Source organism: Xenococcus sp. PCC 7305 (assembly GCF_000332055.1).
Lineage (GTDB): Bacteria > Cyanobacteriota > Cyanobacteriia > Cyanobacteriales > Xenococcaceae > Xenococcus.
This window is the reverse complement of sequence record NZ_ALVZ01000184.1, coordinates 1-43918: the sequence shown is the minus strand read 5'-3', so window position 1 is coordinate 43918 and position 43918 is coordinate 1. Positions and strand designations below refer to the sequence as shown.

At 40.5% G+C, this 43918-nt stretch carries 47 protein-coding genes; 19 read left to right on the top strand and 28 right to left on the bottom strand.

The window, feature by feature from the left end; translation table 11 throughout:
* Positions 1-396 precede the first annotated feature (396 nt).
* Complete coding sequence (locus XEN7305_RS14100) at positions 397-1554, top strand: mechanosensitive ion channel family protein (RefSeq protein WP_202951284.1); 1158 nt, start codon at positions 397-399, stop codon at positions 1552-1554.
* Between the two features lie 128 nt (positions 1555-1682).
* On the opposite strand, the gene XEN7305_RS14095 is transcribed toward XEN7305_RS14100, so the two are convergent.
* Positions 1683-3008 carry a serine protease gene (locus XEN7305_RS14095; RefSeq protein ID WP_006510125.1) on the bottom strand — a complete coding sequence of 442 codons (1326 nt, stop codon included), beginning with the start codon at positions 3006-3008 and terminating at the stop codon, positions 1683-1685.
* Between the two features lie 156 nt (positions 3009-3164).
* On the opposite strand from XEN7305_RS14095, the gene minC reads away from it, so the two are divergent.
* The 5 genes from minC to XEN7305_RS14070 all read left to right on the top strand — a co-directional run bounded on the left by minC (position 3165) and on the right by XEN7305_RS14070 (position 6415).
* A complete protein-coding gene (gene minC / locus XEN7305_RS14090; protein ID WP_006510124.1) occupies positions 3165-4010 on the top strand; it encodes a septum site-determining protein MinC in 846 nt (281 codons plus the stop codon).
* A 110-nt stretch (positions 4011-4120) separates the two neighbouring features.
* Positions 4121-4918, top strand: a complete 798-nt coding sequence (gene minD, locus XEN7305_RS14085; RefSeq protein WP_006510123.1) for a septum site-determining protein MinD — start codon at positions 4121-4123, stop codon at positions 4916-4918.
* A gap of 69 nt (positions 4919-4987) precedes the next feature.
* The gene (gene minE / locus XEN7305_RS14080; protein ID WP_006510122.1) at positions 4988-5302 is read left to right on the top strand and encodes a cell division topological specificity factor MinE; all 315 of its coding nucleotides are present in this window, start codon (positions 4988-4990) and stop codon (positions 5300-5302) included.
* A gap of 150 nt (positions 5303-5452) precedes the next feature.
* Positions 5453-5812, top strand: a complete 360-nt coding sequence (locus XEN7305_RS14075; protein ID WP_006510121.1) for an iron-sulfur cluster assembly accessory protein — start codon at positions 5453-5455, stop codon at positions 5810-5812.
* A 183-nt stretch (positions 5813-5995) separates the two neighbouring features.
* Positions 5996-6415, top strand: coding sequence for a M48 family metallopeptidase (locus XEN7305_RS14070; protein ID WP_006510120.1), 420 nt, complete (start codon positions 5996-5998; stop codon positions 6413-6415).
* Between the two features lie 40 nt (positions 6416-6455).
* On the opposite strand, the gene XEN7305_RS14065 is transcribed toward XEN7305_RS14070, so the two are convergent.
* Both XEN7305_RS14065 and XEN7305_RS14060 read right to left on the bottom strand, forming a co-directional pair.
* Positions 6456-7058, bottom strand: a complete 603-nt coding sequence (locus XEN7305_RS14065) for a hypothetical protein (RefSeq protein WP_006510119.1) — start codon at positions 7056-7058, stop codon at positions 6456-6458.
* Positions 7059-7206: 148 nt separating this feature from the next.
* Positions 7207-7899 carry a response regulator transcription factor gene (locus XEN7305_RS14060; protein WP_006510118.1) on the bottom strand — a complete coding sequence of 231 codons (693 nt, stop codon included), beginning with the start codon at positions 7897-7899 and terminating at the stop codon, positions 7207-7209.
* A 326-nt stretch (positions 7900-8225) separates the two neighbouring features.
* Between XEN7305_RS14060 and XEN7305_RS14055 the strand changes: the two genes are divergently transcribed.
* The 5 genes from XEN7305_RS14055 (at position 8226) to XEN7305_RS14035 (ending at position 11755) form a co-directional block, all read left to right on the top strand.
* A complete protein-coding gene (locus tag XEN7305_RS14055; protein ID WP_040897864.1) occupies positions 8226-8477 on the top strand; it encodes a DUF6761 family protein in 252 nt (83 codons plus the stop codon).
* Positions 8478-8614: 137 nt separating this feature from the next.
* Positions 8615-8977: a photosynthetic/respiratory NAD(P)H-quinone oxidoreductase subunit C gene (gene ndhC, locus XEN7305_RS14050; protein ID WP_006510116.1), complete on the top strand. Its 363-nt coding sequence runs from the start codon at positions 8615-8617 to the stop codon at positions 8975-8977.
* A complete protein-coding gene (gene ndhK / locus XEN7305_RS14045) occupies positions 8974-9705 on the top strand; it encodes a photosynthetic/respiratory NAD(P)H-quinone oxidoreductase subunit K (RefSeq protein ID WP_006510115.1) in 732 nt (243 codons plus the stop codon). Before ndhC ends, ndhK begins: the two co-directional genes overlap by 4 nt.
* Complete coding sequence (locus XEN7305_RS14040) at positions 9698-10240, top strand: NAD(P)H-quinone oxidoreductase subunit J (RefSeq protein ID WP_006510114.1); 543 nt, start codon at positions 9698-9700, stop codon at positions 10238-10240. Before ndhK ends, XEN7305_RS14040 begins: the two co-directional genes overlap by 8 nt.
* A gap of 168 nt (positions 10241-10408) precedes the next feature.
* Positions 10409-11755 carry a TldD/PmbA family protein gene (locus tag XEN7305_RS14035; protein WP_040897874.1) on the top strand — a complete coding sequence of 449 codons (1347 nt, stop codon included), beginning with the start codon at positions 10409-10411 and terminating at the stop codon, positions 11753-11755.
* Between the two features lie 62 nt (positions 11756-11817).
* Here XEN7305_RS14035 and XEN7305_RS14030 read toward each other — a convergent pair whose 3' ends face one another.
* The 5 genes from XEN7305_RS14030 to larC all read right to left on the bottom strand — a co-directional run bounded on the left by XEN7305_RS14030 (position 11818) and on the right by larC (position 18368).
* Entirely contained in the window at positions 11818-13185 is a 1368-nt protein-coding gene (locus XEN7305_RS14030; RefSeq protein WP_006510112.1) for an NAD-dependent succinate-semialdehyde dehydrogenase, read from the bottom strand.
* 118 nt (positions 13186-13303) lie between these two features.
* Positions 13304-13636: a hypothetical protein gene (locus XEN7305_RS14025; RefSeq protein WP_006510111.1), complete on the bottom strand. Its 333-nt coding sequence runs from the start codon at positions 13634-13636 to the stop codon at positions 13304-13306.
* Positions 13637-13746: 110 nt separating this feature from the next.
* Positions 13747-14124, bottom strand: a complete 378-nt coding sequence (locus tag XEN7305_RS14020; protein ID WP_006510110.1) for a four helix bundle protein — start codon at positions 14122-14124, stop codon at positions 13747-13749.
* Positions 14125-14236: 112 nt separating this feature from the next.
* On the bottom strand, positions 14237-16834 hold the full coding sequence (gene acnB, locus XEN7305_RS14015) for a bifunctional aconitate hydratase 2/2-methylisocitrate dehydratase (protein WP_006510109.1): 2598 nt from the start codon (positions 16832-16834) through the stop codon (positions 14237-14239).
* A gap of 277 nt (positions 16835-17111) precedes the next feature.
* The gene (gene larC, locus XEN7305_RS14010) at positions 17112-18368 is read right to left on the bottom strand and encodes a nickel pincer cofactor biosynthesis protein LarC (protein ID WP_006510108.1); all 1257 of its coding nucleotides are present in this window, start codon (positions 18366-18368) and stop codon (positions 17112-17114) included.
* Between the two features lie 42 nt (positions 18369-18410).
* On the opposite strand from larC, the gene XEN7305_RS14005 reads away from it, so the two are divergent.
* Positions 18411-19064, top strand: coding sequence for an L-threonylcarbamoyladenylate synthase (locus tag XEN7305_RS14005; RefSeq protein WP_006510107.1), 654 nt, complete (start codon positions 18411-18413; stop codon positions 19062-19064).
* A gap of 57 nt (positions 19065-19121) precedes the next feature.
* Here XEN7305_RS14005 and psb35 read toward each other — a convergent pair whose 3' ends face one another.
* Both psb35 and XEN7305_RS13995 read right to left on the bottom strand, forming a co-directional pair.
* Complete coding sequence (gene psb35 / locus XEN7305_RS14000) at positions 19122-19322, bottom strand: photosystem II assembly protein Psb35 (protein WP_006510106.1); 201 nt, start codon at positions 19320-19322, stop codon at positions 19122-19124.
* Between the two features lie 266 nt (positions 19323-19588).
* Positions 19589-19813, bottom strand: a complete 225-nt coding sequence (locus XEN7305_RS13995) for a hypothetical protein (RefSeq protein WP_006510105.1) — start codon at positions 19811-19813, stop codon at positions 19589-19591.
* A 335-nt stretch (positions 19814-20148) separates the two neighbouring features.
* On the opposite strand from XEN7305_RS13995, the gene XEN7305_RS13990 reads away from it, so the two are divergent.
* A complete protein-coding gene (locus tag XEN7305_RS13990) occupies positions 20149-22563 on the top strand; it encodes an endonuclease MutS2 (RefSeq protein WP_006510104.1) in 2415 nt (804 codons plus the stop codon).
* Positions 22564-22612: 49 nt separating this feature from the next.
* Here XEN7305_RS13990 and XEN7305_RS13985 read toward each other — a convergent pair whose 3' ends face one another.
* The 7 genes from XEN7305_RS13985 to XEN7305_RS13955 form a co-directional block, all read right to left on the bottom strand.
* Positions 22613-23647, bottom strand: a complete 1035-nt coding sequence (locus tag XEN7305_RS13985; protein WP_006510103.1) for a phycobilisome rod-core linker polypeptide — start codon at positions 23645-23647, stop codon at positions 22613-22615.
* Positions 23648-23662: 15 nt separating this feature from the next.
* A complete protein-coding gene (locus XEN7305_RS13980; RefSeq protein ID WP_006510102.1) occupies positions 23663-24358 on the bottom strand; it encodes a phycobilisome rod-core linker polypeptide in 696 nt (231 codons plus the stop codon).
* A gap of 136 nt (positions 24359-24494) precedes the next feature.
* Entirely contained in the window at positions 24495-24980 is a 486-nt protein-coding gene (gene apcB / locus XEN7305_RS13975) for an allophycocyanin subunit beta (RefSeq protein WP_006510101.1), read from the bottom strand.
* Positions 24981-25074: 94 nt separating this feature from the next.
* On the bottom strand, positions 25075-25560 hold the full coding sequence (locus XEN7305_RS13970; RefSeq protein ID WP_006510100.1) for an allophycocyanin subunit alpha apoprotein: 486 nt from the start codon (positions 25558-25560) through the stop codon (positions 25075-25077).
* A 71-nt stretch (positions 25561-25631) separates the two neighbouring features.
* Positions 25632-26498: a phycobilisome linker polypeptide gene (locus XEN7305_RS13965; protein ID WP_006510099.1), complete on the bottom strand. Its 867-nt coding sequence runs from the start codon at positions 26496-26498 to the stop codon at positions 25632-25634.
* A 12-nt stretch (positions 26499-26510) separates the two neighbouring features.
* Complete coding sequence (locus tag XEN7305_RS13960; RefSeq protein WP_006510098.1) at positions 26511-26996, bottom strand: phycobilisome protein; 486 nt, start codon at positions 26994-26996, stop codon at positions 26511-26513.
* A gap of 75 nt (positions 26997-27071) precedes the next feature.
* A complete protein-coding gene (locus XEN7305_RS13955; RefSeq protein ID WP_006510097.1) occupies positions 27072-27590 on the bottom strand; it encodes a phycocyanin subunit beta in 519 nt (172 codons plus the stop codon).
* Between the two features lie 572 nt (positions 27591-28162).
* On the opposite strand from XEN7305_RS13955, the gene XEN7305_RS13950 reads away from it, so the two are divergent.
* Positions 28163-28612, top strand: a complete 450-nt coding sequence (locus XEN7305_RS13950; RefSeq protein WP_006510096.1) for a hypothetical protein — start codon at positions 28163-28165, stop codon at positions 28610-28612.
* A 40-nt stretch (positions 28613-28652) separates the two neighbouring features.
* Here the strand turns inward: XEN7305_RS13950 and XEN7305_RS13945 are convergent, their stop codons facing one another.
* The 5 genes from XEN7305_RS13945 to XEN7305_RS13925 form a co-directional block, all read right to left on the bottom strand.
* Positions 28653-29048 carry a RidA family protein gene (locus XEN7305_RS13945; RefSeq protein WP_006510095.1) on the bottom strand — a complete coding sequence of 132 codons (396 nt, stop codon included), beginning with the start codon at positions 29046-29048 and terminating at the stop codon, positions 28653-28655.
* A gap of 17 nt (positions 29049-29065) precedes the next feature.
* Positions 29066-29689, bottom strand: a complete 624-nt coding sequence (locus XEN7305_RS13940; protein ID WP_006510094.1) for a hypothetical protein — start codon at positions 29687-29689, stop codon at positions 29066-29068.
* Positions 29690-30031: 342 nt separating this feature from the next.
* Complete coding sequence (gene bchB / locus XEN7305_RS13935; RefSeq protein WP_006510093.1) at positions 30032-31558, bottom strand: ferredoxin:protochlorophyllide reductase (ATP-dependent) subunit B; 1527 nt, start codon at positions 31556-31558, stop codon at positions 30032-30034.
* A gap of 413 nt (positions 31559-31971) precedes the next feature.
* Complete coding sequence (locus XEN7305_RS13930; protein WP_006510092.1) at positions 31972-32418, bottom strand: hypothetical protein; 447 nt, start codon at positions 32416-32418, stop codon at positions 31972-31974.
* Positions 32419-32507: 89 nt separating this feature from the next.
* A complete protein-coding gene (locus XEN7305_RS13925) occupies positions 32508-35252 on the bottom strand; it encodes a valine--tRNA ligase (protein ID WP_006510091.1) in 2745 nt (914 codons plus the stop codon).
* Positions 35253-35449: 197 nt separating this feature from the next.
* On the opposite strand from XEN7305_RS13925, the gene XEN7305_RS13920 reads away from it, so the two are divergent.
* Positions 35450-35644: a hypothetical protein gene (locus tag XEN7305_RS13920; protein ID WP_040897870.1), complete on the top strand. Its 195-nt coding sequence runs from the start codon at positions 35450-35452 to the stop codon at positions 35642-35644.
* A gap of 56 nt (positions 35645-35700) precedes the next feature.
* On the opposite strand, the gene XEN7305_RS30135 is transcribed toward XEN7305_RS13920, so the two are convergent.
* The 6 genes from XEN7305_RS30135 to XEN7305_RS26695 form a co-directional block, all read right to left on the bottom strand.
* Positions 35701-36015 (bottom strand): HigA family addiction module antitoxin, encoded by a 315-nt coding sequence (locus XEN7305_RS30135; protein WP_040897868.1) that lies wholly within the window; start codon positions 36013-36015, stop codon positions 35701-35703.
* A 179-nt stretch (positions 36016-36194) separates the two neighbouring features.
* Entirely contained in the window at positions 36195-36470 is a 276-nt protein-coding gene (locus XEN7305_RS13910) for a BrnA antitoxin family protein (protein WP_006510088.1), read from the bottom strand.
* The gene (locus XEN7305_RS13905; protein ID WP_006510087.1) at positions 36424-36711 is read right to left on the bottom strand and encodes a BrnT family toxin; all 288 of its coding nucleotides are present in this window, start codon (positions 36709-36711) and stop codon (positions 36424-36426) included. The genes XEN7305_RS13910 and XEN7305_RS13905 overlap by 47 nt, the downstream gene beginning before the upstream one ends.
* An 82-nt stretch (positions 36712-36793) precedes the next feature.
* A complete protein-coding gene (locus tag XEN7305_RS13900; RefSeq protein ID WP_006510086.1) occupies positions 36794-37837 on the bottom strand; it encodes a DUF4917 family protein in 1044 nt (347 codons plus the stop codon).
* On the bottom strand, positions 37828-38064 hold the full coding sequence (locus tag XEN7305_RS13895) for a DUF167 domain-containing protein (protein ID WP_006510085.1): 237 nt from the start codon (positions 38062-38064) through the stop codon (positions 37828-37830). Before XEN7305_RS13895 ends, XEN7305_RS13900 begins: the two co-directional genes overlap by 10 nt.
* Before the next feature lie 3 nt (positions 38065-38067).
* Positions 38068-38403: a hypothetical protein gene (locus tag XEN7305_RS26695; protein WP_006510084.1), complete on the bottom strand. Its 336-nt coding sequence runs from the start codon at positions 38401-38403 to the stop codon at positions 38068-38070.
* Between the two features lie 74 nt (positions 38404-38477).
* On the opposite strand from XEN7305_RS26695, the gene argS reads away from it, so the two are divergent.
* The 4 genes from argS to XEN7305_RS26690 form a co-directional block, all read left to right on the top strand.
* On the top strand, positions 38478-40232 hold the full coding sequence (argS, locus tag XEN7305_RS13885) for an arginine--tRNA ligase (RefSeq protein ID WP_006510083.1): 1755 nt from the start codon (positions 38478-38480) through the stop codon (positions 40230-40232).
* Positions 40233-40482: 250 nt separating this feature from the next.
* Positions 40483-41271 carry a DUF3153 domain-containing protein gene (locus XEN7305_RS13880; protein WP_006510082.1) on the top strand — a complete coding sequence of 263 codons (789 nt, stop codon included), beginning with the start codon at positions 40483-40485 and terminating at the stop codon, positions 41269-41271.
* A 47-nt stretch (positions 41272-41318) separates the two neighbouring features.
* Positions 41319-41753, top strand: a complete 435-nt coding sequence (locus tag XEN7305_RS13875; RefSeq protein ID WP_040897859.1) for a DUF29 domain-containing protein — start codon at positions 41319-41321, stop codon at positions 41751-41753.
* A gap of 217 nt (positions 41754-41970) precedes the next feature.
* Positions 41971-43918, top strand: a 1948-nt coding sequence (locus tag XEN7305_RS26690; RefSeq protein ID WP_144053275.1) for a hypothetical protein, incomplete at its 3' end; no start/stop codon positions are given.

Below are 43918 nucleotides of genomic sequence, written 5' to 3'. Positions count from 1 at the left end.
GGGTAGGGCTGTTTCATTCTCAAAAAAGATAGATGGGGAGATGGGGATATCGGGATTTAGGGAAAAATTCCGACAAATAGTCGGTAGTTTAACGAAATTTGTTGAACAAGATTTTTTCCAATCAACGAGTTATTCCTCATTTAAGTTGGTAAACCCGAATAAAAACCCGCGAAAGGCAAGACTAAATTGTGGCAAAAATAAGCTAATTCATCTCTATTTTTCTATTTCCCCAATTCCCTATTTCCCTAAGTCCCTATTACTCATGTTTTATCTATATTGAAACAGCCCTACCCGGAACGAGGGGGATTCTTGTGTCACAGACCAGTTAATAGATAGATCAAATAACTTTAATTGCAAGACCCCCGCACTCATCAAAATACAGATATAGAGCAGAATGTGAGTGATACTGAGGATAGCTCTGAGTCAAGAGAAGATAATAGAGCAGAGCCAGAGGACACCGAGGGAGAAAAAGTCGAAACAAAGTTATTGCCCTCTTTAATGCTCACCAAGCTCTTGAAGTTGTTTCAGAAAAAGCCTCAAGAACAAGATTGGCTAGCTGCTAATTTCAACATTACGGCGACCAAGAAGTTGTTAGAACATCAAACTCTGATTAAACAAAAAAGAAATATCTGCCAACTATTTCTCAGGTTGATGTTGATTTTAGAACTGTTGCTATTAGCTGTTGGTCTAACCATAATTCTTTGTATATTTCCTCAAATACGCTTTTTTTCAATCTATCTTATAGAAAAAACTTTAACGATAATCCTGCTCTGGACGGGGTTAACCTTAATAGATAAGCTAGGATCTTTCGCTATCGATTCCGTTCTCAACCGTTGGGCAACCGAAGCTCAATTAGCCAATACAGATTCCAATCGTTACACACTCAGAGCTAATACTTATTCTACGGTTCTCAAGCGAAACAAAACTTTTTTCACCACCATTTTGGGACTGTACTTAAGTATCTGGCTACTGGGGTTTAATCCTTCTGTCCTAGCTAGTGCTGGGTTTGCTGCTGTTGCTGTAGCTTTTCTGTCCCGCAGTTTACTAGAAGATGCTCTTCGTGGGATCGTAATTTTATCCACAGATCGCTATGCACTGGGAGATGTGGTTAACTTTGGCGGAGGAATGGAGGGAGCGGTAGAAGAGATTAATCTGTTTATTACTTCGTTGCGAAATCTCGATGGGCAATTAATCTCTATCCCTAATCGGAAGATTGAATCTGTCATTAACAACACCAAAAATTGGTCGAGGGTTAACTTTACCATTAGAATTGCTTGGAATGAAGATATCAACCAAGCGATAGAAATTATGACTCAAGTGGCAGCCAAAATGCAAGGTGATCCTTTATGGGAAGATAAGTTTCTTGAACCAGCAGAAATCTTAGGAGTTGAGGAGATATCCAATGAGGGTATTCTCATTCGTCTGTTAATCAAAACCCAACCTAGTCAACAATGGAGTGTGGGTCGGGAATTTCGTTTGCGAGTTAAACAAACTTTAGACGAAGTGGGCATTGCTGTGGCTCTTCCTCATCATAAGATTTCAGTTGTTTCTTAAAAATTATTGTAAAATTCGATTTGAAACATATTCTTGAATTGATTATTAACAATCCCGATAGGATTAAAACCCAAGACCTCAGCTCTACAAAACGATCGACCTTGACTCTAATTCTAAATTCGATTAACTTATGGTCGTATTTGTTCAATTAGTTCTCTCAATTCTTCTAGACGATTTTGATTGCTCTCTTCAATAGTTTGGGTCTCATCTTTAATTTCTGCCAATTTTTTCACTAGTTGAATGTACAAATTATAAATATCGTCAATTACATCCTGGGGTGTGTCTAGGTCGACTTTGCCAACAAAATCGTCCTCAGGAGAGAATTCTAAGGCTCCATCTTGACTGCTACGAGGCAAATTATCTGGCGAAAAAACAATATTGGTCAAAGCCGAATCGATCAAGTCCCTGCTGGGAGGGTCGAAATTGAATAAGAGTTTTAGTCCCAATTGATTCCAGGTTTCTAGAATACTACTAGCATTTTGTCCACTACTGAATTGATTATGTAATGTAGGAGTTGTATAGCTCACTGCCGCCTGGGTAATTTGTCCAAAATCCCTTGATTCCAGATTTCTTGAGGCTAAAAGCAGATTATTAACCAATTTGGGATCATAGGAGCAGTTTTTCCTAACGATATTTCCTTTATCCGCAGAGCCCCGCCCATGAATGCCCACAACAAACCCATCTCGATCAAAAACAGGGCCTCCACTCATTCCAGGACTTGTAACATCCAGATAAAATAGGCTATAACCGTTTTCACTATGATCTGTAGCTATGGTTCTAGTAATAGTTGTCCAGGCTAAACGCCGTTTACGCTGAGTTACCTTGCCACGACATTTACCTGTATTAGGGTCTTTTTCTTTTTCCGGGTCTGGCCAACCAGAAATATAGACCCGATCGCCAATACTTGTTTGCTGAAGATCACCCAAAGACGCGATCGCATAATCTTTGTTACTTTGAAAACTAACTATCGCAAGATCGGTTCCTGCCACACGACCAGGAATATTGAGGGAGTAACAACCTAAACGAATTAATTGCTTGATTGTCAGATTTGCTTGCAAAGGACAATTTCTGCCATCATCGACGTCAACGACCAAATGAACTGCTCCATCACTAGTACGAATTCCGTGAGGAACATTACTCTCCAAATATCTTTGTTTGAAGTTGTGAGAGACCGTCAATACATAATAGGTGTCGCTCTCGCGACCAATAATGACCCCCGAACCTGGGTTCCAAATGCCATCAGGATTGCTCTGCTTAGCCAAAGGATTGTTGCGATTGGCTTCTAGTTCAGTGACAAATTCATCAGTTAGTCCTGGAGCAATCAAGACAGTTGTTTGTCTGGCAACGGAATTAATTTCTTCGATAGATAATTTGGCTAAGGCAGGATTAGTAAATAGAACTAAGAATCCAATACTAAACAATAATTTACTAGGAATATAAAAAGGGGAAAACATGCGACTTTCCTCCATAATCATTAAATGATGATTAATTTAATTATGAATCAATACAACCTTGTTAAACATAAGTTAGCATTACTGTTGAAAATGTAGGTTAATTTATATATTCTCTAACCTAACCATTTCGTATTTAATTAAAATCCAGTTACTTATATGGTTTTAGAGACTGATTTGGCAGCTAATATGACTAGTGATGTTGCTATCTCTCCCGCAATTAGTCATTCTTCCCAAGTTCGGCTAAAAAAAGAAGGCAAAAACTTAATGTTGTTGTTGCCTGATGAAACTGACAGTAAGGGAGAATTATCTTGGTCAGAAACTTGGCAAGAATTAAAACATCGTTTAAAAAGTAGAGAGCAATTTTGGCACAATGGGGGTTCTGTATCTTTGGTGGCAAAAGACCGTCTACTAGATTCTAGGCAGTTACATACGATCGCGGAAACCCTAAAAGAGGTTGAATTGATCCTAGCCACAGTATGTACCAATAGAAGGCAAACCGCTGTGGCAGCAGCTACTGCGGGTTATTCTGTTGAACAAAATAAGCCAGGAGAAGCAAGCTTGAATTCTGAGGCAAAAAACCCTAATACTTCAGAATTGATGGCGGAGCCCTTATATTTGAGGAATACCATTCGCTCTGGGGTCGAAGTTCGTCATCCAGGAACCATTATTATTTGTGGGGATTTGAATCCAGGAGGTTCTGCGATCGCGGATGGGGATTTGTTTGTTTGGGGTCGTCTTCGAGGAGTTGCCCATGCAGGCTCGGCGGGAAATCGCAAGTCTCGGATTATGGCATTACAGATGGAGTTTACTCAATTACGCATTGCCGATCAGGTCGCGAGAGCGCCAAAAGTCCGACCCGAGAGTTTCCAACCAGAAACTGCTTTTATCTCCAATAAAGGAATTAGCCTTGCAAGGTCAGACTCGTTTGGGAAAACCTATGCTTTTTCTGTTGACGGTAATTATTGGCAAGAAACCAATAGCATCAAGAACCCTAAATATTAAATGAAGGCAGATGGCAGATGGCAGATGGCAGAAGTTTTGATTACTGAAGCTTAAAGTTTGAAAGCTTGAACTTTCTTAAATTAACTTACATTACACCAATCACTGAAAGTATGAGTCGCATAATTGTTGTTACCTCCGGTAAAGGAGGAGTTGGAAAAACCACTGTTTCTTCTAATCTTGGAGCAGCTTTAGCCAAGCTAAATAATAAAGTTGCTCTAGTTGATGCAGATTTTGGCTTGCGAAATTTAGATTTGCTCTTGGGACTAGAAGAACGAGTTGTTTACACAGCTATTGATGTCTTAGCGGGAGAATGTCGTCTTGCTCAAGCTTTAGTGAAACATAAAAGTTTAAATGGATTAGTTTTACTCCCCGCGGCCCAAAATCGCAATAAAGAGTCTGTTTCCCCAGACCAGATGAAAAAAATTATTGATGCTTTAGCAAAAGGCTATGACTATATTATTGTCGATAGTCCTGCGGGCATTGAGTTGGGATTCCGCAACGCGATCGTTGCCGCAAAAGAAGCTCTAATTGTTACCACTCCAGAAATTGCAGCAGTCAGAGATGCCGATCGCGTTATTGGTTTGCTAGAGGCCGAAGGCGTAGATAATATTCATTTAATCGTAAATCGTGTCAAGCCAAAAATGGTGCAAGACAATAAAATGATGAGCGTAGAAGATGTTTTGGAATTGCTGGGTGTGCCGTTAATTGGAGTTGTTCCTGACGACGAAAAGGTCATTGTCGCGACTAACAAAGGTGAACCCTTAGTTATTGGGGAAAGTGAGTCGATTCCTGGGATGACCTTCCTCAATATTGCCAGGCGTTTAGGTGGAGAAAAAGTTCCTTTCATCGATCTCATGAATCTCAACGAAAATTTGATATCGCGGTTGCGTCGTATTTTCGGAGGTTAACATAGGGAAAAGATTAACTTTTGTCGGTCATCAACAATAGGGAACAACACTTAAACTTAATAGTCAATAATGAATGATATTTTGGATATGCTTTTTTTACGTAACGGCAATAAAAACAGTCGTCAAGAGGCTAAGCGCCGCTTACAAGTAGTCATTGCCCATGACCGTGCGAGCATTGCCCCTGATATAATCGCGGCAATGCGAGAAGAAATTCTTGATGTGGTGGCTCGTTATGTTGAGATCAACCGAGATGAGATGGAATTTGGGTTAGAAAATAATGATCGGCTTACGGCATTAACTGTAAATTTGCCAATTCGCCAGATTAAAACTAGGTTGACTGAAAGAGTACAGTTAAAATCACCAGATCTCGACATTGAACAGTGAACATTGACCATTGGTAATTAAACATTTGAGTTTGACTGTTGGCTAAAGGTACCGCGAAATCGCTATCATAGATAGCAAGTATACTTTTTGATAGTCAATTTCTAGTTTTAACTAAAAAAACTGATAAGAAAATAGGAGTTATCAAGTTCAATGGCAGAAGCAACTCAAGCCCCTACCAGAGGGATTCAACTAACGGATACGGCGTTTAAACATATTGCGATGTTGCGGGAACAACAGGGCAATCAGGATCTTTGTTTACGAGTGGGCGTTCGTCAAGGCGGTTGTTCTGGAATGTCCTACATGATGGATTTTGAAGATTTGAGTAAAGTTCGCGATGATGATGAAGTCTTCGACTATGACGGATTTAAAATCATCTGCGACCCCAAAAGTTTGCTTTATCTTTATGGTTTAGTCCTCGATTATAGCAATGCTATGATAGGCGGTGGATTTGAGTTCACGAACCCCAATGCCAATCAGACTTGTGGCTGCGGTAAATCTTTTGGTGTTTAAATCAGGTTAATGATTACTTGCGCTAAATTACAGTAAAGTATTACGAAGTGGGCTTTTGTAAGTGAACAGTAAACAGTGAATTTTTATCAAGGATCTAAAACCTGATAACTGATGACTGATAACTGCTAACTGATTAAAGAGTCTGCTTTATTTTTTTGAGAAATTTTTTGTCGACAAATCTATATGAGTGAATCACTAGAAACCCTATTTGATCAAGGATTAGAGAAATATCAAGCTGGGGAAGAACCTGAGAATTTAATTCCCACCTTTCAAGAAGTTTGCGATCGCGATCCCAAGAACTCTGCTGCTTGGACATGTCTTGCTTGGTTATACATGTTAGTAGATAAACCCCAAAAAGCCCTGAAAGCTGCCAGCAAAAGCGTCAAACTAGAGCCTAGAGATCCTCAAGCCCAAGTTAATTTGGCATTAGCTATGCTAGATGCCGGAGAAAAAGGAGTCCGCAAACATATTGAAATTGTCGAGCAAGCGATCGGTTTTGATCAACGCATCAAAGATACTATCAAAGAAAACATTGATGAAGGCCTAACGAGAAAACCTGACTGGAAAAGCCTTCAACGAGTCAATAAATGGCTATTTGAATAGGGAACTAGGATAGAGAAGAACCTTTTAACTCTTAACTCTCTTAGCCAATCCAGATGATTTTAGAAGGCTCAACCTCATCTATTTCAGAATTTTCCCGATGATAATGGGAATAATCGTTGAAATTAGGGGATGTCACTGATTTAGGTCGAGAATATCCTGGTTTAACAGTACGAGAGCTCCGCATATTGGCAAAAGGAGAATCAGCAAATTTCTGAGGAAATAAATTCATCAAGAAAAAGTCCAATGTTGTGGATTTAATAAAACCTTGTAGGACTGCAACTGTTCCAAAACGGACACCAGTTTGGACTTGTTCTTCTAATATTTTGTCAATATCTTCTTGCTCTAACAATGCTGCTTGCTGCAAATAATAACCTAAGGGCTCTCGACATCTTTGTTTAAGTAAATTAGACCATTCCTCCACAAAAAAATCAGCTGTTTCTGGTTTTAGCCAACCTTGCATTGCGAGAATTTCTCCTAAAAGAAGATTAGAATAATGCCGTTTCGCTTGCAATGCCAACTCAACCTGACGTTGAGACACTAGATCTGCTTCCCGTAAGATAACTCCTATTTTTTGTTGACGCTTCAACGCTATATAAGCAGCTGAGTCGCGAAGATTACCTTTTGAAGGAGGATGATAAAACATAACCAAATTATTCCTAATGAAATCTATTGGGAATTTTTCTTTCAACTAAATTAATAACAAAATATCAAGTGTTTAACAGTGATCGTAATCAATGCAATTCCCGAATGGGTATATTTCCCATAAAGTTGTTAGGGGCAATTGTGAAGAATCATCCCGTTAGCAATTGGGGGTTTAGACGATAACCAACATTTCTAACTGTTTGTATCAGATAAGGCTGCCGGGGGTTAGACTCGATTTTCTTGCGTAACGATAACACATGAGTATCAATGGTTCGAGGATTATCGATCGCATCTGGCCAAGCCCGTCTCAATAATTCGGAACGACTTAAGGCAGTGCCACCTGCTTGAGCTAAAACATACAATAAACTAAATTCTTGGGGCGTCAGCTCGATAAAATGCTCCTGAACTTGCACCCGACGCTGAACCAAATCTATTTTCAACTCACTATAGTCTAGAAACAAAGGCGCAACATTTACTTTTACTCTTCTAACTAAAGCCTCGATACGAGCAATAAACTCTTTCATCCCAAAAGGTTTAGCTAAATAATCATCCGCTCCCGCATTTAATCCCGCAACAATATCCTTCTCATGATTACGGGCCGACAAAATTAAGACCAAATAATCACCTTGTTGCCTTAACCAACTACATAGTTCCAGACCATCACCATCTGGCAGATCAGAATCGATGATTACTAAAGTGGGTTGAAGATTAGTAACCGAATTTTTTCCTTGTTGGATATTTTCGCACTGCTTAACTTTGTAGCCCGCCTCCTGCAAGTGCCAACCTAACAATGCTCGTAAATGAGGATTTCCTTCAACTACCGAAATAAGTATCGAACCCACGTTGTTTTAAATGAATTTATTAGTATTTTAAATGTCAAGATCCTAGTATTAAACGCTAACAGAGCCAGTGTAAATATTTTGTAACACTTGTTACGTTCAGTTCCATCAGCCCCTAAAAGCCCTTAGCTATCTCCAAATAATCTCAAATTAAAGTGTTGTCGCAACTCCTCCATCCCCATTATCTAAACTACGGCGCTTGACACTCGTTTTGGTAAGATATTAGTGAAAAAATCAACAAATTTTAATACAGTAACCATAAAACAAAATTATCAGAGTGTGACTAAGAATAACTGGGAATAATTAGGGAGGAACTCAATAGATTAATCATGTTGCAGCACAGTCAATCGATACGTCATTACCAAAAGATAACGGACAATATGGTGGATTTGTGGCGCAGAGGCTATAAATTTGACGAAATTAGACTACATATGGATGGCTATGTCTCTTGTCTGCGTCAAACTAAAGCCCTGGAACCTTACCATATTAATCGTCTAGAAGAGGAATCCACGAGCTTTTTGCGAGATCCATCTAACTTTGAATCCCCAACTATGCTCCAAAGAGAAACAGATTATTATTAGAAAAGTGAGCAGCTCTGAGTTGTAAGCTATGCCATAAGCTAAAAAACAAAAACTAGAGCTTCAAGACGATCAGTACTAGAATGTATAAAAGTTAAAGACACTATAGTATTTTCTGTCACGGAGTAAGTAGGTAAAAATTGTTTGTTCTCAACGGATATGAATATTTTCTAGGCTTTCTGCTACTGTGCAGTGCCGTGCCCGCTCTTGCTTTGACAGCTTCTAAGATTCTCAGACCGAGAACTGGGGGCCCTGAGCGAGTCACAACCTATGAATCTGGAATGGAACCTGTAGGTGGGGCTTGGATTCAATTTAACATTCGCTATTATATGTTTGCCCTGGTATTTGTTGTTTTCGATGTGGAAACAGTATTTTTATACCCTTGGGCAGTGGCATTTAATCGTTTAGGGTTGCTCGCATTTGTGGAAGCCCTAATCTTTATCGCCATTCTGGTGGTTGCTTTAGTCTATGCCTGGAGAAAAGGAGCTCTTGAGTGGTCATGACTTCTAATATATTTGAACAAGAACAAAAATCAAAAATTCTTAATCCTATAAATGATACTAGGGTTACTCAGGATCTGTCAGAAAATGTTATTTTGACAACCGTTGACGATCTCTATAATTGGGCCAAACTATCTAGTCTCTGGCCAATGCTATATGGTACGGCTTGTTGTTTTATCGAATTTGCCGCTTTACTTGGCTCTCGATTTGACTTTGACCGTTTTGGGTTGGTTCCCCGCTCTAGCCCTCGTCAGGCAGATTTAATCATTACCGCAGGAACTATCACCATGAAAATGGCTCCTGCTCTGGTTCGTTTATACGAGGAAATGCCTGACCCTAAATATGTGATCGCGATGGGTGCTTGCACAATTACTGGGGGGATGTTTAGCGTTGATTCTCCTAGCACGGTTAGAGGAGTTGATAAGTTGATTCCTGTAGATGTTTATATTCCCGGTTGTCCTCCCCGTCCCGAGGCTATTTTTGACGCTATAATTAAGCTGCGTAAAAAAGTGTCGAATGAGACTTTGCAAGAAAGAGCATTAATGGTGGAGCAAACCCATCGTTATTACAGTACAACTCATAATATGAAGCCAGTTAAACAGATTCTCACTGGTAAGTATATGAAATCTCCAACCCGTCAGGCACCACCAAAGGAACTCGCTCAGGCAATGGGTATGCCAGTAACAGAAGCGTTACAAGAAGTTCAGAAAGAGGAGGTAGATCGTGGCTGAAGATCCAAAGGTAGATAATAAAAGTTCGGAGGAGAATAGTGAAACTTCTCAGATAGTGCCAGCAGGTCAGGTTTCTACTTGGTTGAGCGAAAATGGGTTTGGCAATGAAGCTTTAGAAGCTGATACCAGTGAAGTTGAGTTAATTAAGGTTGAGCCGGAGTTTTTGATTCCGATCGCGACTGCTTTGTACGCCTATGGATTTAATTATCTCCAATGCCAAGGAGCTTATGATGAAGGAGCTGGCAAGAATTTGGTCAGTTTTTATCATTTGCTAAAGTTAAGTGATAATGGTGATAATCCGGAAGAGGTCAGAATCAAAGTATATTTGCCTCGGGAAAATCCAACTATTGCCTCTGTCTACTGGATTTGGAAAGCGGCAGATTGGCAAGAAAGGGAAAGTTACGATATGTATGGCATCGTTTACGAAGGACATCCTAATTTGAAGCGCATTTTAATGCCCGAGGATTGGATTGGTTGGCCATTACGTAAGGACTATATCTCTCCCGATTTCTACGAGTTGCAAGACGCATATTAAATGAAGGCAGAGGGCGGAGGGCAGAGGGCAGAGGGCAGCGGTGCGACCCCGCGCCTTTGTAAGGCGCTAGGGAACGCGCACCAAGAGAGATGGCAGAGGGCAGAAGGGATGAATTCCCATTGGTCATTGCCTCTTACCTCTTACTTATTACTTATTACTTATTACTCAATGAATCTAGCTGTTGCCTCAACTATTCTGGGTCAGGAAGAAGCTGTTGATATTCTTGAATCTGTGATTGAAAAGTCTCAGGCAGATGATGTCTTTGTTAGTCTCAGCAGTCAAGAGTCGGCTTTAAGTCGCTTCTCTGAAAATCAAATTAGTCAAAATATTCAGAAAAATAAATTTAGCCTCACGATTACCAGCTATTTTGGCAAGCGTAGTGCTTCCGCTTCGACTACCGAATTAGACCCAGATGCGATCGCACAAACCCTAAGACGTTGTGAAGATTTGGCGCGTTTTGCACCAGAAGATCCCGAATGGGTGGAATTACTGGCCCCTCAAACCTATGAGGAACGACAACCAGCTTTTGACTTGGCAACAGCAGATTTGACACCTCTGACCAGAGGAGAAATTGTACAAGAGGTTTGTCAGCTCTCGGTCAAAGCAGGAGTAGCCGGGTCTGGGACATTTAGTACCAATGTTGCTCTACAGGCGATCGCAAATTCTGCGGGTTTGCGAGGTTGCGATCGCAATACCCGTGCCGATTTTAGTTTCACAGCTCGTCAAGATAATGGTTCGAGCTGGAGTCAGTTGACTGCTTGGGGCGTGGAACAATTACCTATTTTAGATGCTACAGAAAAAGTCATTCAAAAAGCAATCTTATCTCGTAACCCTCAAGAGGTCGCTCCAGGAGACTATACAGTTATTTTTGAACCGAACGCCATGGCAGGTTTATTGCCCTGGGTTATTTGGAATATGGATGCACGGGCTGCCGATGAGGGACGCTCTTTTATGTCCTGCACTGATGAAGCTGGGCAACCAATGGGTAACCGTGTTGGCGAAGAGTTATTCAGTCCTCTTGTTCAGATACAACGCAATCCGACTCATCCGCTCTTACAGTCAGGAAGATTTTTTGGTAACGGCCTAGGAAATAGTTACTTAGAAATTGTCCGAGATGGTAGTCCTCAAGCTCTGTCCTATAGCTGCTATTGGGCGCAGCAGAAAGGAAAAGAAGCCAATGGTTCCTTCTTTCCTATTGTTATGGCTGGCAGCGAAAAAACTGTCGATGATTTGATTGCGGGCACTGAAAAAGGAATTTTAGTTACTCGCGCTTGGTATGTTCGTTATGTTAATCCACGTACACTCGAAGTTACCGGCATGACTAGAGATGGGACTTTTTGGATTGAAGAGGGGAAAATTGCCTATCCAATTAAAAATCTTCGCTTTAATCAAAGTTTACCTGCTATGTTGAAAAATATTGAAGCAGTAGGCATGACTAAACGTTGTGGCACAAGTGTTATCCCTGCTTGTAAGGTCAATAATTTTCACTTTAGTAGTATTACAGATAGTATTTAGAATAACCTGTATATAGTTGTCGACCCACTTCAAGAAGTAGTTTATCTATGGGGAATTATTATTTAATTGACCCATACGGTTTTCTGGTTCACAAACTCACGAATTCCTTCAACTCCCAGTTCTCTGCCATAGCCAGAACGCTTAATACCCCCAAAAGGTAGCCGAGGATCAGACTTCACCAAACTATTAATAAAAACAGCTCCAGCTTCGATCTCATCAATTAATCTTTGCTGCTCATCAGGATTATTCGTCCAAGCACTGGCACCCAAGCCAAAAGGAATATCATTAGCCAGGGCGATCGCCTCATCAAGATCTTTAACCGTAAATAGCAATGCCACAGGGCCAAAGAACTCCTCCTTACTAGTCGTCGCAGTCAAATCAATATCAGTCAAAATAGTTGGAAGATAATAATTTCCAGGGCGAGCACTATCAGGTTGACCCCCAATTAAAAGTTGGGCTCCTTGTCGCACCGCATTCTCCACTTGATCTGACAACTCAGACAAAATTTGTGCAGTTGCCAAAGGCCCAATATCAGTATCAGGCTCCATCGGATCGCCAACCCGAAGCTCCTTAAACTTGGCAATTAACTTCTCGGTAAAGCGATCGCTAATACTTTCGGCCACAATAAATCTTTTCGCCGCAATACAAGATTGCCCATTATTCAGCATTCTTGCCTGCACTCCTGTTGCTACTGCTCGATCAATATCCGCAGATTCGAGCACAATAAAAGGATCGCTTCCACCCAATTCCAAAACAGTTTTTTTAATCTGACTCCCTGCGATCGCAGCCAAACTAGCCCCAGCCGGTTCACTACCTGTCAGCGTTGCTGCCTTCACACGATCATCCTTCATAATGGCGCCTACTTGGCCCGCACCTATGAGTAAAGTTTGAAATGCACCCTCAGGAAAACCTGCCTCATGAATAATATCTGCGATCGCCAAAGCCGATTGAGGCACATTAGAAGCATGTTTAAGCAGACCTACATTTCCTGCCATCAGAGCCGGAGCCGCAAACCGAAAAACTTGCCAAAAAGGAAAATTCCAAGGCATAACTGCCAAGACAATCCCCAGGGGATGATAAGCCACATAACTACTAGTTGCCTCCGTCGTGATCTCTTTATTAGCCAAAAATTCAGGGGCCTTCTCAGCATAGAAACGACAGACCAAAGCACATTTCTTAACTTCTGCGATCGCACTTTTGAGGGGCTTGCCCATTTCCAAAGTCATTATCCTGGCAAACTTATCCGTATCACGTTCTAAAATAGCTGCGGCATTATTTAGCCATTGACTCCTCTGGGCAAAACTGGTCTGACGATATTTGCCATAGGTAGTATCTGCCAAGGCCAATTTTAGTTCAATTTCTTCGGTAGTTAAAGCGGGAAAAGTTGCTAATGTTTTGCCTGTAGCTGGATTAATTGTTGCGATCGCCATCGTGACCTCCCTCCTGTAGAGAATATATGCGGAGAGTTTTCTCTCTATACTTCCAGGGTATCTGCGATCGCCTTTATCCAAGAAAATTCTTATAAAAACTATAGAATGTGTTGGTCTTCTAATGCCTTGGGCTTCCCGCTAATTTTGATTGTTTTATTTCTATATTTGGTCTGATTGAATTTTTAAATTTATCAACAATCGTTTGAACAATTTTTTTCTCTCTTTCATTATATTTTGGGGAAATATAAATATCCTTTATAAGAGTATTCAATGTACATCTTATTTTAGTGCCTTTAGAATTGGATGATTTATCTTTACAAATAAGTCTCAATTCTTTTTCAAACCCAAAAGAATTCCTTTTATACATAAACGGAATTAGTTGTTCTTTTTCATTTATTTCGCTAAAGTCTATTGGGATTTCTTCTTTGTCATAATCTATATTTCTTGGCATCTACATTTTCAACCCCGACCTTAACTTATTAATTTAAAATTTGCAGGCCACTATATATTATCCTAATGAAAGATAATGAGTTGTTTTATTTTACAACTAAACATAATTACTTACCTGATTTTCCATTTTTCAGGTTGTGAAGCCATTGTAACCAACTGTGCTAATATTTCTTCTATTCTTGAATCAAGGTAGTCAGCTTTGTCTTGACTTAAATAACCACATCTTTTAGCAATTTCAATCCAAGTTTGAGTTTCTGCTGCTTCGCTTTCGGCATCGTTAAGCTTACTCACAAAAGCAGCAGGATATCTGCGTTTTCTCCAAGATTCGGTAATATTAGCAGCTACAGAACGCGAGGAACGACGAATTTGGTCAGTGAGAGAAAAACGTTCTTCTGGCGGAAAAGATTTTGTTAGTTCAAAAATCTCCATCGCTACATTGATAGCATTTTGCCAAACTCTCAATTCCTTAAAAGAACGAATATTCGCCATTTTCTGAGTTGTTTATTATCATCTAGCGTTTTTTTCATCTTACTCTCGCCGCGTCTCCGTGTCACCGCGTCTCCGTGTCAATCTAAATCAAAATCTTAGAAAGCTCCACGAATTAGACAGGCATACCTAAAATATCCTCAATCTTAGGCATATCCTCCAAAGCAATAACACGACCTTCATCTTCAAAATCGGCAATCTGATCAAAATTCAGATAACGATATAAATCACCCTCAAAAGGCGCAATCTTCTCTTTGACGATCGCCATATACTCCTCAACCGTAGGAATTTTGCCCAGCAAAGCACAGACCGCAGCCAATTCAGCAGAACCCAAATAAACCTGTGCTCCTTTACCCATACGGTTGTTGAAATTACGAGTAGAAGTTGAGAAAACCGTGGAGTTATCCTCCACACGAGCTTGATTTCCCATACAGAGAGAACATCCAGGCATTTCGGTACGAGCACCTGCTGCTGCAAAAATCCCGTAAACTCCTTCTTCCCGCAATTGTTTCTCATCCATGCGTGTAGGAGGACAAACCCACAAGCGACCTTTGACTACTCCTGAACCCTCAAGAATTTTCGCTGCGGCACGGTAATGACCAATATTGGTCATGCAAGAACCAATAAATACTTCGTCTACTCTGTCTCCTGCACATTCCGACATTAACTTCACATTGTCAGGATCATTAGGAGCTGCCACAATAGGCTCTTTAATCTCGTCCAGATTCACTTCTACGATATCTGCATATTCAGCATCAGCATCAGCAGACATCAGTTCAGGATTTGCTAACCATTGCTCCATCTTGGCCACGCGACGCATAATTGTCCGAGCATCGGTGTAACCACGAGCCACCATATTTTTTAGTAATGCCACATTAGAACGCAAATATTCCGCCACGGTTTCTTCGCTGAGTTTGATCGTACTTCCCGAGCAAGAACGCTCAGCCGTCGCATCAGTCAACTCAAAAGCTTGCTCCACTTTTAGATTCGGCAAACCTTCCATTTCCATAATGCGTCCGTTAAAGACATTTTTCTTATTCTTTTTCTCAACGGTTAGTTTTCCTTCTTGCATGGCCACCCAAGGGATCGCGTTCACAATATCTCTGAGGGTTACACCAGGTTGAAGTTCCCCAGTAAAACGTACCAAAACAGATTCGGGCATATCTAACGGCATCACACCCAATGCAGCGGCAAAAGCAACTAACCCTGAACCCGCAGGAAACGAAATACCCAGAGGAAAACGAGTATGAGAGTCACCACCAGTACCGACAGTATCGGGCAACAACATTCTATTTAACCAGGAATGGATGATGCCATCTCCAGGGCGCAAAGCTACCCCGCCGCGATTGGCAAAGAAATCGGGCAAATTTTTGTGAGTCGTGATATCAACTGGCTTGGGATAAGCTGCGGTGTGGCAAAAAGTTTGCAGAGTCAAATCAGCATTAAAACCCAGACAAGCAAGTTCTTTCAATTCATCGCGAGTCATGGGTCCAGTAGTATCTTGAGAGCCCACAGTATTCATGATAGGTTCGCAAGAAGTTCCGGGACGAACCCCAGCTAGGCCACAAGCTTTCCCCACCATTTTCTGTGCTAGGGTGAAACCTCTGCCTGTATCTTCTGGCATCGAAGGGCGCATAAACAGAGTAGAAGGCTCTAAGCCCAAAGCTTCTCTAGTTTTGTCGGTCAAAGCTCTCCCAATAAGCAGGGGTATTCTACCACCAGCGCGGACTTCATCGAGTATCGTATCGGGTTTGAGGGTGAACGTTGAAATCACATCCCCATTTTCGTTGGTAATTTCGCCTTTATAAGGGTAGATTGTAATCACATCCCCAGTATTTGTCTGGGAGACATCACATTCGATGGGCAAGGCACCAGAATCTTCAGCAGTATTGAAAAAGATCGGTGCAATTTTGCCTCCTAAGATATAACCCCCTGCTTTTTTGTTGGGAATAAAGGGAATATCCATGCCTAGATGCCATAAAACCGAGTTGATTGCCGACTTGCGAGATGATCCTGTCCCTACAACATCTCCCACATAGGCCACAGGATGACCTTTTTCTTTAAGCTTTGCGATCGTCTCTAACCCATCAGGCATTTTTGCTTCCAGCATTGCCAAAGCATGGAGGGGAATGTCGGGACGAGTAGTGGCATGGGGTGCAGGAGACAAGTCATCAGTATTGGTTTCTCCTGGTACTTTAAAAACAGTAACCGTAATGCTTTCTGATAGTTTGGGACGAGAAACAAACCATTCCCCATTAGCCCAGGAGTCAATTACCTGTTTGGCATAGGAGTTGGCATCAGACAAAGCTAAAACATCATTAAAAGCATCAAACACAAGTAGGGTTTTGCTGAGGGCATTAGTTGCCTCTGCTGCAATACTTGGATCATCGGACTTGAGTAGTTCTACTAAAGACTGAACATTATAACCTCCGACCATTGTCCCGAGCAGCTTTACTGCTTCTTGGGGAGAAATGAGGGGGCAGGCAATTTCTTTTCTGGCAACAGCCGTTAAGAAACCAGCTTTCACATAAGCTGCATCATCCACTCCAGGAGGGACTCTATCAGTTAGCAAGGTAAGTAGAGTCTCTTCTTCTCCTGTCGGAGGATTTTTTAATAGTTCGCAAAGTTGAGATGTTTGCTCTGCGGTAAGAGGCAAAGGAGGGATTCTTTGGGCTTCTCTCTCAGCTTTATGTTGGCGATAGGCTTCTAGCATTTAGTAGTTCTCCTCTATAGTATGGGCATTTATATTACAGGTCATCTAGGATGCCTATGGTATCTATTGTCTCATTATTTGTAGATTGAATTCTCCCTCAAGCCTTTTCCTCAAAGGATCTCTATGGAGTTGAATCTTGATCTTTATATCTCTTATCCTATCTATTTTTGAGTGAAATAAGTTGGGGAGTCTATCAGATATAAGGATCGAGGTAGTTGATATTTTACGCGGAGGCCATGTCAAAGTTGATTTGCCCAAGCTGTTATTTAGACATCATTTAAAGTGAGTACTGTGAAATTGCTTGTTGGTAGATTTCTCGCCAAGGAACATGGTGTTTTTTAGCGAGTTTGGCGCAGTCTTCATATTCAGGTTGAATGTTAATAATTTGGCGCTCTTCTGCTTTGCCCCAACTAGCAATTTTGACTCTTACTTCACCATATTTAGTGGCAACTAATTTTATTTGGCGATCTAAAATACTTCTAGTTTGAGTCTTTTTCCGGATTCCTAAGGTTGTGGTTTCACGGAAAATAATTTCCTGGCAAATTTCTGCTTTTTCCGGGAAGCAGATTACTGTTAGCAAAATACCCGATCGCGATTTTTTCATGCCCACGGGTTGGGTAAATACATCTAATGCTCCCGCAGCTAATAATTGCTCCAGGGTGTAGGCGATCGCCTGGGGATTTAGATCATCAATCTGGGTCTCCAACACCATAACCGTCTCCTGGGCAAACTTACTCTCCCCAAGAATCCCCCCGTTTTCCCGTCTCCTCTTCTCCCTTTTCCCGATCCACAAACGCAAAATATTTGGTATCTCTAAATCTCTTGTCCCTGCGCCTAAGCCAATCTTTTCAATGGTCATCGCAGGGGGCTCGCCGAAACTTTTGGCCAAGGTTGTTGCGATCGCAGCTCCTGTGGGAGTAACTAATTCCTTGTTGATTCCATTACTGTAAGTTGGCACATTTCTTAATTGCCAGAGTTTGAGCGTTGCGGGAACTGGAACTGGCAAAATGCCATGGGCTGCTTTGACTGTTCCGCCGCCAGTGGGCATTGGAGAACAATATAACTCAGTAATATCTAGCCAATCTAAACCCAAACAAGTACCAACAATATCGATAATGGCGTCGGTTGCCCCCACTTCGTGAAAATGTACTTTTTCTGGTGGGATACCATGGACAGCAGCTTCTGCCACAGCTAATTGATAAAATGTTTGCAAACTCCAATCTTGGACTCTGTTGGGTAAATTAGCAGCTTTAATGATGCTAGTTATTTCTGGTAAATGTCTTGCCGGAGCATGATGGTGATGATGATGTTTCCCTTGAGGATCAGTTCCGTGAGCTAATTTCACTCGAACTTTTGTTGCTAATTGGCTTTGACGATGAACTTGCTCCCGCTCCAACTGATATTCTTGTTCTATGCCCAAATTAGCAAGATGATGTTGCAAATACTCCCAAGGTACTCCAACATCAACTAAAGCTCCTAAGAACATATCCCCAGCAATACCTGTTGGACATTCTAAATAAGCAACTTTAATCATTTTGTGAATTGGAAATTAAAAAATAAAGATTGAAAATTAATAATGGCTAAATTATACGAACTTCATCCTGAAAATCCCCAGAGAAGAACTATCGACCAAATCACATCAGCATTGAAGAGTGGTGCGGTGATGCTTTATCCCACAGATACGGTCTATGCGATCGGTTGCGATCTCAGTAATAAATCTGCGGTACAAAAAGTCAGAAGAATCAAACAACTATCCAACGAAAAACCCCTAACTTTTCTGTGCTCCTCTCTGTCTAATATTGCTCAATATGCCCAGGTCAGCGATCGCGCCTACCGCATTATGAAACATTTAGTTCCTGGCCCTTATACTTTTTTACTTCCTGCTACCAAACTAGTTCCCAAATTGGTTATGAGTCCCAAGCGCAAAACGACAGGAATCAGGGTTCCTAATCGCCTGATTTGTCAGGAATTACTGGAAGCATTGGGCAATCCGATTGTCTCCAGTTCGGCACATTTACCCGATGAAGACGGAGATTTTCCGACTATTGGGGTAGAAAAAGCCCGATTATTCGATGATCTAGAGAATTTAGTCGATATTATTATCGATGACAGTACGGAGCCAGGTTTTGATGTTTCAACGATTCTTGACTTCACCACCGAAGAACCGCAAGTGGTTCGTCAAGGAAAAGGTTGGCAAGAAGTGGAAAATTGGCTAACTCTTGTTAGTTAGACTGCGATTGAAAGAAAAGAGGTAAAAGGTAAAAGGGTGTCACCATATCAATTATTTTTATTTTTTGTCTTTTTTTTCTGTATCAATTTCGGGGACAAAATCAGGACGCTGCGAATTTTCCCAACCAGCAGGTCGCTTGGAATTGTACCAAGCAAATGAGCCTATGACGACAGCGGCAATAAAGCCAACCACATATACGGCGACAAAATAAACAGGAAACTCACTGCCTGTTGCGGCAACTTCCATCAATAAAGACATAAGATTAATTATCCTTAACTTAACTTAACATTAGGTATTTTATCAAAAAGTTACGCTCTAAGAATTTTAACTAGTGGACGCGGGTGTAAATAAGCTATCTATCAACGAAGGGCAAAAAGCTGATTTATCAAGACTTATTACTCATTACTTATTACTTCCGCGCAGCGGCACTAGTAGTTCTCCAAAAAAGTTCTGATAGGTTTGAGCAGTTGTGGGGAATTAGGAAAATAGGGGATTAGGGATAATATTTCCCTGTCAGATCTGCTTCAATATCTGAAGTTTTTGACAGACCATCGATTCAAACTGCTAACCGCAAACAGAATAGCGATGCCAACTATTTTGAGTAACCAAGGAGCAAGTATTAGGTTGAGAAGTAAAAAAGCCATTGCAGTAAAACCCATAGCTGCACTGAAAACATCATCTTCTAGTTTGCTGCTAATATAGAATGCGGCGATCGCAATACTCAGACTGATTAAAGAAAGCTCTATCATGAAAAGTGACTCTTTTGTATTGTTTGATATTTAATATTGATTTAGATACTAGGTAAGGGGTATTATTTTGATTGCTTTAAAATAATATTGTAATTAACTATAAGTTATATAAAAAATCCTTAACTTTTGTAACTAATGAGATTATACTGAATCTCACCATTGTGATCAAGATCACTAAATTTAGTTTCTAATCTTTTGCCCTCTCTCTTAGTACCTGCTTGCCCTTTGCCTTCGATTGAACAAACTAACTACCAATAACTACAAAAATCTTTAATAATTGTTATATAAGAGGAAAATGCTAAAAACGATCGCTCAAGAGAACCAACAGTAAAACTTTGATTACGACAGAAACTTTAAATTTATTAGAATGGCATCGCTTGTGTGAACATCTGGCTACTTTTGCCGAAACTAAAATCGGTGCTGTGGCAGCGCAAAACTTACAATTGCCCCAAAGCAAAGAAGTCAGCTTACAATTATTAGCTCAAACCACAGAAATCTATAATCTAGAACAAGAATTGGACTCAGGATGGACTTTCCGAGGAGTTAAAGATATTGGGGTTGCTCTAGAAAGAACAAAAATTGGAGGAATTCTTTCTGCGCAGGAACTTTTAGATATTGCCACAACCTTAGCTGGTATACGCTATCTACGCCGCATTATCGATAGTAAAACAGAAGAATTACCAGTCTTAAATGAATTAATTTTTCCCGTCCGAACCTATCCCGAAATTGAACAACAGATTCATCATTGTATTGACGATCGCGGAGAGATCACAGATCGAGCAAACCCGAGAATTGCGGGTATCCGAGCCAAGGTAAAAAGCTTGCGGCGACAGATTCGCCAAAGCCTACAACGGATTATTCAAAGTAATTTAGGTTCGGTACAAGAAGCCGTAATCACTCAAAGAAGCGATCGCTTTGTGATTCCCGTTAAACCAGGGCAAAAAGAAACTATCCCTGGAATTGTCCATGATGTTTCCAGTACAGGTTCAACGCTATATATTGAGCCTAGCTCGGTTGTCAATGCGGGTAACGCTCTACGACAAGCAGAAAAACAGCAAAAAAGAGAAGAAGAAATTGTCTTAAGAGAGTTAACCGAGAAAATTACGGAGGTTCAAGAAGATTTAGAAGAATTGCTGGCGATCGCAACTGTCTTAGATTTAGCAACAGCCAGAGCTCGTTATAGTCTGTGGTTAGAAGCTAATCCTCCACGTTTTATCGAGCGATCGGAAACTGTAACTCTGCGCAGATTACAGCATCCTCTTTTAGTTTGGCAGCAAAAACACGAATCCGGCACAGCGGTGGTTCCCATTGATGTCAAAATCGAACCTCAAACTCGTGTTGTCGCAATTACAGGGCCCAATACAGGAGGCAAAACCGTCACCCTGAAAACTATTGGCTTAGCAGCTTTGATGGCAAAAGCTGGTATTTTTGTCCCGGCTAAGGTTCCTGTAGAAATACCTTGGTTTAATACTGTTTTGGCCGATATTGGTGATGAGCAATCTCTACAACAGAGTTTATCAACTTTTTCTGGTCATATACGTCGTATCAGTCGCATTATTGAGGCGCTTAAGCCCCAAGAAGAACTGAAGGCAAATTGTTCTAACTCTTTAGTTCTGCTTGATGAGGTGGGCGCAGGAACAGATCCTGCTGAGGGTAGTGCCCTGGCGATCGCATTACTAAAATATTTAGCAGAACATAGCTTGTTAACAGTTGCCACAACCCATTATGGCGAACTAAAAGCCCTTAAGTACCAAGATGAGAGATTTGAAAATGCTTCGGTAGAATTCGATGATAGTAGTTTACAACCCACCTATCGCTTATTATGGGGGATTCCTGGTCGTTCCAATGCTCTCACCATTGCCCAACGTCTAGGCTTGGATTCTGAGATTGTCACCGATGCGCAAAACTTAGTGGGTATTGGTAAAACCGATGATGTTAACCAAGTGATTGCTGCCTTGGAAAATCAACGGCGAGAACAAGAAAGCAAAGCCGAGGAAGCAGGAAAACTATTAAGTCAAACTGAACTTTTCTACGAAGAAGTTTCACAAAGAGCGGAATCCCTGCAAGCTAGAGAACAAGAATTAAAACTATCTCAAGAAAAAGCAGTCCAGAAAGCGATCGCTGAGGCTAAAGCAGAAATCGCTCAAGTGATTCGTCGTTTGCAACAAGGGAATCAAACTGCCCAAAAAGCCCAGCAAGCAACAGAAGCTCTGAATAAAATTGCTAGTAAACAAGCTATTGCTAAGCCAAAAGCGCCTAAACCTGGCTATCATCCCCAAGTAGGAGAAAAAGTTAGAATACCCCGTCTCAATCAAACAGGGGAAGTTTTGAGCATTGAGGAAAACTCCCAATTGACTGTCCGTTTCGGTTTAATGAAAATGACCGTTGGGGTAACCGAAATTGAATCTCTAGACGGCAAAAAAGTCGAACCAGCCGCTAAGGAGAAAACTACAACTAAGAAGAAAACTCCCACTGCGACTACTACAAAACAAACACCCGTAACAGTTCGCACATCCCAAAATACCTTAGATATTCGGGGAAGTAGAGTTGCTAATTCGGAAGTGGATATTGAATCTGCGATCGCGCAAGCTACAGAATCAGGAATACTTTGGATTATTCACGGTAAGGGAACAGGCCGTTTGCGCCAAGGAGTTCATGAATTTCTGCAACGTCATCCCCAAGTGGCAAAGTACGAGCTGGCACCTCAAAAAGAAGGAGGCTCTGGCGTTACGGTTGTTTATCTAAAATAAATCAAAAGTTGTTTTATATATTGCTTTTTAGCACCGTCATCCGGCGAGTCTATTTGGTAAAAACACGATCACGCCATTTATTAAGACGTGCTTTCCCTAGAGCTGCTAAGCTTTGAGCTTGAGCCACTTGTTGTTTGAGAGCCGCAATCTGTTTTTGTTTATCTTGAGAACTATTAGTCCGATTCCTAAAGTTTAAACTATCGTAGGATGAGTTAGTGCTCTTAACATCAGTAATGTCAATATAGTAAGATTGCCATTGACTAATCCCGGCAGAACCAATAGAAGCCAAGGATTGTAGTTCTGCTAGTTGAGTTTCCAGTTTAGCTATTTCTGAGTCTAGTTGCGCTGATTCTGATTTTGGCTGTGGGACAGCAGAAATAGACTGAGTTTTGTTGAATTTAGAACGAGTTTGAGTTTTGAGAACTCTTTGGAGAAGTTCTTTAATATCCGTCAGAGGAACATTACCGTTGGGATTATTATAAATAATTGGAGCAGTCAGCCTAGGAGCATTACCCGTTTTTCCTGCTTTGTCACTTGTTGAGACGCTGTCCAACATTTTAAACATATTGGTATATCCCAATAATTTCTTCCCTGTTTGGGTTTTATGACCCCGATAATAAGGAACTATATTCTCCCCAAAAACATTTTGATACTCATCACTATCAATATAAGAATCAATATCAGCTTCGTAACCTTGACTATCTAATATTTGACTGTGGAAAAGAGTTTCGCTATATCCATCGGGAGCACGTCCGAGAAGATGTTTAAAGTTTAATTCATGAGAACGATAGCGTGGACAATTGTTGATAAACCGAGATTTATATAGCTCTGATTTGGCTAGCCAACGGACAAATTCCCTGACGCTGATCTCTCCTCCTTGTAATAGAGATTCTGCAACGGTTAAACGTTCGCTTTCCATAATATAGGCATTACCTAATATCTGACGATAAATAGCACGAATTACTATTGCTATTTCCGCTGACGAAGTAGGCAAAAATAGTTCTACAGGGCTGTGATCTTCATCTAATCCGATAGTTGATCCTGATATTCTGTCAATGGTTGTATCAATTAAAGTACTGTTCATAATATTAATTACAGCTTACTTATTTGTAACTTTAGAGTTCAGACTTTTCGCCATTTTGAGGAACAAACGAGGATCGCCGGTTTTGGGCTTTTTATCGTAGGGAATAAAGTTGCGAACAGCCTCTTGCCAAATCCCTTTAGGAAAGCCTAATTGATCGCGATGGTAGGCATCATAACGAGGAGAAGTAATGTTGAAGGGAGTCTCTCCCATGGCCCGACTTGGGAGAATCCGACGGCGATGATAGGGAACAGTATTCTCCCCAAAATTTTCGATATATTCATCACTATCGAGGAGCTGATCAACAAACCCTTTGACTCCTTGAGTCATGACTACTGCCGACCAAGAAATTTTCTCCGAATTACTATAAACTTTACGTCCCAAAACTTTTTGTACACAATGTTCCACAAAGCGGTAATTATTGTTTTTATTGTAAAAACTATCAATAAAAGTATTTGAAAGTAAGAGGCCACGAATGAAATCACGTACTGTAATTTGTCGGTTTCGCAGTTGGGATTCCAAGAAAACTTCGCGATCCCACTCAAATGCCCTAAAAAATATCTGACGATAGGCAGCATCAATGAGATTACCCATCTCGGTGGGAGAAAACAGATCATCAGTTGAATAAATAATAGCTTCGTCATCCCGAGCACCCAGAGCATCTACGCGCTGGTTGGAGCAGGAAGGAACATAAGCAAGTAAAGGGGTAGCCACGTTTATATAAACCTCCAGTCTTAAATAAAGCTTCACATAGATATCAATACAATTTGCCAAAAATTCCTTTTAAAATCTTAAAATTTTTGTCCCAGAAAAAGTCTGGCAATTTCGACTTAAAAGGAATTCGACGGTTTTAGCTTAAGCCAGAGCAGATATAGTCAAGATACACTCCTATTTCTTTGCCTGCCGCATCACCAACTAAACCAGTAGTAACTTCTTTCATCGCTTGGATAGCTTGTACAGTTGTCCCTGCGGGAACCCCTAATGAGCTATAAGTTTCTTTTAAGCCATTTAGAACGCGCTCGTCCAGAATGGAAGGATCTCCAGCGAGCATGGCATAGGTTGCATAGCGCAGATAATAGTCTAGGTCACGGATACATGCTGCATAGCGACGAGTGGTATACATGTTACCACCAGGACGAGTCGTGTCAGTATATAACAAGGATTTGGCCACCGCGTCTTTGACGATCGCCGCAGCGTTGGCACTAATCGTATTAGTTGCACGAACTCTGAGCTCCCCAGTTTGGAAATAAGCCTTGAGCGTATCCAAAGCGGGCGCTCCTAAATACTGACCCTGGACGTCAGCTGAGTTGATAATAGAAGTGATTGCGTCTTGCATAGTTTTTTTATTAGTCCTATCTGGTCTGAATAACGTTCTAGTAGTCTTAGGGCAAAATAAGACTTTTCTAGATAAATGTTCTTAGCTCTCTTTGTTAGAGTAGACCTCCAACAACATAGTCGAAGTAGGAAGCAGCTTCCCCAGCATCTTCCCCAGACATTAAAGAAAAAGCTATATTCTTCATCTCACGAATACCCTGAGCTACGGCCTCAATCGGAGTGCCCAGAGACTTGTACATTTCTTTAACGCCAACTAGGCCAATTTCTTCAATCGGGGCAACATCACCAGCTACTATTCCGTAGGTTACTAGTCTTAAATAGTAATCTAAGTCTCTCAAACAAGTTGCAGTCATTTCTTCGCCATAGGCATTGCCCCCAGGAGCGACCACATCAGGACGACTTTTGAACAGAGCGTCTCCCGCTTCTTTTATAATGCGCTCACGAGATTCGGTAAGTACTTGAGCAATACGTAAACGACTACCACCAGAAGAAATAAAGCCTTTGATTCTTTCTAGTTCACCCGGGCTCAGGTAACGAGCCTCGGCGTCAGCATTCACGATGGACTTCGTGACAATACTCATTGTATAGATTCCTCCAAAAAATATAGATCAGGTTTTAGGTAAAGTTTTTGTCTTAGCCTCTTGACTAAGAACTAAACTGGGACAATGCTTGCAATCTTTCCGCCTTGACGCTGCACTCTTTTCATATGAGAGCTAAGTTCTTCGTAAGGAATAATCACGGCTTTATTGACTCTGCGAACTTTGGGGTAACCAGGTTTGCCTATGCCTGCTACTTCAACTCGAAACAGCCGACCCGAACCAAAAGCCTTGGAGCCACCAAAAGAACTAACCGAAGCATCGCCTTTTTGAGCAGGAAGAAAAGCAAATCCTTCTGCTTTACCCGAAGGCCCAACTATTGCCGAAGCACGATTGGCAGCTAAATCTTTAGCCAGGCGGGATAATTTTCCCGCTGCTTGAGCGCGATCGCTGTTTGCATAACCACGATATAGTTGGAACATACGGGGAAAGCCAACGGTCTTTTGCTGGACTTGGGTGCTAAAACCTCTGTAGTAGGGAACGATATTTTCCCCAAAATTCGCTTCGTATTCTGCCGAATCTATGTAATCGTCGATATCAGCTTCAAACCCCTGATTCTGATAGAGATCGAGATGATAAATAACCTCAGACTCATCATAGGGCGCACGACCTAGCAAATGCTTAAAATTTAACTCAATTACCCTGGTTTGAAAGTTATCGTGTAAAAATTTTCGCTTGTACAGTTCTGACTTGGCCACTGCTCGCACAAAATCTCGCACCGTAATCGAACCATTACACAGCAAAGACTCAGTTGCTGTTAGCCGTTCCGACAACATAATATAATCATTGCCGAAAATCTGTCGGTAAACAGCATAAATCACTGATTTCACATCATCTTGAGTCCAGTTGGGACGTAATTCAAGGGGCTTGCGATCGCTAAGGGCAGATACTCCCAATCGAGATGCTGCTGTTGTGATTGCCACTTAGTTTCTCCTTTAGAGTGCGTTGATAATGTAGTCTATGTAAGAATTGAGCTCGAGCCCTGGGTCTCCGGTCACTCCATGGTTGGCTTTTATATACTTAAGCGCTTCAGCATACCAGCTAGGAACCAACTCAAAACTGTTGTGCATTTCAGTCAAGCCTGCTAGTAGGTAATCGTCAGCTGGCCCAGTTCCTCCCGCGATCAGACAGTATTGAATAATTCTAATATAGTAGCTAATATCCCTCACACATTTAGCTTTACCACGGTCATCAGAAGCATAGTTATTGCCTTTCATGGTAAGTGTGTAGGGAAATGCTTGATAGACGGCATTCGCCGCACCTTGAGCTAATTGTTCAGCCTTAGCCGACAAGGCCTTTGCGGCTTGCAGATCCGCAGTAGCCAAACGCAGGCGACCAAATGCAACTTGCAGCTCAACGTTGCCTAAATAACGTCCTTGGGAATCAGCAGTTGCGACTGCTTCAGTTAATTGTGTCTTCATCAGGATAATATCTCCGGAATATTTTTAAATGAATAGAAACTTTTTTAGGTGAATTGTAGGTGAATTAATCAAATGTCAGCTTACAGCCGCTGCTGCTCTGTCAAAATAGCTTGCTATTTCAGCCATCAAAGCACTACAGTCACCTGGGGTGATATTGTTGCGATCATTTGCTACCGAAATAGCCGCTTCTTTCATTTTCAGAATGCTAGTCGCCATAGAAGAAGTGGGAACCCCCAAAGCCACATAGGTCTCTCTAAGACCGTTCAAGCAACGATCTTCCATCACACTAGCATCGCCTAGGAATACGGCATAAGTGACATAGCGCAAAACAATGTCCATATCCCGCAGACAAGCAGAAACCCGGCGACTGGTGTAAGCATTACCCCCAGGAGCAATCAATTGAGGTTGTTCTTCAAACAATGCTCGTGCTGCATTAGTGACGATCGCGGAGGAATTACTAGTAATCCGATTCACCGCATCAGTGCGTTTGGCACCTTCTTTTACCATAGCCAAGAGTCCATCAATTTGCGTATCGCTCACTAACTGACCACGGTTATCGGCCTGGGAAACCACTTTCGTAAAAGCATCCAACATAAACTATTCTCCTGAATATTGATTTGTAAAAAAATCCGATTGGGAAAACTGAACCCTAAAATTGCTGACTTACAATTTTAGATGAAAAAACAGTCAACAATTTGTACTGATTTTAAAAATTAATCTTCAACACTGAAAAATTTCCTAAAGTTAGAAAATTCGGTGGTTTTGAGACTGAAACCATTGAATCAAATTGTCTGTGCAAACAATGTGCAATGATTCCCCAAGAAAATGAAAATTGATTGATTTTTATGAAGATTAGTTAAGCTTAAAGGCTTATTACTGAACTTTAACTTATAAAAACTTTTTTAAATATTAAGGGTCACGACAACTGCTCAGGCCATTTTCCTTGATTTATATTTAATCTGGATTTTGTTAACTTTTGTTGCGAAAATTAATTTTTGTCTCTAAGAATTAGATTTTAGTGGTAGAAGATAAAATATATTTCGTGCATTCATGACTTGTGTAATCAACTGAAGATAGATGATTGTCTGAACTTGTATTTCACAACCTTAGAGTCTTGTTACAAAGTCTTCCACCTTATCGTAATCAATTTATTTAAAAGCCAAAAAATGTTTAATAAAATAATTTCTTTCGTCAAGAACATAGTTTCTTTCGTCAAAAATCTACTGCCTTGGGGAAAAAAATCTGAGGGATTTTTTCTGGAAATCGACGATGATCAATCAAGCACAGATGTAAATAATGAAGCTGTTGTCGTAACTGGGTCAGCTCCGAAGACAAAATTGGACAGCAAAGGGCAAGAAGAACCAATCAATTCCCAAGCTACTTCAGTCGCTTCGACAGCAAAAGTCTATAGAGCAGTTGATAATGTGGAGCAATTAATTATTAATGCTGTTTACCAGAAGAATAGTAACCAAAGTGAAACTGACGAAAACACTTTTGCTAATAATTATTTGATTCCTAAACCAAATCCTAATCGTCGCCCAGGAGCAAGTTTAAATAAATTCCGGGAAATGGCTCGTTCGGTATCATTACCTAAGAGTAAGTCTAACGCTGCATAACTTGGGTTTCGCCCTTGGAGAAAGTTCCCTTTTACTTTAATCAATCAATAACAGCAATACATTCTATTTCGACTAGAACATCTTTAGGTAAACGAGAAACTTCCACACAAGCGCGAGCCGGAGCTGTAGCTTCATCAAAGTACTTACCATAAATTTGGTTGACTGTGGCAAAATCGCCTAAATCGGCAAGGAAAACACTAGTTTTAACCACGTTCGACCAATCAGCCCCAGCCTCAGTTAAAACCGCAGCAATATTTTTCATTACCTGTTCGGTTTGTTGAGCCACATCTGATGCGCCGACAATCTCGCCCGTTTGCGGATCAAGAGCGATCTGACCTGCTAGAAAAATCATATTTCCTGAAGCCGAGATAGCTTGATTATAAGGACCCACAGGAGCAGGTGCTTTGTCGGTACGAATCACTTTTTTGTTGCTCATTTTACTTATTACTCTAATTACTCATTACTTTGGCGCAGCGGATCTAGTTGTTGACGACCATTACGAGTTACTTCCAACATTTGTACAAGTTGCCCTTCCAAGTCACTCAAGACATTTGTGGCGTAGGTATCAGCACCTTTTTGAATCTCTTCGTATTCGATCGCTGTTAACTCCCGCAGCCTTTCTATTTCCTCTTGGGTGGTTTGTAATAGTTGTGCACATTCTTCCTCGGCATTTTGTTGTATCTGGGCTGCTCTTAGCTCCGCTTGGCGTATGATAACAGAATCTTGCAATATTTTTTCGGCTTTTTGCTCTGCTGAAAGCAGGCTTTTGCGGGCATAATCTTCCGCTTTGTCAATGATTTCTTGTTTTTGCTGGAGAACTTCATTCGCGATCGCCAGTGCAGAAGGTAAATTGGCTTTTAATTGTTCAATATTTTCTAAAACTAAACCTTTGTCAATAACGATAAAGTCTGTCAAAGGAATTTTTTTGCTTTCTAAAATATAATCCTTGAAAGAATCTAACTGTTTTTGAATATCGGAGGTCAAGTTAATCGAATTAGATACTATTTCTTGTCGGGCAAAATTGGGATCTTTCCCTTCTATATTTACTGTATCTATAGAGTTTTCTTGGTATAACATAGGAGCTGGTGGATTTTATCGAGGAACGAAGGGATGAGATTTAGACCTCAAAGGGCATGGTGTTTTCCAAGCCAATTCTAAACAAGATTCTTTTATTTACCCATAGGTAAACCTAAAAAAAAACTGAAAGTTGCTAAGCGAAGGAAAATGGCAGAGCAACTCTATATTGGACCAATATAATTTGGATCTATTCTTTTTACATTTCAGAGAAAAAGCGATCGCAAAATTCCATTGCCAGAACTGCGATCGCTTTTTAGACCATAAAACTAAATTCAAAGGGAAACAAGTCAAATAAATGAGCAATAAATAAAGACTTATTACTTATTACTTATTACTTATTACTTATGCTCCAACAGCTTCTTTCGCTGCATACATCACCTCAAGAGAAATTTCACTAAACTCTCTTTCTCGGGCAAATTTTTCCGTATTGCGTTTCACTTTGCCGCGCACAAAACCAGGAACTTTATTTAATTCAGTTTGAGCTTCTTTTGTCCAATTCAAATCAGAACCAGCAGAAATTCCTTTGGTAATAACTTCCTTGGTATCATGACCACCGAAGATTTCCAACAGATGATCTTCCATACCCAAAGTAAAGGAATTGTAGACCAGATCTGCCATTTGATTGGTGCCCTCATAACCCAAGAAAGGTTTGTAGCCTACAGGAAAATCTTGAATATGAATTGGTGCTGCGATTACCCCACAAGGAATATCAAGACGTTTTCCCACATGACGTTCCATTTGCGTACCGAAAATAGCAGCAGGTTCAATTCTTGCGATCGCATCGCCAATTTCCCCGTGATCTTCACTTACCAAAATCTCGTCACAATATTCGCCAACCTGTTCTCTAAACCAATCTTTATCGTATTTACAATAGGTTCCGGCTAGGACAACATGGATTCCCATTTCCCGCGCCAAAATTTTCGTCATTGCCGCCGCATGAGTGCTATCTCCGAAGACGACAGCTTTTTTACCAGTGAGGTTTTGGCAGTCAATAGAACGAGAGAACCAAGCAGCTTGAGAAACATGGAGGGTTTGGTTCTCGATGTAATCTTCGTAATCAACATTGGCACCTTGAGCGTTGAGTACTTCCTGAATCTTACGAATACAACGAGCAGTTTCCACAACTCCCATAGGCGTAATATCGACATAGGGCATCTCAAATTCTTTAGCCAAATATTCCGCCGTCATCGGCCCTAATTCCCGATAGGGAACTAAATTAAACCAAGCACGAGATAAATTTTTAAGATCATGGACTGATGCTTTATCAGGAATCACCGCATTAACCTCGATGCCCAAATCAGCCATTAGGCGTTTGAGTTCGGTGCAGTCGTGGTTATTATGAAAACCAAGAGTCGAAATCCCAATAATATTGACCGAGGGTTTTTCAGTTTTACCCTGGGGTAATTCTCCTTTTTTCCGAGCCTTGTTAATGTAGAACTCGACGATTTGACTTAAAGTGCGATCGCCAGCTTGCAATTCATTAACTCGATAATGATTCACATCAGCTAGAAGAACATCTCCTTTAGACTCCAGTTGAGCACGATCCACGAAATTCTGTAAATCTTCCTGCAAAATACTTGAAGTGCAGGTGGGGGTAAGCACAATCAGATCAGGATTTTCTTCTTGATCCTTGCGGGTGATATTATCAATTACTTTTTCCTGAGAGCCACGAGCTAATACTTTGCGATCGACAACACTGGCTGTAACCGGAGTAAAATCTCGTTCCCGCTCCAACATAGAGCGCATGACATTAAAATAATCATCTCCCAAGGGAGCATGCATAATAGCATGAACATTTTTAAAAGAACTAGCAATTCGCAGCGTTCCGATGTGGGCAGGCCCCGCATACATCCAATAAGCTAATTTCATAAGATTTCTCCTTATAGCAAGCAATCACGTCTGAAAAATTCTATTATCAGTTTTTATATTACTGATTATATTTTCTTATTCCAATTGTCAATAATAGTTCAACGGCAGCCCGCAAAACATAACTGTATTTATCAGGTAAAGAATCTTAATGTTGTTTAACGTCAGTTCGACGAATTTTCCTTTTGATTAAATTTCCCAAGTTGAACCACGAAGTAATAGGCTTTTCCCCAAATCCCCAAATCCCTAAGTCCCTATTCAGAACTAGTAAATTTTGTACTCATCGAATTCACGTTGTTTAACAAGGCGGCTGCGCCCGTAGGGCAAGAAGGATAAATCTAGAGAGTTATGGTTTTTTGGGATTTCCCCAACACCTAAAACCTAAAACCTAAAACCTAAAACCTTTTCCCCTTAGATCATTGCTGCAATTTTTTTGCCAATTCTTCTAGATGTTCCTTTTCCTGTTTCAAAGACTGCTCCAATTGCTGTAACTCCTCACGACGAGTTTCTATTTCTAAAAAACGGCGATTTAATTCTAGATTTTGCGAAGTAATTTCCTGACGCCACTGCTCAATTTTATTCTGCTCGGATTCAACAAATTGAGGATTAATCGCATTTTTGGTCAAATATTGTTGCAATAAGCCCAATAACCATTCTTTGGCTTCTTGGATACTAATTATTTCACCATTAGATTCTCTCTCGACTAAGACCAAAACTCCTTCCCCAAGAGAACTATCTTTAGCTAAAGGAAAAACATCAGACTTATCAACTTCCCAAACTGTTTCTGTGGTTTGACAAGCCAAGGTTTGTAGTTCTATTTGTTGAGAAATCGGGTTTTTTTGAACTTGTGCTAGGTATAGCATCAGCGAATTGAGTGGGCGAGATTTGAGCGGTAGATAATTCAAGGGGAAAAAAGGCCATCGACCTTTAAGTATTGGTCATGAAGAGTGGATTACTGGAGACGATCTAGGCGATCGCGTAAAATTTCTGCTTGTTTTTCAGCTTCAGCCAGAGCATCCTTTGCAGCTTGAATAACTTCTGTTGGCGCCTTATTAACAAAGCCTGGGTTATTTAGACGACCTGACAAGGATTTAAGATCTTTTTCCACTTTTGCTAGATTTTTCTCCAATTTACTACGCAAAGCAGGAATGTCAACCATTCCAGACAAGGGAACAATTACTTGAATTGTGCCAAAGATCCCTACAATTACTTGTCCAGGATCTTCTTCTAGACTATTTGTAATCGTAAGTTGCTCTAGTTTGGCAATACCTTTAATGTAATTCGTTACGGGTTGTAAGCTTGCAATTTCTTCTGTGCTTTCTGTTTGGAGAATGACGCTGATTTTTGCCCCTGGTTTAATTGACGCTTCGGCTCTGAGATTGCGAATGGTGCGAATTACCCCAAAAAGTAGCTCAAAGCTTTTTTCTAGTTGCGGTTGCAGCAACTCAGGAGAGATCTCAGGATAAGACTGGATAGCTAAGGTTTTGGTGCCTTCTGATTGGGTTAAAGTTTGCCAAATTTCCTCGGTAATGTGAGGCATCAAAGGATGCAGTAACTTTAAAGTACCGTCTAGGATATGGGCGAGCGTTGATTGGGCGGCTAAACGTTCTTTGGATGTTGCGTCCTGCCAGAGACGAGATTTGATCAGTTCAATATACCAATCACAGAAATCTCCCCAGATAAACTCATACAGGCCGTTGGCGGCTTCTCCTAAAGCATAATTTTCGATATTAGCTCTAGTTTGTTGCACAGTTTGATTAAAACGAGACAGAATCCAGCGATCGCATAATTCAAAATCTGCTGCCAACTCAGGCGCATCTATAGCAGGGAAGTCCTGGGGGGTTTTGTCATCGAGGTTCATCATGACAAAACGCGCCGCATTCCAGATTTTGTTGGCAAAGTTACGGGAAGCTTCTACTGAAGAGGATTCCTCTTTTTTGCGATCATAATCAAAACTGATATTTTGTCCTGCACCAGCTACTTTTTTAATTAAAGTAAAGCGCAAGGCATCAGCACCATATTTATCAATCATTAACAAAGGATCAATGCCATTGCCTTTGGATTTGGACATCTTTTGGCCTTTTTCATCCAAGACCAAACCATGAATATAAACATCCTGAAACGGCATCTGATCGGTAAAATATCCCGCCATCATTGTCATGCGAGCCACCCAGAAGAAAATAATATCAAACCCGGTGACCAAGGTTGTAGTGGGGTAATAGGTTGCAAGATCCGCAGTGTCATCAGGCCATCCCATAGTAGAAAACGGCCATAAACCCGAGGAAAACCAGGTATCAAGAACATCGGGATCTTGTTTTAGGGTAATATCTGCGCCGTATTCGGCGATCGCTTTTTCTTGGGCTTCCTCTTCACTATGGGCAACGACAAAAGGCGTATTGTCAGTAATGTCTCCCTTAGTTTCCGAGACAATATACCAAGCAGGAATTTGATGTCCCCACCATAGCTGACGGGAAATACACCAATCTTTGATTTTTACTAACCAATCCCGATACACTTTCTGCCAGCGTTCAGGAATATAGCGAGGCTCCTGCTTATTATCCAGGAAATCTAAGGCTTTACTGCTCAAAGATTCCATTTTGACAAACCATTGGGTAGAGAGGAGTGGTTCTACCGGGACTTTTCCGCGATCGCTGAAGGGCACACTATGACTATATTCTTCGATTTTTACTAAAACCCCCAGCTCATCTAGTTTCGCCACGACATTTTTCCTGGCAACGAAGCGATCTTGCCCCACAAACTCTGCTGCATTTTCATTGAGGGTGCCATCTTTGTTCATGATATTGATCATGGGTAAATTATGGCGTTGTCCCATTTCAAAATCATTGGGATCATGGGCAGGAGTCACTTTCACACAACCTGTTCCAAATTCGAGATCAACTAATTCATCGGCAACAATCGGAATTTCTCGACCGATGATTGGCAAAGTAAGAGTTTGACCAATTAAATCTTTGTAGCGATCGTCTGCTGGGTTAACGGCAACTCCGGTATCTCCCAACATTGTTTCGGGGCGAGTTGTTGCTACTTCTACATAACCACTGCCATCGGTTAAAGGGTAGCGAAAATGCCAGAGATGTCCAGCCACTTCTTGGTTTTCAATCTCTACATCGGAAATTGCTGATTTAGAAGCAGGGCACCAATTTACCAAATAGTTACCACGATAGATTAATCCTGCTTCGTAGAGATGGATAAATGCAGTTTTAACAGCTTTGGATAGCCCCTCGTCCATGGTAAATCTTTCTCTTGTCCAATCAACAGAAACCCCAATTTTTCTGAGTTGATTGACAATTTTACCGCCCGATTCCTCTTTCCACTGCCACGCTCGCTTTAAATATTCTTCTCTGCTCAAATCTTGACGGGTTTTGCCTTCTGCCCGTAAATTTTTGTCTAATACAGTGCTTACTCCAATACTTGCGTGATCTGTTCCTGGCAGCCATAAAGCATTCCGCCCCAGCATTCTATGGTAACGAGTCAAAGTATCGATCAAAGATGCTTCGAAAGCATGTCCCATATGCAAGCTCCCTGTAACGTTGGGAGGTGGGATGACGATACAATAGGGTTCCCCATCATGATTAGGATCAGCTTTGAATATTTCTTGCGACTCCCAAAATTCCTGCCATTTAGCTTCTGTTGATTTGGGGTTGTATTGAGTAGATAGATTAGGTTGCTTTACGGTCATGGATGAAGAACTATATAACAGATAAATATTCAAAGAGCAATAAGCAACTTCCTATTGTATAAGTCATCGTCCTTTCTGTCCGCAGCTTCACGAACTCTTTTCAATTGGACTAGATGAAAGAACTGGAAATACAATTATTCTTGCAGGAGGAGAAATTTTGATTTAAATCTATCCTAATGGAAATTGGAGGTTTATCGATGAAGTCTGACTTTCAAACGATGACAATGGGAGAACTAAAAAAATATGTTCTAGAGCATCGAAATGACAAAACAGCATTTCAGGGATTAATGGATCGTGTTGATGCTCAGCCTCAAGAGCAAGTCTATGAAGAGGTAAATGCTGAGCAGTTTTCTGCACTTGTTGAGCAGCATCGCCGCCTTCAACAAGATTAAGTCCATCACTTTATTCTTTTGGAAGATAGATAAAGGAAGAATAAATAAGATCGCACTTAGGCTATAGATTCTTTGGTACGTGGTTCAACCCGCCTCATAATTTCATCGCGCGTTGTAAGTGTTTTGAGATCATAAATAGCCTGAAGGTTGAGCCAAGATACTGCATCACCGCCAAAGTAGCGAGCTAGACGCTCCGCCGTATCAGCAGTAATTGAACGACGCTCTTTGACAATTTCGTGAATACGAGTAGCAGGAACATTCAGAGCTAGTGCTAAGGCATTAACACTCATATTCATAGGACTCAGAAAATCCTCACGAAGAATCTCTCCTGGGTGAACTGGACGCATACGATTAATTGGACGATTCATAATGCTTATTTTAGTGATAATCAACAATTTCAACATCAGTTGGATCATTTTCAGTCCAGACAAAACAAACTCGGAACTGCGAATTGATTCGGATGCTGTGCTGACTTTTACGATCGCTAGCTCTCGCTCTGTGCGAAAAATTGTTGGTTTTTCAGTTGGCGCTGATTCCATAGACTTAGGTTTTAACCTGAATATTTATGTGCTGCTGCATAAATTTTTAATGCCGCACTCATCTGTTGACTAGCTGATTCTCCTTGTTTTCGAAACCATTCCAAAGTCTCGGTATCTACTTCAACAGAAACAGTTGTATTTGATGGGTTAGGAAGACGAAGTTTTGCCTTAGAAAAAAATTCATCCGTTAGGGGAGGAACATCGGATGTATCAATTTCCTCATCAGTCATGGCGTCGATTCTAGCCCAATCTGTTTTTGATGTATTTTTCATATCGTTTTCTTTCATGAGATAGTGCTTTTCTTAGTGAAATGATTCGGATTAATTGCTCGTTTATCTCAGTGTAAACAATTACAACAACTCTTCCATTGAGTAAACCAATGCCAATCCATCTGTCCTCACCATAGTTTTCTCGGAGATCCAGATCCACAACCATTGGAAAATCAAAGATTTTTGACGCATCAGCAAAGTCAAAACCATGCTTGGCAAGATTAATCGCGTTTTTTTCTTCATCCCACTCAAAATTCATATACTTAATTTAACATTTAATTAAGTTCAGATTAAGTTTTTATCACGGTCGCTAATTCATTAAGACCATGTGATCACTGTTTTTATCCCCACACTCGGGCAGTTTTTGCATCAAATATATTGACTTTACATTCAAACTTATCTGATATTTTTTCTATGTGATTTTGGCTTCTTGAAGAATTGACTCCAATATAGATACTCCACAACTTGTCTTTAAATTTTCTGTCTTTTTTCAATCTAGATGCTTTATTGATTGCCTCTATGATGTGTTCGTCATATTCACCGAAACCAAAACCAAACACAACCAATGAGCCACTTATATTACAAAGTGATTCATAGCATTCACTAAGATATCTGTTATGCATTACATGTTCTAATTTCTGGCTGCTAGTTCCTGCTGTTACAAAAACAGGATATTGCTTTCTTAACAGTCTCTTCTTAATTTTATCCATTATGTAGTTTTCGCAATCATATTCTTCCTTGATTATTTCTACTCCTGTATCAAAAATATGTAATGCACCATGCATATAATGAACGTTTTGTTTACTTTTGTTTCTGCCCCAGCGAAGTTCAGAAGCTTCGGGTTCGTCGTCTGGATCAAAATTATCTGAATATTCAACATCTCTGCCAAAACCATCGATATGACTTGCCAGACTATTTCTCATTAATACCCAATAAAGCAAAACATCATAGTTAGTTGTAAAAATGTGCCCATCATTAGATAAATATTGACTTAAGAATTTTGAACAAGCTTGACTTTTTTCTTGTGGAATTTTGAATACGTGCTCAGGATGTAGTTCTTCTATTGCTTCGATAAGACTCTCTTTAAGTGTTTTGCTAGCTACCTGTACTTTATCCTTCAGTGTTGGGTCTGTTCCAAATGCATCAATTAACTCACAAAAGTTTTCTAACTGCTGTAGAACCAACTCAAAATTTTTCGTGTTTACAATTTCAAAGAGTCTTGTAAGAAGCTCATTATCTAACTTATCAATAAAGCGATGAAGCGCGTTATAAGAGAAAATCTCTGAGTCGTAAGCCATGCTAAATCCATTTCCTAAAAGTAAATGAGTCGGTCTTTTTTTCTTTCTCAAGTACTCGATCACATCACTATATTTTTTTAGTTCCATTGCCTCATTTTATTAATTTCAATTACTTTATGCTTATTCGTAGTTCCCGACAAAATTATAATCTGAGACTTAGAAGCTTGATATTTTTTAGCCGAAATAGCGATCAACTCCTTATTCGCTTTGTCATCTACAGGCGGCGACTTGAGCCTTATCACTAAAAATCCATCAGAATCCTCTTTAATACTTTGCTTTTTAAAATTGGGCTTAACTTGAACCTGAATTTTCATCTTCTATTCAAATAAAATCTCTTCAAAGCATAATTCTCCAACTTCAATCAAAGCATCCGAGGCAGCAGTATCAGTTTCTGATCGCTTGTTGAGATCTTTAAATTCATCGATAGTATATTTTTGTTGAAATTCTCTGAGAGTACAGTTACATAAAGTCTCCGCTTCAATATCTGGCAACCCTTCTGCGATCGCAGTAGCTTTACATTCTTGGTGATAATTTTGACTATATTCTTCTGGATATTCTTGAGTTACAGCAGATGAGGTTTCTGCTAAGGAGGCAAATGTAGCGAGTATTAAATAGCCAATTCCTAGGGTGAAAGTAAATAAAGACTTCGTCATAATTGATGATAAATTAAGGTTCTATGTCTGTACAAGACTTTAATTATTAAAATAAGTTTCTATAATTTATCACTATGAAATCCCTACGCGAATTATTTGAAATTGCGGTTAAAGATGCTTTAGTCGCTGCTTTTGGTGATGAGTTGGCAGCGACAGATCCTTTGGTAGCCGCAACTAACAATCCTAAATTTGGTGATTATCAGTCTAATGTAGCTTTATCCCTACCAAAAAAGCTAAAACAATCCCCTAGGGCGATCGCAGAAAAAATCATAGCCAATCTTCCCGCAAATGACACCTGGGAAACCCCTGAAATTGCAGGGCCTGGGTTTATTAACTTTACTGTTAAACCTACATACCTAGCAGGACTACTTACTGAAATTCAAGGTGATCGCAATTTAGGAATTGAAAAAGTAGAACCAGCAAGCAAGATCGTAGTCGATTTTTCCAGTCCCAATATTGCCAAAGAAATGCATGTGGGACATTTGCGATCGACGATTATTGGTGATTGTATCGCTCGTATTCTCGAATTTCGTGGTTATGATGTGTTGCGTCTCAATCATATTGGTGACTGGGGAACCCAATTTGGTATGTTGATTGCCTATTTGCGAGAAGCTTATCCCGAAGCTTTAACCACAGCCGATGCCTTAGACATTGGAGATTTGGTTTCTCTGTATAAAAAGGCAAAAATCCGTTTTGATGAAGATGTTGAATTTAAAGAAACTGCCAGAAATGAAGTTGTAAATTTGCAGGCAGGAGCCGAAGATAGTCGTCATGCTTGGGGTCTACTTTGCGAGCAATCCCGTCGAGAATTTCAGGTAATTTACGATTTATTAGATATTAATCTCACCGAAAGAGGCGAATCCTTTTATAATCCTTTTTTACCTGATGTCCTTGCCAAACTAGACGAGCAAGGTTTACTGGAAGAAGATGCAGGAGCCAAATGTGTTTTTCTCGAAGGCTTTACTAATAAAGACGGCGATCCTTTGCCTTTAATTGTCCAAAAAACTGATGGTGGCTTTAATTATGCAACTACAGACTTAGCAGCAATTAACTATCGAGTAGCAGAAGACCATGCTGACAAGATTATTTATGTGACGGATTCGGGACAAGGTAATCATTTTGCGGGGGTGTTTCAAGTTGCTAAAAAATCAGGATTATTGCCTGAGAATGTCGAAGCAATTCATGTTCCCTTTGGTTTGGTCTTAGGGGAAGATGGCAAAAGACTGAAAACCCGTTCTGGAGAGACTATTAAACTAAAATCTCTATTGGATGAAGCGATCGTCCAAGCCCGTCAGGATATCGAAGCTAGATTAGAGGAAGAAGAAAGATCAGAAACTACCGAATTTATTGATCGCGTTGCGCAAATTGTCGGTATTAGTGCGGTTAAATATGCTGATCTTAGTCAAAATAGAACGACTGATTATAAATTTAGCTTTCAAAAAATGCTCGCTCTCAAGGGTAATACTGCACCCTATTTGTTGTATGCCTATGTGAGACCTCAAGGAATTAGTCGCAAGGGAAATATTGATTTTACTAAGCTAGAATCAGCTGAGATAGTTTTGAGTGAAGAAGCAGAATTGATTTTAGCGAAACATATTTTGCAACTATCAGAGGTGCTTCAAGAAGTGGAACAGGAATTGTTGCCTAATCGTCTGTGCCAATATCTTTTTGAACTTAGTCAAAAATTCAATCAGTTTTACGATCGCTGTGGGATTTTAAATGCCGCCGAACCCCAAAGAACTTCTCGTTTAATTTTGGCAGATTTGACCGCCAGAACTCTCAAGCTTGGTTTATCTTTATTGGGAATTCCTGTTTTGGAGAGAATGTAAGTAAGATGAGGGCAGATGGCAGAGGGCAGATGGCAGAGGGAATAATTCTAACTTCTCCCTTTGGGATACAAGCCTCGCCCTTCAGGACGAACAAGGTTTGGGAGAGGTTCAAGCCTCTTTCAAGCAAACAAACCTTCTGCCCTCTGCCTTCCTCCTTCTGCCTTCGTTTGACTCTATTTCTTGTTTAAATTTGTCAGAGAGAATATTATTGTTTTGGCAGCAAGCAATCAGTAAGATCAGGAGCAGGTTAATGAGTGAGCCATCAGGATTGAGAAAATCAGTGCAAAATTTAGCCAATGCTCGCCGATTTTTGTTGCCGTTGCTTTTCTGTCTCGTAACTTTACTTACTGGTTGTGTCCGTTATGATGTGGGGCTGAACTTTGATAGTCCCTACAGTGGCACATTAGTTCAACATATTAAGATTGGGGAGCAATTTTCTAACCTAGGCAAGTCCGAGGCGATCGCATGGCTCAAAAGTCTCGAATCGCGATCGCGTAAGTTACAGGGCAAAGTTAAGAAGTTGAGCTCTGAGGAGGTGGTTCTAATTGTTCCTTTCACTAATGGCCAAGAATTATCAAGTAAGTTTAATCAGTTGTTTAACTCGAATGTTCCTGACACTTCTGCGGTGATTGTCGGAGAAGAAGCCGAGTTGGTCAAATTAGGATCTAAGGTTTCTTTGCAACAGAATAATTTACTCTTCGCCGAGCGCAATCATCTTGATATCACTATTGATTTACGGGCTATAAATTTATTGGCACATCAAGACAAAATTTCTATTGCTCCCAATTCTCTACTTGATTTGAAATTTGATTTAAACACCCCTTGGATCGCCAATAATATTGACGCTCCCAATAATCTTGAGCCCCTTGCTTTAGTGACAGATCAGGGTCTAACTTGGCAATTAAAAGCTGGGGAATTGAATCATATCGAGGCTGTATTTTGGTTACCCAGTCCTATTGGTATTGGTGCAGTCGTTATTATTTTGGTTATGGTACTGGGATTTATGCTCAAATACAGACGTTTTCCTGGAACTGCCTAAGTAATAAGTAATGAGTCTCAATGACGTGGGTGAAACGAGAGATGGTCATGGATAGTAATTTAAAACAATTACACGAATCAGACTTTAATCTATGGGTTGAGCAAATCAAAGAAGCTATTCAAAATAGAGATTTTGAGGGTATGGATTGGGATAATTTGCTGGACGAAATTGATGACATGGGGAAGTCTGAAAAACGTTCTCTTGATAGCTATATGCAGCGATTAATCGAGCATATCCTAAAGTTAAAGTACTGGGATTCCGAGAGAGAAAAATGTCGGAGGGGTTGGATGCAAGAGGTTACTAATTTTCGTAACCGTATCAACCGAATACTCAAGAAAAATCCTAGTCTCAGTAATTATTTAAAAGCTGAATATTCAGATTTATATCAAGATGCCATCTCTACTATGTCTTTTGATTTTGATATTCCCGAAGATAATTTTGTCGAAGTGCAGCAAATTATGGAAAGTGATTATTTTGGGTGAGATTAAGAGTAGAGTAAAACATTTTGTGAATTTTCTCTGTTTATTGTCGTAACAAAACTTTTCAATTAAACTTCATACCTTATAGCTTGGGTGTTCTGTCTTTTGTTGCGCCGTTCGTGCAGTTGACTTGAGCTGGCGCTTTTTAGATGATGTAGTAATTAAGTATTTTCCCTTAGATTATTTTGTTTCGGCAAGGTAATTTGAATCAGGCAAACCGATGAATCATTTAGATAATGTCAACCAGCTCAGGAAGAGCATGGAATCTTTTGTTGAAGAGATAGCAAAGTTAATCGTCACTAAGAATTTGTTTTCTTTGTTGCTACTCTTTGAAGCAATTTGGATTTTATTCTTTTTTCCTGGAGGAATTGCCGCTCAAGGTTTAAAATCAACATTTGATATTGAATTTCCCAAACAATATCCAGCAATTTTTTGGTTTGTGGCATTAGCTATTTTTGTAACTGCTTTAGTAATTGCTATCAGAAAGATTCAAAAGAAACCACCTGCTCTTCCTGATTTCACTGAACGTAAGGCAATAAAAGGATTAAGAGCTTTTGGTGAGGATGATGCGGAAATATTTGCTCAATTGCAGCGGGAGAAAGATTTACGCGAATGTTTGGAATCGCTGACGAGTAATAGTTTTCGTTTTGGGATTCTGATGGGGGAATCTGGGGTGGGGAAAAGTTCTTTTTTGCAGGCGGGGATCTTACCGCAATTAGCCAGAGAAGAAATTTCTGCTCAAGGGATTTATATTCGCTTCAGTAATCGCGATCCTTTTGAGACGGTTTATCAGACTTTAGTTAAAGAGTTGAAGATCTCGGAAACAGCAAATGATCAGCAGAATTTGTTAGAGATTTTCTCTTTAGCAGTTGCTGCGACAGATAAGTCTTTAATTTTAATATTTGATCAATTTGAGCAATTTTTTGTCCATTGCAAGCAAAAATCTGATCGCAAGCCTTTTATCAATGGCTTAAAGGATTGGTATCTCGCGTCGAATCCTTTACCGATTAAGATTTTGATTTCGATTCGGGGAGATTTGGCAGACAGACTGATAGAAATACAGAAAGCTTTGGGTTATTCCCTCAGTCCCCAGGAAGTGTTTAGGTTAGAGAGATTTACGCCAGAAGAAGCGACTAAAGTTCTGCAAGTTATTGCCTTGGCAGAAGAACTGAAATTTGATGAAGGTTTTGTGCGTCAGTTAACGGCAGAAGAATTAGCTAGTCGGGAAGATGGTTTGATTTCTCCTGTGGATTTACAGGTTTTGGCTTGGACAATTGAGGGACAAGATAGCAAGGAATTGCAAGCTTTTAGTCGGAATGCTTTTCAGAAGATTGGTGGGATTGAGGGTTTGATGACACGGTTTCTAAATAGAACTCTGGAAGCAAGGGTTACAGAGGTTCAGAAACAAGCAGCGATTAAGGTTTTGTTCGCAATGACTGATTTGGATCGCAATGTGCGGGTTGGTGCTTTGACGATTGAAGATCTTCAGCAGAAAATGCAGGGAACTTTAACCGCGAGTGAGATTAGGGAAGCGACGCAGTGGTTGGCGAATCCTGGGGTGCGTTTGTTGACTCCTGTCCAACAGGATGGGACTGAGCTTTATGAGTTGGCTCATGAAAGATTGATTCCTGCTTTGCGGGAAGTGGCAGGGAAAGAGTTGACTAGTGCGGACAAGGCTAATCAATTGCTAGATCGCAGGGTTAATGAATGGTTGGGGAATCGGCGGAGTTCTCGTTATCTGTTTAATTGGCGGGAATTAGGGTTAATTCGGCAGCAAAAACCTTTTCTGGTTTGGGGAGCGAATCATAAGAATAAGGAAAAACTTTTACAGCGCAGTTGGCGAAGGTTGTATAAGCAGTTGGTAGCTGTTGGGATGGTTTTGGTGTTTGGTTTGGTGGGGTTGGGTTGGTGGTATAGTCCGCAGGGGCAAATTCAGCAGGTGCGATGGGAACTTCCAGATTTAAGTGAGCGAGTAAGCTATGAGTATAGAGCGAAAGCAGCAATAGCTTTTCTGAAAAATGGAAATTTGCAACAAACATCAGCAATTGTCGAATCTATTAGCGATTCATATTTCAAAGCTGAGGTTTTGACAACTATTGCCGAAACCTATGGCAAGATCGAGGATTTTCCCGAGGCGGCTAAATCTTTGGAACAAGCGATCGCAGCGG

Excerpts from the sequence above, each read along its gene's own strand:
- XEN7305_RS14005 (WP_006510107.1), top strand. The coding sequence starts at position 18,411 with ATGGCTAAATTATACGAACTTCATCCTGAAAATCCCCAGAGAAGAACT.
- bchB (WP_006510093.1), bottom strand. The coding sequence starts at position 31,558 with ATGAAATTAGCTTATTGGATGTATGCGGGGCCTGCCCACATCGGAACG.
- XEN7305_RS13945 (WP_006510095.1), bottom strand. The coding sequence starts at position 29,048 with ATGAGCAACAAAAAAGTGATTCGTACCGACAAAGCACCTGCTCCTGTG.
- XEN7305_RS14025 (WP_006510111.1), bottom strand. The coding sequence starts at position 13,636 with ATGCCAAGAAATATAGATTATGACAAAGAAGAAATCCCAATAGACTTT.
- XEN7305_RS14055 (WP_040897864.1), top strand. The coding sequence starts at position 8,226 with ATGTTGCAGCACAGTCAATCGATACGTCATTACCAAAAGATAACGGAC.
- XEN7305_RS13960 (WP_006510098.1), bottom strand. The coding sequence starts at position 26,996 with ATGAAGACACAATTAACTGAAGCAGTCGCAACTGCTGATTCCCAAGGA.
- XEN7305_RS13940 (WP_006510094.1), bottom strand. The coding sequence starts at position 29,689 with ATGTTATACCAAGAAAACTCTATAGATACAGTAAATATAGAAGGGAAA.
- XEN7305_RS13875 (WP_040897859.1), top strand. The coding sequence starts at position 41,319 with ATGGATAGTAATTTAAAACAATTACACGAATCAGACTTTAATCTATGG.
- larC (WP_006510108.1), bottom strand. The coding sequence starts at position 18,368 with ATGATTAAAGTTGCTTATTTAGAATGTCCAACAGGTATTGCTGGGGAT.
- XEN7305_RS13985 (WP_006510103.1), bottom strand. The coding sequence starts at position 23,647 with ATGAACAGTACTTTAATTGATACAACCATTGACAGAATATCAGGATCA.
- acnB (WP_006510109.1), bottom strand. The coding sequence starts at position 16,834 with ATGCTAGAAGCCTATCGCCAACATAAAGCTGAGAGAGAAGCCCAAAGA.
- XEN7305_RS14095 (WP_006510125.1), bottom strand. The coding sequence starts at position 3,008 with ATGTTTTCCCCTTTTTATATTCCTAGTAAATTATTGTTTAGTATTGGA.
- minD (WP_006510123.1), top strand. The coding sequence starts at position 4,121 with ATGAGTCGCATAATTGTTGTTACCTCCGGTAAAGGAGGAGTTGGAAAA.
- argS (WP_006510083.1), top strand. The coding sequence starts at position 38,478 with ATGAAATCCCTACGCGAATTATTTGAAATTGCGGTTAAAGATGCTTTA.
- XEN7305_RS13955 (WP_006510097.1), bottom strand. The coding sequence starts at position 27,590 with ATGTTGGATGCTTTTACGAAAGTGGTTTCCCAGGCCGATAACCGTGGT.
- XEN7305_RS13950 (WP_006510096.1), top strand. The coding sequence starts at position 28,163 with ATGTTTAATAAAATAATTTCTTTCGTCAAGAACATAGTTTCTTTCGTC.
- XEN7305_RS14070 (WP_006510120.1), top strand. The coding sequence starts at position 5,996 with ATGAGTGAATCACTAGAAACCCTATTTGATCAAGGATTAGAGAAATAT.
- XEN7305_RS13900 (WP_006510086.1), bottom strand. The coding sequence starts at position 37,837 with ATGGAACTAAAAAAATATAGTGATGTGATCGAGTACTTGAGAAAGAAA.
- psb35 (WP_006510106.1), bottom strand. The coding sequence starts at position 19,322 with ATGTCTTTATTGATGGAAGTTGCCGCAACAGGCAGTGAGTTTCCTGTT.
- XEN7305_RS13910 (WP_006510088.1), bottom strand. The coding sequence starts at position 36,470 with ATGAAAGAAAACGATATGAAAAATACATCAAAAACAGATTGGGCTAGA.
- XEN7305_RS13880 (WP_006510082.1), top strand. The coding sequence starts at position 40,483 with ATGAGTGAGCCATCAGGATTGAGAAAATCAGTGCAAAATTTAGCCAAT.
- XEN7305_RS13895 (WP_006510085.1), bottom strand. The coding sequence starts at position 38,064 with ATGAAAATTCAGGTTCAAGTTAAGCCCAATTTTAAAAAGCAAAGTATT.
- XEN7305_RS14075 (WP_006510121.1), top strand. The coding sequence starts at position 5,453 with ATGGCAGAAGCAACTCAAGCCCCTACCAGAGGGATTCAACTAACGGAT.
- XEN7305_RS14035 (WP_040897874.1), top strand. The coding sequence starts at position 10,409 with ATGAATCTAGCTGTTGCCTCAACTATTCTGGGTCAGGAAGAAGCTGTT.
- XEN7305_RS26695 (WP_006510084.1), bottom strand. The coding sequence starts at position 38,403 with ATGACGAAGTCTTTATTTACTTTCACCCTAGGAATTGGCTATTTAATA.
- XEN7305_RS13920 (WP_040897870.1), top strand. The coding sequence starts at position 35,450 with ATGAAGTCTGACTTTCAAACGATGACAATGGGAGAACTAAAAAAATAT.
- apcB (WP_006510101.1), bottom strand. The coding sequence starts at position 24,980 with ATGCAAGACGCAATCACTTCTATTATCAACTCAGCTGACGTCCAGGGT.
- ndhK (WP_006510115.1), top strand. The coding sequence starts at position 8,974 with ATGACTTCTAATATATTTGAACAAGAACAAAAATCAAAAATTCTTAAT.
- XEN7305_RS13905 (WP_006510087.1), bottom strand. The coding sequence starts at position 36,711 with ATGAATTTTGAGTGGGATGAAGAAAAAAACGCGATTAATCTTGCCAAG.
- XEN7305_RS13970 (WP_006510100.1), bottom strand. The coding sequence starts at position 25,560 with ATGAGTATTGTCACGAAGTCCATCGTGAATGCTGACGCCGAGGCTCGT.
- XEN7305_RS14065 (WP_006510119.1), bottom strand. The coding sequence starts at position 7,058 with ATGTTTTATCATCCTCCTTCAAAAGGTAATCTTCGCGACTCAGCTGCT.
- XEN7305_RS13995 (WP_006510105.1), bottom strand. The coding sequence starts at position 19,813 with ATGATAGAGCTTTCTTTAATCAGTCTGAGTATTGCGATCGCCGCATTC.
- XEN7305_RS13925 (WP_006510091.1), bottom strand. The coding sequence starts at position 35,252 with ATGACCGTAAAGCAACCTAATCTATCTACTCAATACAACCCCAAATCA.
- XEN7305_RS13930 (WP_006510092.1), bottom strand. The coding sequence starts at position 32,418 with ATGCTATACCTAGCACAAGTTCAAAAAAACCCGATTTCTCAACAAATA.
- minE (WP_006510122.1), top strand. The coding sequence starts at position 4,988 with ATGAATGATATTTTGGATATGCTTTTTTTACGTAACGGCAATAAAAAC.
- XEN7305_RS14030 (WP_006510112.1), bottom strand. The coding sequence starts at position 13,185 with ATGGCGATCGCAACAATTAATCCAGCTACAGGCAAAACATTAGCAACT.
- XEN7305_RS14020 (WP_006510110.1), bottom strand. The coding sequence starts at position 14,124 with ATGGCGAATATTCGTTCTTTTAAGGAATTGAGAGTTTGGCAAAATGCT.
- minC (WP_006510124.1), top strand. The coding sequence starts at position 3,165 with ATGGTTTTAGAGACTGATTTGGCAGCTAATATGACTAGTGATGTTGCT.